Below are 57,671 nucleotides of genomic sequence, written 5' to 3' on the forward strand. Positions count from 1 at the left end.
GCCTACAAAAGCCCATCGATCAATTGGGATTCTATTCGCCCAATAGCATTGGCTCAGGCAGATACTATCCAATCGCAAGAAGACTTACGCGCATTGTTCAAAAAGATATTAAGACAACTCAAGGACTCACATTCGAGTATTCTCTATACGGAAGACGCTTCGGACACAGACGACAACGAAGTTTTAAGACAATATGCAACCGTTACCTATGAGCAAGCAGGATATCCATTCCCAGATGTAAGTGGCAGAATGATCGAAAATCGGTACGCCTATGTCAATGTGCCAGGTGTCGTCCTCGAGCATAAAAAATACATCCAACTTATGGGCGAGCAGATATCCATTCTCGATCAGCAAAATCCGAAAGCTTGGATTTTTGACGTATCTGACAACGATGGTGGTAGTATCTGGCCTATGCTGTGGCACCTTTATAATTTTATAGATCAGGAAAATATTTACTCATTCGTAGATCGTAATGGCCAAGAACAGTTTACGACGCGTGCGATGTGGGACGAAAACAATCTGGATGAGGAGGAGTTGCTGTTTTTTGATTTGGCTGGATTATCAGATAGCACCTTAAAGCCCATTGAGATAAAAAATAACGAGCTACCCATCTTCGTAATAACTAGCGAAAAGACAGCTAGCTCAGGTGAGTTTTTTGTAGCTGCACTGAAGGGACAGAAGAACGTGCGCGTAATTGGACAAACTACCAATGGATTAACCTCAGCCAATGAAGTATTCCCAATAAATAAACAGTATGTCATCAACCTGATGACTAGTGTGATCAAAGACCGGGAAGGAAAAGTGTATGCCATCGGCGAAGGCATTACACCAGATGTTGTTTTACCGCTGTCGTATGACGCCACTCCTGATCATATCAAAAAATCTGACGTACGCGACAATCGCATCAAAATTGCGCTACAACATATCCAAAAAATGCATCCATAATTGATTCCAAAATCACTTATTTCCCCGCACTAAAATTCTTAAAAAAACTACTAGCTTATGGGTGTTTTACACGATCATAAGCCCTGACTATGGCAAAAAAGCCCTATAAAAGCTAGCATAGCGAAATTTGATCAAGACTATGATTTTTAGCCATTTACTCCCGTAATCTAAATAATAAAAATTAAATTATCTCATTATCAAGATAAATTAAAAGGTAAATAACAGCCCTCCAACCTAAAATCAATCTTAAAATAGGAATAGTAGTTGCTCGAAACACCCCATACCGCTACAATTAAGCAAGATACACACATATTGTATAAAAAAAACATTCAAAAATAATTCTGCGACCGTAAAAATTAACGAAAACAAAATTCCTATAACAAAATACGTAGATAATTCGCTACATTTTTTTTTAAATGTAGCAGAATCTTAAGCGAAACTACCTAATTGTAATAGTTTTGCCCCCGATTAAAAAAACGTAAGACACCAGTTATTTTGGCGGGTAAATAATAAACAACTACTCCAGCCGTCAGAAGGCTAATTCGTTTTAACTGCTTGCGAAAAATAGTTTATCATATAGTACAATGTTTCTTTGAACATGTACTGTACAAACATCAACCTTGAAAAAACAATAATGAAATCAAAGTATGTAAGCCCCGTAATTGAGGTAGTATTGGTACAGATGGAAGATGATATTGTGAAATCTTCCGTATTGCCGACCAACAAAAATGGTATGATAGAGCAGGAATGGGAACAACTGGACACCGACTATAGAACCATCGATTTAGGAGATTCACAATGGTAACCCAAAAAAATTTTACAGCGATGACCAGCAGAAATCCTTTGGCAGGTGCAATTGCATTATTCGCATTGCTTACGATTGGCTCCTGTAGCAAAGAGTCGGGATCAGCAGTAAGTGGCGAAGCGAATATTACCATCGAATTATTAGGCTCTGAAATGGAATCTGAGGAGGTGAATAATTCGCGTGCAGCAACTAATACGAATGGCGAATTAGAGAAAGAGCAGACTAAGGTAATTAGCTTAGAGAATAATTTCCAATTGGTGGCTACCCTTACGCCGCGCGCAAATGCGGCCGCTACAGAAGTTAACGGCAAGGATCGCGAAGCTGCCTCTACTCAGAATAGAGCGGCAACTACGGTGAGAACACCACTAGGCACAGGCGTGAAATACCGCGTTTTAGCCTATTTAGGTGACAACTTTGTATCAAAAATGGATTACGAAGTGGGCAAGGCTCCCAACGGCTTTGACAAATTGAGCATTGGCTCGACCTACACTTTTATTGCCTATTCGGTAAACGGTACGGCCAACTTACCAGAAGTAACCAACGGCTCTAAATTATCTACGGCCACCTTCACCAGTAGCGAAGATCTGATGTATTTTAGAAGTACCTTAAAAATTTCTTCCGGCGACAACTATCTTGGTATTATTTTAAAGCATCAGTTTAGCCAAATTACCATGACCACCCGTCTTACAGACGATACGCGGGGAGATATTGTTTCATTGACAAATGTTCGATTTACCGGACGTGGAACCAGATCAGCTACACCACGTAAAAATGGTACGGTAAAGCTGAGCGACGGCGCACTTTCGTATAGTACAGACACCGCTTCAGTAGCCATTAACTACCCGAATCTAGGCGGCGGATTGCGAAGCGTAACAGCTAGTCCGACTTTATTGATCTCCCCGAAAATAACGACTACGGACGTGGTGATTGGTAATTTATTAATTAACGCCACCATCAATGGCAAGCAGGTTTCTACCGTACGCAACAACTTGGTTTTGGAAGACTTTCTAATCTCACCGTACCAAAAATATGACCTAGTACTTCAGATCAAAAACCCGTGTACAGAGCCTACAGGCGACGATACATTTGAATGGCGCAGTCAAAATGGCACGATGAAAACAAACACGTTGTATGCAAGCGGCGCAAACTATGGCTATACTTTCGATATCTATGAGTTAGATAACTCGTTCAATATGGAAATTAATGGTCAAAAACTTGCCACGAAGGAGATTCAGTTCGAATACACTACCGCCTCTAACCTGCCAAAGCGGAACGTCAAGTTTGCGGATGGAAGCATCTGGGGCCAAGGCAACGTATTTGAGATCTGGAACATCATAGGAAACAAAGATTATCCTTCTGTGAAATTAGTGATCAGCGCCAAAGGTGAAGTATCTCTCTTTGGACGAAAAAACAATACCGACAGAGCATTGTATCCAATCGTATTTTCAGACGATACCAAGTTTAACAAAATTAATTGGAATACCACTGGCCAGAATAAAGTGGTCATCACGCAATCCGTAATCAATATCACCGTAATGCACGGTCGAGGTTATGGGGTGAAAGTTATTCCTTGCCCATAAAGAGCATTTTCAAAGGACCAGATCTTCTATCAAATCTGGTCCTTTGAAAATTTTACTCCTTTTGTATGAATTAGGCACTTGGTAATCGACTATCAAGTGCCTTTTTTTGCTAACACTAACTATAGCCATTTTTACCAACCGGTTTCCAGTATTACTGACCAAAAACCTAAAACAGCCGCAATTGCCGCCCTTCTTTGGGAATGGATTCGGGTTCAGCAAAGTTGGACATCGTGACACCCAAAAGGCGTACTTTCAATCCCTCCACATCCACTTTGTCCATTAGTTCCTGCACGAGCTCGTACATCTCTGCAGCCCGATGGATCTCTTCAAATTGGGTTTTGCTGCGCGTAATTTGTGTGAAGTCCGAAAACTTAATTTTCACGGTTACCGTTTTACCCCTTTTGTCTTTAGCATCTAACCGTTTTTCGAGTTTTTCGCACAGGATTTTTATCTCTTGCATCATCTCTCCTTTATCGGAAATGTCTGCCGAGAAAGTATCTTCTATACCGATGGATTTCGAAATACGATTTGGACGCACGGGGCGCGTATCATTGCCGCGCACCATATGGTAAAAAAAGGTACCCGATTTACCAAAATGCCGATTGAGATCGGATTCCGAAAAACTTTTCAGGTCCGCCCCATTATGTATCCCCATACCTTTCATCTTTTGCGCCGTCACCTTCCCTACCCCAAAAAACTTGTCAATCGGCAAAGATTCTAAGAAAGGAATCACCTTAGATGGGCCAATAAAGGTCAGCCCGTCGGGCTTTTGAAAGTCAGAGGCAATCTTGGCAATAAATTTATTGACCGAAACACCCGCAGAAGCAGTTAGATTTAGTTCCCGCGTGATCGCTTCTTTGATGGCTTTGGCAATATCGATGGCAGAGCCAATGCCCGCCTTATCTTCAGTCACGTCCAAATACGCTTCATCCAGCGATAAAGGCTCGATGAGATCGGTATAGCGGCGAAATATCGCTCGGATATGATCCGAAACCTGCTTATACACCTCGAATCGAGGTTTGGTAAACAATAAGTGCGGACATAATTGCAATGCCTGTCTGGACGACATCGCCGAACGTACGCCAAATTTGCGCGCTTCGTAACTTGCAGTCGCTACTACGCCACGTCCATCGGGTGAACCACCAACCGCCAATGCTTTACCACGGAATTCGGGAAAATCACGCTGCTCGATAGACGCATAGAATGCGTCCATATCGATATGAACAATCTTACGTCGGTTTTCCGGAGCAGGTAACATAACTCCAAAATTACATGAAATAATCTAACCATCATCATCACCCAAAACCAAACTTTTTGCGCCTTCAGTAGTTAATAGAGCAGGTTAGCATCCTATGCAGCTCACTAAAAATAAATACAGATGGAATACATACACCTGATCGAAAAAACAAGCAGCCCATTCTGGGCTTTTGCCATACACGACGGGCATCAGATAGACGATGCGCTGCTACCTTTTTTGGTAGCAGATGAGGATACACGACTGCGCGAGGAAGATCCGCAGACAGGGACTTTGGCCGAGCTGCCTTTCAATCGATTTATATCTGCTACATCACGATTTCAACTAGATCTTAATCGGATTCGGAAAGATGCGGTTTACCTGCGGCCAGAGCAAGCTTGGGGCATCCATGTGTGGGATGAAGATTTGCCGACAGATTTGGTTAATACCTTATACGAGACGCACGACAAAATGTATGAGCAGATTGATGCGCTGATTCAAGACACCATACAACAATACGGCTATTTCGTGATTTATGATATTCACAGTTACAATGCCAAGCGCAACGATCAGTTTGAAGAAATTGACACGGAGAAAAATCCCGAAATAAACTTAGGAACAGCGCATAACCAGCCCAAATGGCGTTCATTAATAGAATCCTTTATCACGTCGGTACAGCAACAAAATGTGGGCTTACCCACAGTAGATATTCGGGAGAATATCAAATTCAACGGTGGCTACTTAGCTAAGTACATCACCGATCGGTACGGTGCTTATGGCTGCGTACTTTCTATCGAGTTTCGGAAAGATTTTATGGATGAGTGGACAGGGCAACTGTATCCTGAAAAGCTGCAAAGCTACAAACAGTTGTTATTGCACACGACCGATATGCTGCACGAATACTTTGCCAATGAAGAACGAAGCTAGTATTTTAGAAGGCATATTGCAGAATATTCACACGAAAACGCCTTTTCATGTGCAATTGCCTACGAAAAACAAATTGGTGTTCAACAAGATCGTACCGTACCTTTTCGTATACCGTATCGATCAGCAGGAAGACCCCATGTTGGCCGAATTAGTGAAAACCGAGTATTCGTATCTGGCCATTCATGACGCTGATTTTCCGGTGCAAAAATGGTTAGAGCCTATTGCTCAAAAATTGGTGGAAGAGTTTGGCGGCTGCTTAATTATAGAAGCCTGGGTGGCTCCTCGGACACAGCGAAACGATGTAGATCTGCTCATTACACGAAAAAACATCCAATCGGTTGCACAGTACTTGCTGAAACACATTCATGGGGAGCGCACGGCTTTATCCGCAGAAGTCATTACCAGCACGAAAGCAACAGGACCAGAGGATGCTTCGCCTTTGATCGATTTCAAAGAGAAGAAAAATAACCAGGTGCAATACATCGGCTTGCGTGTAAAAGACACTTATCTGCATGGCAAACACGAAATCCTGCCGATCTTAATGCGGCAATTTCGGGAAACCTTGTCCAAAAGTTTATCGAGTACGTTTTTTGAGTTTATCCGCATCCACACCACCGCGAAGCCTACCGAATTTAAGATTACGCATCAAAGCGAAATCTCCCCTTTGGTGTGGGAGATCGACCAACAACTGGCCAAAGAAAGTCAGCGCTTTGATTTCTTGTTACTAATCACGCCCGTCAACGCTCACGAAGCTTGGCTACAGTTCAAGAAGGATAATTTTCGCAAAGCGCCTGTTTTTCAATATCGGCCGATGCCGATCGATCCAGATATCATTAAGCGGAATTTGTACAATCTGCGGATAGAAGACTTGTACGACCCAACGATTGCCTACCTATTTCGCGACAAACGCAGAGAATTGGATGCGATGATGACCATGTTGAGCGAACGCGGCAAGGAAGGCTTTATGCTAGGCAGCTTACAGATTTTTGGCAACGTGGCCGAAAGCTTGCTGGATAAAGCCAAAGCCATCCTAACAATCACGGAGGAAGATACCGAAATACGAACCAACGCACAAGACATCATGCAAGCGAAGGAGTTTGCAGCGCTTGCGGAGCAGGAAATTGCGTATCTAAAAGCACAACATCCGGAGTTTAACACGACGGTACGCTTGCGCGACGACGTATCTGGAGTCATGGTTAATCAAGGCGTGCTCAATATCAGCAAGCAATACAGCTTACCACGCAACCGTGCGCAAGCGCTCATACAACATGAGGTAGGCACGCATATTGTCACGTATTTTAATGGCAAGCAGCAGCCATTTAACTTGTTTAAACTGGGTGTGCCGGGCTACGAAAAACTACAGGAAGGATTGGCCGTATTGTCCGAATACATGGTGGGCGAATTGACGAATGATCGTCTTCGCATTTTAGCTGGTCGAGTTGTGGCCGTGTATCACATGATTGCGGGTAATAAATTCGTCGACACGTTTTCTATGCTGGTCGAACGATACAATTTTAGTCACGAGACGGCTTTCCAAATGACGATGCGCGTGTATCGTAGCGGCGGACTGACCAAAGATGCCTTGTATCTACAAGGCTTGATCGAGCTGGTAAAGTACATCAAAGACGGGCATGATATTACCTTGCTGATGATGGGAAAGATCCGGAAGGAGTATATACCTATCATCCAAGAATTGATGCTCAAAGGAATTATAAAATCCCCTTCTTTGCATCCACGATACCTTGAAAAACCTTATTTGCATAAGCTAGATGCGCTCCGGAAAAGTACTGGAATATTTAAAATGATTCAATAAGTAACATAGTTTATCTCATTTCGTATCGTGTCAAACAGCTTCGACCGAAATGCCATTTATCTACTATTATAATTTCCATATGAAAATAGCATTTGTAATCAATCAGACTCACAAAGAAGAGGCTTATTACACTACGACTTCACTGGCATTGAAAGCGCTAGAGCGCGGACATGAAGTATTCTACATCGGGTTGGCCGATTTCTATTACGACCCAGAAATCGTCGTTGGCGCACATGCGCGGCAGGTATCGCCACACGAAAATATCGAAGCCGAATCAGATTTTATTCATCTGGTACGCGAAGCAGAAAAGACCCTAATTAATCTCAATCAGATTGATGTACTTTGGCTACGCTTTGATGCGGCCGACGAAATGATCGCGCGCCCGTGGGCTGCGGCGGCCGGCTTGCAGTTTGCCGAATTGGCACAGCAACAAGGAGTTTTCGTGATCAACAATCCCGAAGCACTTACCCGCGCCAGCAACAAGTTGTATTTGGAAAATTTTGACGAAAGCATCCGCCCGAAAACCATCGTAACGCGTAACTACACGGATGTTCAAAATTTCTTCGACAAGAACAACGAGAAAATCATCCTAAAGCCATTGAAAGGTTCGGGTGGTAAGAATGTCTTCCTCATCAACAAAGAAAGCGCTCAAAACCTGAAGCAAACGGTAGAAGCCATCGCGCGTGATGGCTATATCATCGCACAAGAATATCTACCGGAAGCTAGCAAAGGCGATCTTAGGTTTTTCCTATTGGATGGTGAGCCGATCGAAATTGATGGTAAATATGCCGCCGTGCGACGCGTGCAACCCGAAAATGAAATACGTAGCAATGTGCATCAAGGCGCTACGATGCATGCTGCCGAAATCGATGAAGACACGCTTAAGGTCGTTAAACTTGTGGCCGACCAATTAGTCAAAGACGGGATGTATTTGGTAGGTTTGGATATCGTAGGCAGCAAGATTATGGAAATCAATGTGTTCAGCCCAGGCGCTTTGCAACAAGCATCTGAACTGACTGGCCAAGATTTTATTTCCGTCATTATCAAAGACATCGAGCATAAAATTCACGATCGTAAAAAGTAAGCATGAAAGAATGGAGACTGGTCATTGTATTGGCATGTAGTGTACTTATGATGGGAAGGAATGCCGATGCGCAAACCTTAATCATGAATGAAGCTACACCGCAACACCAAATGATTGCTGGTTCAAAGGTGAGCTTAGCCGCTGCCGAGGCATTTGAGCCTGCCACGAGTTTTATCGGTCTTCAAAATCTGGAAAATCAACGTACCATTATGGTACTCGAGATTGCCACACCTTACTCACAATATATTGCGCAAGCTATTCCCATGGTGATCAACAATGATAAATCGACCATGGTAGAGCATGCGCAATATATGATTAATGATCTGCCAGCTCGATTATATGTGGGCACACAGAAAGGAGATTCTGACACCGCACTTTTTCAACGTATTTTTCTGGTAATGGGCAATGATCACGAAACCATTGCCTTGAACTGCCATTATCCCTATGAAGAAGGTGCCGCGTTGGATAGTACGATTATGCAAACCATCTTATCGGTACGCTATCATCCCGATGTCGTGGTAGATCCGTTGAAAAACATGGGCTTTACCATCAGTACGTCAGGCACTTCGTTTCGTTTCAGCCGAAAAGCGGGCTCGGCTTTGCAGTATATGCAGGACGAGAAGAATAATTGGACGCCAGCGGCCTTTTTCATTGACCGGAAATCGTTACCCCACCAAGTGACCGACAAAACAGCATTTATCCTCCAGCAGGTGCAGGCTATTTTTGAGGTAGATTCGGTGTTATTCGCACGTCCTTTGACTTCAGGAGATTCGCCTGCCGAAGAAGTGATGGCCAATCTACGCAGCAAGCGAAGTGGAGAGATTACGCAAGCTTATTTTATTACCCGATTCGACACCAATAGAGCCTATTCTATGATCGGCTATAATGTCAGCGCTCGGGCTATGGAAGAGATGAAGACCATCTTTCGAAGCTTAGAAGTGCAGTAATATTACCGCAACAAAAATTCTTTCCCTAATTTTGGCATATGTATAAGATTTTTCTATTTCTGGGCTTTTTTCTATATGCGCAGTTTTCTTCTGCGCAGTCTGCGGACGAAAAGGTAAACCGCGCATTATATAATCAGATTGAGTATTTGTTTAATACGCAGCAGGCGGACTCCATCTATCAGTTAGCCAACACGACTTTCAAAGCGCAGATCTCTGAAGAGCAGTTAAGCACGATGTTGCAACAGCTGTACGCGCTGGGTAATATCAAGAATGCCGAAGTGGTGAAGTTTGAGCGTGGTATTGCTAGTTATCGATTGGATTTTGATACCGAGCGTCTTTTGTTGGTTCTAGGGGTAGATAGTACCAACCGTTACCATACGATCTCGTTTCTGCAGTATAAAGAAGATCCGAAAGTAGCAGCCGCCAAAGAAGCCGCGCTGGCCGATACGTCTGCGTCGGTGGAGACCATGGATCCATTTGAGTTTAAGCTGCAAAATATTGCCAAAAGCTACACGCAAAAAGCGAATGCGCGCTCCTTAGCGATTGGCATCATCCATCGGGGGAAAGTAATGAAATACTTTTATGGAGAAACGGAAAAAGGCAACAAAACCTTGCCAACGGAGGAAAGCATTTATGAAATCGCATCGGTAACCAAGACATTCACTGCAACGCTTTTAGCGGATTTAGTCGAGCGGCAAGTCATTAGTTTAGATGATAGCATCGTAAAATTCCTACCGGATTCAGTGGCAAAAAATCCCGCACTACAAAAGATCACTTTCCGCAGCTTGGCCAACCATACCTCAGGATTGCCACGTTTGGCAGACAACTGGAATACGGCCGGATCATTTGTAGAAGCAGAACCTTATGCGCACTATGATCGCAAAGCTCTTTTCACGTATTTGCGCCACGCCAAACTGGATCATGAGCCCGAAACGGAATACGCATATAGTAACTTAGGCTATGGTTTATTGGGCGAACTAATCGCTATTATCTCGAAAAAACCTTTTGACACCTATCTGAAAGAAACGCTTACTTCGCCGCTACACATGCGCACAACAGAATTAAAGGTGGATCCTAAAAACCCGAACGCGCTTAAGGTATATGAGGCTGGTGTAGCAGTACCGATGTGGAATTTTCAAGCTATGGCGGGCGCTGGAGCAATCAAATCTACCATTAATGATATGCTTCGCTACGCGATTACGCAGGTAGCCGCACCTGAAAATGCGATCCAACGCGCTATGGCAGCTACCAAATTATTTACTTTCTATATACCAGAAGACAATATGGATATCGGCTTAGCATGGCATACCGATTTGGTGGAAGATCAAAACCTATTCTGGCACAGTGGTGGCACGGCAGGAAGCAGCTCATATATGGCCATCATTCCCGACGAACGCTCTGCCGTGATTGTCTTATCCAACAGCAATGTATCGGTCGATGAAACTGCGCAAGCGATTATCCGGGAAGTAATCAGAAAGAAGTAACCCCTCATCACAACACCTTAACACATAGTATTACTTGCTGAGGTGTTGTTGCATATCTGCCGTGGTATTTACACCGTCGTAAAATTGGATTAGAGATCTATCCTTGGCAGAATAGATATACGTGGACGGGAAGTTCTGCGGATCGAAAAGTGTAATAAATTCACCCGTGGAATCTTGTAAAAAGATCACATTTGATTTCTGATCCAATCCTTTGGCATATTGCGCGGTATAGCGATCGACTCCCTCCTTCTCGCCCATCGAGATAAAGTAGAAAGACGTACTAGAGCTCCAGCTTTCCCAATTATTGGCAATATCGTAGCCCAACTCTTGGCAATGCCCGCACCCAGGATCATAAAAGATCAACACATTCACCCCTTCCGTCGACAAGGAATCTACCGTGAATTGGTTTCCATTATCATAACGGACAAACTGTTGAAATGCGGGCATCTGCTGAATGCTCTGTGCAACTCCGGTACTACTCCACAGAATAAAGATCAGCGTGGGCAGAAATATGTATTTGTAAAACATACGCATTGAGTTAGTGTGTATGCTCTAAAATTACGAGTAATTCGGGAGTTTTTGGAGGATTTGAAATGCAGCAGCTGTAAATATATGGCTACGTTTCTTAAACCCTATTCCGCTGTTTCTCGATTATCGCCCGGTTTTTCGGGTTTGTTGAGATCCTTTTCTTCCTCCGTCAATGGTGCTGGTGGTATTTCTTTTACTTCTTTCTCCGTTTCGGTAAGCTCTACATGCACGGCGAATTCCGATGGTTCGATTGGCACATTGTGAAAAGTTGCGTATTCACGCGTGTACACCGCCCCAAAATATAAAATAGCTGCGGTATAATACACCCAAAGCAAAATAAGCACAATCGCACTGGCGGCGCCATAGGTAGATTCAGTATCCGAACTATCGATATAAAAGCCAATGCCAAAGCGACCTAGTACAAATAACAAGGCCGTAAAAAATGCGCCTGAGGTAACGGTTTTCCAAGAAATCACGACATCCGGCAGCAACTTAAAGATCACCGCAAATAGAATGAAAACAATACCAAAAGAGATAGCGAAATTAATACCACTTACGAGGAATACCGTACTATCTGGCAGGAAACGTTGTAATCGATCAGTAAATGCCAATACCGCACCATTGATCACCAGGGAGACGACTAATAAGAAACCTAAGCCAATGACTAAAGAGGATGATAGCAAGCGATCTTTTAACATCTTCAACCAGCCTTTTTTTACTTTGGGGCGCACGTGCCAGATTTTATTGATGGTATTTTGAATATCGCCAAACACAGTCGTAGCACCGATCAGTAATGTCACAGCACTAATGACGAGGGTAATGCTTGATTTTCCCGATAGCGAAAGATTTTTGATCACTTCTTGCACCTGTAGTGCCGCACTTGCCCCTACCAAACCTCTCAATTCTTGAAAGACTTTGCCCTCAATGGCATCTTGACCAAGAAATATGCCCGCCAATGAAATCATCAAGACCAAGATGGGACCAAGCGAAAAAACAGTGTAGTACGCTAACGAAGCGCTATATTTCAGACAGTCCTCTTCGCCAAAACCCATCCCCGAGTTTTTTAAAATGGAAAAATGGTCTTTGAATATATTGCGTTTAGGTTGAGTTACTTCCGCCATAGTAGTGTAGATGTAGTGATAAAATGTATTTTTAAAGTAGATGTTATAGGTAGTAACCTCTTTACCTTATTAAAAGTTCATTTTTAAGCGAAAAAAAACCGAATAAAGATTTTCTATGATAGAATCATTCGGCTACCTACTCATACAGATTGGGAGCATGCATACCCTTTTTTTCATATTGCGCTTTGTTCATTTCAAAGTGCATCGTCGTCATCATATTGAGGTATTCTTTTAGCGTAGAGAGATCATATTGGCTTCTTAGTGCATCCACATTCGCCGAGTCTATCAATCCATATTTAGGAAAAGCCCTGCCCGTCGTGGCAACTTCATAATCTACTTGCGTTCCAAATTTTTGCTTCTTCTGGGCATTAGTCTGCACACGATCATACAGGTAGGCAAAGTTTTTGGCATTCGCATTGCCTCTGCTCACTTCTTTCTCCATATCCTTCAAGATGCGTTTTTGAAAGTCGGGAAATTCATCGCAGTGCTGCACTAGCAGCCAGAAATGTGTGGCGCCTTCTTGATCCACCTTATCAAAGCCCAAAAAGCCATATTGCTTGTACAATACTTCTAGCCTTTGCTTATTGGCGGTAAATACACTGTCTTTAAAAGTCTGCCATTCCTCTGTAGTCAATAACTTATAGTCACCTTTTGGTATATTGGCCGCTATCTGGTCGGTATCTACCATATCCCGCAGCTCTCTCTTTAAAGCTATCTTTTCATTGGTATCTAGTTGCTTTTTGCTGGCGCAAGACAAGAATAATACGATAAGTGGGAGCCACAAAAACTTACTTAAAGAGATGGTCATAATTAGCGTTTTAGGAATTGTAGATGTATGCAGATCGTAAGGTAGTGAATTAAGATGCCTATACAAAGAAACATGCTGCATTAGCTATTCCATATTGATGTGCCTTAGGCTATTCAGATCATTTATAGGGTCGTCTTGATGCGCAACTGAAAGATAAAACTGTGATTAGTATCCTGATAAGCATCATTCTGAATCTGATAATAGGATCCTAGCTCGATTTCATTGTTCCTAAAAATCTCAAAGCCAAAACCACCATAAGCACGATTTTGCTCAAACAGCTTATTGCCGGATAACGATCTACCGACCATATTGAGGAATAATTCATTTTCTAAAAAAACGTAGTCTATTCCAAGTATAAGTTTTGAAGACTGTTTTTTCCAATTTAGTGCATATCTGGAACGTAGCGAATAATCTGGCAGGACGGGTACATCAAAAAAACGTTGTTCGAGTCGCAGGCGCTGCTTGACGGTAGATGTTTCAGAAACATTAATAGCATGTTGTACTTGTTGAAAAAGTCGATTTTCAGTATAATAAAGATCTGGTGCTGCATAGTCGCTGTTCCACTGCCCAAGGTAGGCATAACCTGCACCAATAGTAAGATTGTCGACAATCTGATAATCTATCCAATTACGAAACAAGAGATCGCCAAAGCCGGCAAAATCATCCAACGAACGTACATGCAAATCAGTATTCAACTTCCAGCGATCATCCAAGCTGTGCGTATTTTCGAGATATAGCCATCCGACCTTGCTTGGACGATTATCCTGAGCATTTGAGGTAGAAAAGAGGATGACAACCACCATGGTAAGGAAAAAGCTGACGCTACGTTTGCTAAACGCAGTCGTACTAAAAGATGAATGCATAGGGATTGAGTTTCAGAGAATGCGCAAGCTACAAAAGTTATGTTGGAATACTAAAGGGATACAGGTAAATGTATGGTATTAATCGTCGGTGTCGTAGTACACAAATTATATCCGTAGGACATATCAAGCAGCCTCGCAATCTGAGGATTGCTAAAAAAACAACTCGTGTTTAAGGCGGCAGATCAACATCCCACATGATCTCGATTTTAGTAGATAATTGCTGTAATTGCTGCGATAAGCTATCGACCATAGGCTCAAGGCCATCTATTGGTCGGGCTATTCCGATGAGCACTGCAGGCACAGCATGTGATGATGCCACTGGAACCGATTGAAAGCCGATCTCCACGAGTAGTAGCGCAGCAGCTATCCATATCACCTTTTTCATAACGGCCTCCCCTTCTGTTTTTGCACCACACTATCTACAGCTACCACGGCGCTATCTACTTTATTAGCCGCTTCGGTCACCTTTTCTACTGCTGGTCGTATTTCCTGAATAATTTGTTGATACAATCCTCTCTGTAGTTCCAGCATTTTCTCATTGAGTTGTCTTTCCGTATCGCGCGAATCCTTGTTCAGATCTACGATATAATAAAATACCAGATTGAACACCGTCACGATCACGACCATTGCATACGATACCGGATGGTTGGCCACCTGCGCCAAGGATGGGCGTACGGCGTCATTAGGTTGTTGTTGCTCTTTCATCGTGTTTGGTTTTTAAGGTTATAAGGCCTGAAATATAAGGCTGCCTCTGCTTGGCGCCGATTAGTAAGCCCCTCCAGCACACGCCCTGCAGCTTGATTCCATCGCGTAAATTCTGAGCGAATGCTCGGATTACTTGGATCTAGGTTCACCTTACGTCTTAGGGTAGATTTGGCTAGATTTCCTGCCCCTAAGTTGTAGGTAAAGCTTACCAATGCATCAAACTGGTTTTGGTTCAGCGGAGCGGTGATGAGGCGGTGCACATCGGCCTCGTAATTTTGCGTCAATAATTGCAGCAATAATTCGTCTGCCTGAGCGATTGTGATTGATTCATCTTGTGTGGTTACCCGTACTCCTCCAGGGTAACGGATAAAGCCGTACCCAATCGTAGGTATACCGATCGGATCTAAATAGGGTGTGGAAGAGAATCCCTCCCACTTTTTGATCAATGCTAATCCTATTTCTGATGTTTTCATGATGCCTCCTTTGTTTTTTAGTCATGGTCTACATGGCGAATAAGGTACGCCGCCGCATCGGGCGGCGCACCTTATTTGCGTTTTACCTATTCCTCAGGTAAATCTACCTGCACGATAGAAAGGGCATTGTGTATCCCCTTATTCAGCGAAAAAAACATTCTGTTTACCTGCTGATAGATGGATATGCCCACTACAGTGTACACCACTTCTGCCGATGGCGTAGGTATTAGCGAATACAAGTCTGCCCCTCCATACAGACCGATTAGTGGGATGTAATCGGTTTCTGCGATCATTGGTTGGGGTAGCACCAGATCGGTATCAGGTAGTATCGCCGCCGCCATGCTGAAACGTATATGCGTAGCATCTTGGAACAGATATACATCTACCCGCGGATCGAATGGTGGTACGACCAACTTAACTGTGCCCGTTTCCCGATCCAACGAAGCCTCTAAAGGCGCTGAAAAAACCGCCGATAGATTGCTATAGCGATTGAATTCGAACCCTTGCAGCGACTTCGCATTCTCCGGTCGGAATGTTCGGCTACCGCGCACGCTTTCCGAGTCGCGCTTTTGGATGCGATATACTAAAGACAACAATCTGTTACCCATCGATCCATCTGCCGTTCCTCTGGATAAATTGTTGAGCTGCCTCCGGATTTGCCGAGACTTGTTAGAAGCAGTTCCAAACTCGCGCATGTTTTCACGCGTTCGTACAAAGTTGGGATCTTTCATGATCCGATCTTTGCTCACTCCACCTTTTGTGCGGACTTCGTACCCTCTGGTACGGTGTTTTGAGAAGGATAAATCCCCGATTACTCCTCTCATTTTCAAGAAACTTTCTTGCTTTGCCATAATATATTTTTTTAGTGTATCCAAAGATGTAGGCAATTGGAAAGTAGCATGGCACGATTGGACACTTTTGGCAGCAATTGGCAGCAATAGGTTACACATGGCAACATACGGTATCAAATGTCTCAAAGTGACACAAAATGGCAAGATATGGCACAAAATGATCCATGCAAGGTTGTCTATAGATTGGACATTGCTTCGCGTCAGATAGACATCTACTCTGCCTTCGATTCACCTTTAGTGTACTAATGATTCACCTTATAGGCGGTAGGCACTCGGATACCACACCTAGCTATCCTTAGCATAAGCCGTAGCGTAGACGGCCGGATGGTGAAGAATAATCTTTGGAAGATAAGCGACTGAAATAGTATTGATTACGTAAAAATATTGTTATAAGAATTAAAATTAATTTTTTATAAATATATTTACCTATAACAGCGAATTACTGCTCATGGAAACTGCGAGAGACGGAAGAAAAATGTGATTGTAGAGCGGTATTGTTCCTATCATGCTTAGGGATCCTTGATCCTATTTTTAGTGGATGCCTATTGGTTGATTTATTCGGTACTTTAATTGACTACATATGAACACAACTCCTCATCGTCTGGTTATATATCCTCAGGATATCGCCTTGATACTAAACGTCAGCATTCGCCAAGCATATCGCTACTACCGTGTTGTACGCGCTGCTTATCGAAAATCGGATCATCATTTACTCACTGCTGAAGAATTTGCCGCCTACTACGACATTCCGGTAGAAGCTGTTCGTAAGCATCTCAAATGATGGATATAGACCGTAGCAAAGGACTACGTTATCATGTATTAATATATTCCTATATTAGTCCTATTATCTATTGTACTAGGTAATGTAATTGTTAATCAGCTTGTGCATGAAAACAGATATTCTCAGTCTCAGCGATATAAAACTCTTGGTGGATTCATTTTATGTGGAGGTGGAAAATGATGATTTGATAGGCCATATTTTTCTGGGGGCTATCCACGAATGGCCTGTACATTTGGAAAAAATGTACGCCTTTTGGCAAACGCTTCTATTGGAAGAACATACGTACAACGGCAATCCATTTCCAGCGCATGCTCAGCTCTCGATCAATAGTACGCATTTCGACCGCTGGCTAGCAATCTGGTGCCGCACCGTCGACACGCATTTTGAAGGGAAGCTGGCCGAGGAGGCAAAATGGAGAGCGGAAAAAATGGCGACGATCTTTAACTCGAAATTGAAGTTTATGAGAGGGTGATGCTGGGGTTAGCCTACAGGGAGTCACCATTGAATATATTATATCATAAATTGAACACTGATGTATAAAAACGTTCGTTTTGTGAGACAGGTTTTAACAGGCGAACGTCTTTATCTGCTATTCGATTATGAAGCTTGGACGATGTATGTTTTCAATATCTACCTAGAAAAAACACTATCAGATTGTACTTTCAGCAAATTATGACTATTGGCTCTCGCACCAATCCAATAGTGGTGTATAAAGATCTTCAATTTTTGCGTATTTGCCACTCTCATATAGGTCTAGTAATTTCTGATTGAATTCTAATGCTTTTGGAAAACCTTTTAAAATCATTCGATCGTTCACATGATTCACCATTTTATGGAAAAGATCTTGATCGTCCTTTATCTTATCATAAGAATAAAGTATAAATAGTCCCCATGTTAGATATTCATCAAAAACTTTTAAGGCATTTGGATAATGTTCAACAGTCTTATTACTACTGTCTACCCATTTTGAACGATTACTAAATATTAAATTCAATCGGTTTAAATAGCGATCACTTACAGGACCTACATAGTTATGGTCAATTTCCGTAAAAATTATCCTTACATTCCTTAATTTTTGATACTTTTCACCCCAATCATTATTCTTATAAATGGTTGGTACAAAAAGTAGCATTTCTTTAAAACCTTCATCAGTAAATGTATGCGTCGCATTCATCCCAGCTATTAAAGGTGATGTAAGTATGCGGTAACTATTTATTTTATAATCAAATCGGTTTTCTAACCACTCCTTTTGCTTGTCAACGGTAGCGTAGCTCTCATACTCAGATTTTAATTTGTCGTAATACTTTTGGTTATCATCGTAAAATTTTCGATAACTTGCTTTTGTCACGAATTCTTCTAAAGATGTAAGGTGTGTGATTATAGGATTAACAGCGATTTCATAATTACCTATTCCTTTGCCCGGAAAATTGTAAACGTTGGTAGGGATTAGCTTATTGTTATCGAACGTAAAGCCATATGCATTTGCTGATAGCAGAAAATAGTTCACAAGACTTTCTCGAAGTAACTTATCAAATTCTTTTACCACGCGCAGTTCTGCAAATGGTGAAAAATGTGTTTGAACGCTGTCATAATAACTGGATTCATGTTTCACCATATTAGAATTCTCTTTTGCAAAATCTGTTAGTGACAGTATGATGTAGATAAGTTCTTGCGCTTCATTAATTTCTATAGTTGTTTTCCCATTATTTCGTTCCATATATTCTTTATCAAAAACAACGTCCTTTTCTTGAGAAAACAGATGGTTTGATAAGATTAAAAGTACTGCCGTGACAGCTATTTGTATTCGAATATTCATAATGAGGATAAAGATAGTCTAAATGCTATTGATGGCATCTTAAACAAAGATAATAGTTTGATATCTATATTTAATTGTGAAAATTATCGATTCGTAGAATTTATTCAAATTCATTCGTTTATTGAGATTTTTCTAATGGAGTTTTCAAAAACCCAAACATTGAGTTTAATGATCTCCGCTATTCGTTGCTGGTCATCCCAGTAATGAAATCAACTGTACATGTAGAAACTGTATATGATTCTCAAATTTTGTTTTTATCATTAATTTTGATGCATGATATCATCCAGAGAAATACTTCTTGATCAGATTACTCTTTGGGTAAAGCGTACCCCGGAGATACGTATAATGTTGTTGACCAGTTCGATGGTGAGCGAAATAGCTGTTCCAGATGAATTTAGCGATCTGGATATCGAACTTGTTGTCAGTAATAGTAAAGAGTTTCTAAAATCAGACAATTGGCTTGGAAACTTTGGAAAAGTTATTGCCAAAATATCAGATAATGAAAATTCATTTGAAGGTAGATATGCAATTAAGATGGTGCTTTACGATAATGATGTGAAGGTTGATTTCAAAGTTTACAGTATTCCCGCCTTCGAGGAGGAGGTTAATAGAGTTGATTTACCTATGGACTGGGATATTGGTTATAAAGTTCTGGTTGATAAAGATCAGCTTACTAATGCACTTAAACCAGCTACCTATAATTCAGCTATAATAAAAAAACCAGATTCAATAGAATTTTCTAAATTATTAAATGACATTTGGTGGGACATGACATATGTAGCAAAATGCTTAAAACGTGATGAAATATTCTATGCAAAGTTTGTGAGTGAGAGTATTATGAGGTCACAATATTTAGTGCCGCTGATTGAATGGTATATTTCTAATCAAAATGGCTGGAAGGTAGGTACAAATAAGCACGGAAGATTTTTTAAAAAGTATATTTCAGAGGACCTGTGGAATAAAATTACAGCTACCTTCTCTGGATCAGATATCGAAGAAAATTGGTTGTCTTTATTTGCTTACGCGGATATTACGCATAAATTGGGAACAGAATTAGCAGAGTCGTTGAATTATAAATATCCGAATAATTTGGAAGCCGATATCCGTAAATACATAGTTAGTATTAAGGAGAAAAAATAGTTAATGGCAATCTGTTGTCCTGAGATTAGTTCGTTTTGTGAGACAAATCAACGTTCTTAAGTTGAGTGAATCACATCGGTTTTATACTGAGTTTACTTTGTAACTAGTATCGTTGGATGGAAAAATTAAACTAATTTTTTCTGCATCAAAGAATCATTCCATCTCCTTGATAGCCCAAGATATCGCCATCTTCAGCACTAACTCTGATTAATTTACCCTGCTTGTTGAAGACAAGTTGTAGACCATGCTCCGTCTCCCAGTCGCACTCACAGCTAAGGATTAGGTATACTTGGTGATCTTCATAAGGCTCTCGACTTATAAAACATTGATTGTACCGCACATGATGCCATATCTCCTCTTGATTTTTAATTTCCCAAAGTGCTGCATCCTGATCGTTGTAACCAATTGCATCTAGAAACTCCATACAATTCTTATATATGTGTGTTGAGGCAGACTCACGATCTGCGGCATTAAGCGATAGGAAGCTGCGGGTAACCTCGTCTGCCTCCGAAATAAATGCTTCGTCTTCTCCCGGATTAAAATCAATAAAAGTAAAAACAAGTTCCTGTCCATCGATATAGGGTACAGAAATGCTTCTGGAATGCCACCAGTCGTCAAAATGTTGATCTTGTTGTAATACACCAATTATTTCCGAAAACACCTCTGTGACATCGATCTTAGCACGTTGTACAGTCTGAATAGTATTTTCTAAACTTTTGAACGTTTGCAACTTTCCTTCTTCATCCAGGGGCGCGGTGCTGTTACCAAATTTTTGATAAAGTTCAGTAATGTTAGTGGTTCGGCTAATTCCATCAGCTATGATGGTGAGAACTGCTTTGCCCGTGTTGTCATCTATTTTTGCTTCTACACCCACATAATCTAGTGAAGTAGGCAAATCAAAGAAAGAGTAGCTTGTAGCATCATAGTAAGCCAGACAAATACGATAAGTGTCCGAACTGTAATCCGGGTGATCTGGACTGCAGTTAAGCGACAGATGATATTTGCGAATTATAAATAGGATGTCGCCTTCTGTATCAGTTGCTGCAAGGGGATTTTTAAGCGCATATTCTTTAATGCGTTTTTTATTTCCGAATAGTATATCTTCGTTTGGTTTATCTATTTCCCATCCATTCATAAATAAATGATTATGTATCACAGCATAATAACGAAAATTGAGTTGACATTGTTGTGTTTAACCATAGTTTGAGAACGTTTAGATGTCGTGAATTTATTCTTTCTTTGCTTATTATGGTTATACAAATTGTCAAATCACTCGTTTTGTGGTTCATTTTATCTCAAATTTCAAACTTATTTATGCTATTGTTTGGATATGATTCAATTTGTATTTTTAATCCCATATCACTAATAATATGATTGATCTAGAGAATATTATACATGCAATTTATCCAGTTTCCGCGGAAGCAAAAGAGCTCATCATTCAAACTGCCAAACCAGTGAATTTCAAGAAGGGATCTGTATTAATCAATCATAAGAAAGTAAATAACAAATTCTATTTTATCAGTAAGGGACTGGTAAGGGGGTTCACAACGATCGAGGAAGAAGAGGTTACTTTCGCATTTTTTAAAGAGGGTGACGCAGTAGCATCAATCAATAGTTATGTAAATAATGAACCTGGATATGAGATTATGGAGGTTTTAGAGGATAGTTTATTGTTTGAACTAGATTCTAGGCATCTTCAAAAGTACTACATATCCGAAATTGAAGTTTCAAACTGGGGGAGAAAGCTTGCGGAAAAACAGATGATTTTGTTAGAAAAAAGGTTGATTATATTTCAATTCTATAACGCCGCCGACAGATACATCAAATTGTTAGAGACATCTCCCGAGATTATACAAAGAGTCCCATTAAAATATATCGCCTCCTTTCTTGGTATAAACCAGGCAAGTTTGAGCCGTATCAGAGGCGATGTCAGATGATCAATTATTTTTAACATTTGCAAAATATTAATGACGATCCCTTCATTAATTTTGATGTCAATTTATAGGGTGGTAGATGGCCTTGATTAAATCTGTAATTTTAAAATTTACAAGCCATAATTTTCTTCGTCAATCTCATTAGTGCTTTTTCATACTGATTTAGCTAATAGGTTTGAGAATAGTTTATCTATGCTTGAAATAAGAAAATAACTCAGAGCGGTGCAATCCAACACCTTTGATTTACAGATTTCGCATCGATCGTATGATTATCAAAGAAGATATCTCGCCTTTAATTTGCTCCAATTTAGCATCAACCTATAAAGCAGATGTAGATTAAAGCGAAGCTATGAGAGAAATAATGATAATTGAGGATGAGCAAATTAATGCAAATCGTTTACGTCGATTAATAAATGCAACGCTCGAAAAGGCCAGATTTTTACCAGTGCTTGATAGCGTACAAGATGCTTTAGTCTGGTTTAAAAGAAATGCACAGCCTGATCTAATTTTTATGGACGTCCGATTGTCAGATGGTTCAGCACTTGAAATATTAAGTCAAATAAATTTTGAATGCCATGTAGTGATAGCGACAGCCTATCCTGAAAATTATTTAGCCTATTTCGGCCCAACTAAACTATTACACCTCAATAAACCAATATTCCAAGATGATCTATTGTCACTATTTAAGGATTTGGGGTGGATAGAATGATACATATTCTTCAGGCAATATAAATGAGAAAATATTAGTCCTAAAGAGAGATTATCAAAGTTTTTTTAACATTTGCAAAATCTATCGCTAAAAAAACGGCCTACCTTTGTTTTAATAATTTAGTGTAATATAACTGTTTAGATATGAATTGGTTTGCATTGATTTTGGCCGGCATTTTTGAAATTGGGTGGCCACTTGGACTGAAAATGGCACAAAGTGCTCCCTCTGGTAAATTGGGCTGGGTAGCGTTGGCAGTAGTTAGCATGGGTATAAGTGGTATGCTTCTTTTTTATGCACAAAAGTCCATCCCTATAGGTACTGCATATGCCGTGTGGACAGGTATAGGTGCTGTTGGAACTTTGGCTATAGGAATTATATTTTTCAACGACTCGGCAAGTACTTTGAGATTGCTATCTGCCTTATTTATAGTTGCTGGAATTATTGGGCTGAAGGTTTTTTAGAAAGTAATAGTTCTTTGAAATCTTTCGTTCTAATGCTTTTAATATTTAAAGAAATTAGCTATATCAAATACATAGCCTAATATCTTCTATATTTATCTTGCCAAATTCCATCCCATTTAACTTATTCCAAGCTTTAAGATGAGGTATGCCATAAAATGCCAGAGCATTTAATGGCATACCTCCGATATAATATATAAGTACATGATCAAAATGATTATAGAAACTGATATCTGTATTATCGGCGCTGGTCCAGTCGGTTTATTTGCTGTTTTTGAGGCCGGGTTGCTTAAAATGAGATGCCATTTAATTGATGCACTTTCCCAAGCAGGAGGGCAATTGACGGAGATATATCCCAAAAAGCCTATTTACGATATACCAGGATATCCAGTAATAACTGCAGAGCAGCTCATAAAAAACCAATTGGAACAGATAGCCCCATTTAAACCTACGTTTAGTTTAGGTGAACGTGTCGAAGAACTACGAAAGCAGGACAGCGGCAGCTATGAGGTTATAGGCTCACTTGGCACCGTCATTAAGTGTCAAGTAGTGGTAATTGCGGGTGGACTGGGGTGTTTTGAGCCTAGATTGCCCGAGGTCAAAAATTTAGACAGGTATTATCCTAACTATGTTCATTACATGGTTAAAGATCCACATCACTTTAGGGGTAAAAAGATAGTTATTGCTGGTGGAGGAGATTCTGCTATGGATTGGACAAACTATTTAGCAGACATTGCCGGTGAAATTACTTTAGTTCATCGAAGCAACACTTTTAGAGGTTCACCAGATTCTGCTTCCAAAATATACGACTTAGAAAAAAAGGGCATACTTAAATTACTGCTCTCACACCGTCTTGATTCATTAGAAGGCACAGACCAGCTACAAAGATTGAATATGACAGATCACAATAACGACCCCGTGTCAGTTGATTGTGATCATTTTATTGCCTTATATGGGTTGAGTCCTAAATTGGGTCCCATAGCTCGGTGGGGCTTAGATTTAAGCATGAATTCTATCCTAGTGGATACTAAGGATTACAGCACAAACGTAGAACGCATATATGCTATCGGTGATATCAATTCATATCAAGGGAAACTCAATTTGATCTTGTGTGGATATCACGAGGCGGCACTGATGGCTCAAAGTGCCTTTAAGTACGTTTATCCTGATAAAAGATTATCATTCAAGTATACTACAGTAAATGGAATCAATGAATTTTAAAAATATAAACATTGAAGTTATAGATCGAGATGGATCTTTGAAGAAGTCCTTAATCGAAGTAGATATCGAAGATAATTTAATGGAAATCCTAAAAGCAGGTAACTATGAAATGAGAGCTACCTGTGGAGGTATGGGATTATGTGCAGATTGTCATTGTGAAATTTTGTCCGGTATGGATCACTTTCCTCCTCCTACTGATCAAGAATATGAAACATTAGATACCTTGCCAATAATATTTAACAATAGCAGATTGGCTTGCCAGATTAAAAAGGGTGATTACTTATCCAATACAAAAATCAGGCTTATAAATCCGTCTTAAAACAGCTACGAATTGTTTCATTGGCTTGTATACGATCATTTGTAAGAACTGTGTCCATTTGGCAATTAGCATTTATACTATGAGTAATAAACTAGGTTTCGATTTGGGAATTGCATTCATTGCGCTTCCAATTGGACTAGCATTGTTAAGAGAATTTAATTTTAAAAATTTAGCATTTGACAATACCTCTTTAGGAATGCTATACTTCATTGCATTTGTTGTAACAATATATTTTATGTTAAAAAAGAAATCCTCAACGAAGTAGGATTTCTTCGATTGCGAGACAAATGCTCAGACTTACTGTGTGAGTCTTATCTATTTTGTGAATGTAAATTTTCGAGGGCGCTTACAATTCGTTCGTTTTGTGAGACACATTAGTTTTGCAGAACACTTGTAACGAAGAATGGCATTAACTTTGCAAATATCTATATAGGTTAATAATTGGTTAGTAAAATAAAACGCCTGAAGTTCCCCACTTCAGGCGTTTTTTATGCTTTAAATAATTATCTGGTCTTTACTGTAGACTAGTGAACGATCAATAACCAAGTAATTTTAAGCACCACTTATGACTTAATCTATAAGTTCGTTTTTTGGGACTATTTATGGATTGCTTAGAAACATCTCACTTTTATAATTTATATAAAAAAGTGCCGATTGCCATTTTGAAATTTTGTCTAGCGTGAGCGACCTTCCACCTCCTACTGATCAAGAGTATGAAACATTGGATAGCTTACCGATGATACTTCCCAATAGTAGGTTAGCTTGCCAAATTTTAAAGGGTGATTACTGATCCAATATAAAATTAAGGATTATAAATCCATCATAAAAAGTTTTAAAAACCTAAGTTTATATTGGTTTTATGAAACAATAAGTTGCCCTAAACGATATGAGTTGCTTCCGGCGGAATATCAAAACTAAATATGGAGCCTTTGCTCTCTTCACTCTTAACCTAGATCTTGCTGTCGTGGCGACGCAGGATTTCCTACAAGATATAGACCTATCCCAAATCACGCTATATGCTGACTTTGTTCGTTTTCAACTCGATAGAACTGCTGGAATAATCTTTTTTTATCCGCTTTGCTGATACCAATACCAGTTCCTTAACAAATACATTCACGCTTCCATCTAGCTTTTTATCACAGAACAGAGTTATTGTTCCTCCCTGCGGAGAGTACTCATCGCGTTGCTTACCAGATTTATCAATATATGCCCTATCTTGTCCCAGTCCGCAAAAACCTCAATTGACTCACAATCGATAAGCTGGATAGCATGCTTCTGTGTTAACAACTTTGTATCTCCCAAGATTTCCTGTATCAGGGCAGCAAGAAGAAATGTTCCTTATTGAGTGGGATCTCGCCTTCATCCATACGAACCAGATTTAGAAATCGTGTATCATTGAGGTCTCATTTTATGACAATTAGGACACATTAACTTTCTATTTTGGATACTGAAAAATGACTTTTTGCAATTATGCATTTATCGTTAAATATTACATTGCGTCGGGCCATTAATAATTTGGCTATTACTTTTTCCGAGAGCTAAATCTAATACAGACCGATTATCCTCGCCCCACCGTTCCAAGCTGATGATCAAAGGCAACAAACTATTTCCCAAAGCCGTTAACTTATATTCTACTTTAGGGATTTTAGTACCGAAAGACAATTTCTCTACAAACCCATGTTGTACCAATTCATCTAATTGCTTGGTCATCACCCGCCTATCTACAGCCATTGTCTTCTGCAATGCTCCCGGCCTTTTTACATCCTCTGATATGTAATAAATCAACATTAGCTTCCACTTGCCATTCAACAGTTCCTTGAACACGTGTAAGCCGCACTCCGTTCTAATAGGGATTTTCTTCTTGTACATCGCTTGTCAATCAATTGTCATATCAAGTACGCACAAATTTATGCGTACTTGATATGGGGTAAGTAACGAAATATTTTTGTTTCAAATTTATTAAAGAAACAATAAAAGATTTAAAAATGAATTTCACAGACAAAAATGTAGTAATAACGGGTGGCAGCACAGGAATTGGACTTGCAACTGCAAAAGCATTCATCAATTCGGGGGCAAACGTCTGGATTACAGGCAGAAGTGTTAATAACTTACAAAAGGCAACTGAAGAAATCGCCAGTCCAAACTTGAAAACGGTTGTTTCTGATACGTCAAATTTAGCTGGCATTACACTTCTAGAAAAAACAATTGTAGATAGCGGACATACAATTGATGTACTTTTCCTAAATGCCGGAATGTTTGCTTTTTCATCAATTGAACAAACAGCAGAAGCAGTTTTTGATGCTCAATTCAATACCAATGTCAAGGGTGCTTACTTTACTTTACAAAAGTTAATTCCACATTTAGTAAACGGATCTGCTGTATTGTTTAATTCATCAGTAGTAGCAACTGCCACAAATATAGGAGCCAGTGTATATTCAGCCACTAAAGCAGCAGTTAGCAAAATTGCTCAAATTGCAGCGAACGAATTAGCAGATAGAAAAATCCGTGTCAATATTGTTAGTCCTGGACCAACTTCGACACCAGGTTTTGAGGCTATTCCGGGAGGCGCCGAGGAAATGGCTGTTGCTGCTACAGCACTACAAAGAATGGGCAACCCTGACGAAATCGCAAAGGCTATATTATTTTTAGCTTCTGATGACGCAAGTTTTGTGACTGGAGCAGAGCTATTAGTGGATGGGGGCTACATCAACTACGCGCTTAAATAAGTACAGGTATTCATCTAATCTATTATCATTATTCCACATAATTAATGTTAATAGGGGCATTGTAATAAGAAAGCAGCCTTTCGGCTGCTTTCTGTAATTTGTTAATATGGGTTCGTTTTTAGAGATAGTTTTTGCTTGATAAAAGATGATAGAATTAATAAGTGATCTGTCCACATATTGCCGCTATTCGTTGGACAAATCAACTAAACGGTATATGTAACTTTGTATAAAAGCAATCAAGTTGGCAAATATATTAAAAAAGGTCACTAATGATATAGTTGAAGCGCTATGTTCTTCTGGAAGGGTGTTAGCTATACGTGTTTGGCAACCAGCATACATGTACGAGATAGATGTTTATATTCCATCTATTAACATGTCTAGTTGGAATACTGTTAAACGTCTAAAATGTAGGGTAGAACTGCTAACTTATAGAGATTATACTCCGGCCAATTGGCTGCCCGATAAAAATATATGTACTCTTTATATCGAAGCAGGACATGACGGGCCTGGTAGTCGCTGGGTAAAGAAGCTTAAAATTGGGGACGAAATCCTCTTCGGTGCAGCTCACGCCATGAATCCACCGTCACGAAGTGAGAACATATTATGCCTTGGCGATGGTAGTGCCCTAGGTCACTTTATGGCATTAAGTCAAATAGTCAAGCAAAAAAATATTCAAATAGATACTGCAATTTGTTTGAGTTACAAATTTGATATCCCAATTGCATCTGCCGTTCATCGGTATTCCTTTGGATGTAAGGGTGAAAAGTGTTGCTCGATTATTTCTGCAACAATTGATAAGTCATCTCCCAAACCGCAAAATTAAGTTTGATATAGATGGTTTTTAAGAATAAAAGTGGAAAAGTATCATAAGCTACCAACATTGCTCAAATAAATACATATGGTCACCACTGCGAATTGCTTGATAGATTTTAGATGAAGATTCTGGAAAAGCAGTTAACAGCATTTTTTAAGCTGATGAGTTTAAGGTTGACTTTTGACACAGCTCACTTTATTAACATCAATTGAATCTATTATTTTTGTCCCAATCACTCATTTTTTAGCGGTTTTTAAAATGATTCTAAAATCAACCTGCTACCTGAGTACTTAATATAATCTTATAATTTAGCACTATGGTGCATATACATCAATACACTTATACACTGTTACATCATTCTTACTTGTGAATACATCTTTATACTATAGCGACTTTGTGCCGTGATATTTATATAGATGGTTCTTTTAAAAACGTACTTTCGCCATCAGTTAATAATTGGTTAGTTAGTAGCCCCTTTACAATCGCTCGATTGTCAGGGGTTTTTTATTTTCGTTCGTTTTGTGAGACAGCATTGTCGTGTTATTCGTAGACATATCCAGAATATCATTGATATATCCAGACTATATATTGTAGCATTACCAAACTTTATTATTACCACGTTTGGTAATGTTAATATATCTAGAGCTTTAAAGACAGCTCTAGATAATTTGTGCTTTGGTTCGGCGATTTGCGCAAAGGAATAAAAAGCATTAATTTTCACCAGTAAACTTCAAAACTAGCGTTGCCACGATCTCTGGCTGCTCCTCTGCAAGAAAATGGCCGGAATCTTTGACCTGTTCAAACTTTGGTTCCGATATATATCTCGGAAGGGACGCTTGCAACATCGCCAAGCTTCCAGCGCTTGCAATCGCTAAAGTTGGAGCTTGTATACGATTCATTGCCTTTATATCCTGAATATCTTCAGGAAAGCTCTGGTACCAAGCATTTGAAGCGCGAATAGCATCTTTGCTTTCATATGCCGCACCGTATACTTTTCTGTCAAAGTCGCTGACATTATCTCGATTAAATAACATCTTGTCAAATAACCATTCCTGTATCAGATGGAAACGGCCTTCCAGCAAGGTTTCCGGCAGATCCTTGGTCTGGCTAAATGCGACCCACCAAGGATGGACTGGAAGTCCGACAGGTAGCATCGGAAGCTGGTAAAGATCTTCCTCGGGATGCTGTGTATCCAGAACGATGAGTTTCTGAGTAAGCTGCGGGTAATGTCCAGCAAAACTAATAGCTACATTTGCCCCTATATCGTGCCCAACTATGGTCACCGTTGGAAATCCCGTGCTTTTGACCAGTGATGCAATATCCCCCGCCATATTTTTCTTTGTGTATCCCTCTTTGGGTTTACCTGAGGATCCCATACCCCGTATATCGACCGCAATAACCGTATGGTGCTCTGCCAGTATCGGCATGATCTTGTGATAGCTCCACCATGTCTGTGGCCATCCTGCCAGTAATAATATAGGTGAACCTTTTCCTCCCTGTACGTAATGCAGTTCTGTTCCATTTACCTCTGCATAATGGTTCGAAAATCCCGGCAATAAACTTACCAGATATTCATCGCTAAAATCAGTGTTATTCCTTGTCATAGTTTGTATACTTTCTGTTTTTTTGCTTTGTGCAAAGGTCTGTATCCCAAAGACCAGTGCTAATAATAGTACGGTAGTAAATCTGTGCTTCATATTCATATTATCCATTGTTGATTCCGATACTTCCTTTAAATGCATTCCATGAGAGGCTTCTGATATCGTTAATGGCCACATCTCCGCTGGACTGTGCAGCAACTGCAATGTCAATCATTCCACCGAAAAGATCATAGATCCAAGCCAGGGGCAATTTGGAAGGTATAACGTTATGCTTCTGAAGTTCTGTTATCAGTGCAAACCATTTTTCTTTCACGTTATCGAATCCTGATGCGGTCGCCTGTTTTTCGACCACCTCTTTATATGCGCTGCGTGCATATAGTTTTTTTACAAAAGAGTATTCGGCACCTACACCCAGCGCTGCATAAAACATGTTTTCGATCTGCTCTAGGGGGGCCTGGCTACTCTGGTAAGCATCATTCATGGCTACATTGCAAATCTTCATCATTTTTTCCATGCAGCAGTGAACCAATGTAGTGCGATCCGGAAAATGTCTATGGATGGTTCTTCTCGTTATGCCGATATGGTTTGCTATCTCTTCAATAGTCGCTGCCTCGTTTCTGTTCAAGCAGTTTATAGTAGCGTTTATAATTTTTTCTTTCGTGTCGATCATGATGCAAATGTAACGACAAATGTCACATAAAAAAGGCTTAAGTCTCTTTTATGTGACATTTCGCAGAATGTTTGTAGTTTATATGGAACTTCGAGCCACTCAATCGAAATTACATTCGTTTTGTGAAACAGCTCCTTCAGCATGTAGGAACTTCTAAATCTAGTTGTATCTTTCTAGAGTTCGAGGCGTCACAATAAGATACTATGCGGGTTTGGCAATTGATTTAGGTGAGTAACCATATTTCGATTTGAAAGCATTTGAAAAGTGTGCAAAACTTTCAAACCCGACCTCCATAAAAATTGTGGACGGCCTTTTATTGTTTTTTTGAATTTGATAATGAGCTTCTTTTAATCGATTGTGAAGAAGCCATCGCCCTGGAGTGTCTGCAAATACCTTCATAAAATCTCGCTTAAATGTAGCTAAACTTCTTCCTGTTAATGTAGCAAAATGTTCCATACCTACATTAAACTTGTAGTTTGCTAACATAAATTTCTCAAGATCTATCTTATACGGTTCAGAAAAATCAAAAAGAAAGTTTTCCAAGCGTGGATTTGTCAATAGTACTGTCTCTATAGCTTCCCTAACTTTTAGAACCGATAAAGGATGATCAATCTTTAATGTATCCCTACTATGAAAGGAGAGTGATGATACCAAGGAGTCAAACATGTTACTTTTAGAAAGGAGGATGTTCTTCGTACCAAACTGTAAGCTGTGCGGAACTGTAATGCTTTTTTCAAGCGCATACTGCCTAAGCACGTCTTCCTTTAATATAAACAAGTAAGCATTGTATTCCTGACCATTAGTTGGCTTTTTGGTAGCCTTAACAAATTGATGTTTTCTAACAAGATAAATTTGTCCAGGCTGGGCTACAATTCTCTGTTCTGATGTTTCGAAAGTCATTTCACCTGAAATCTGGAATAATAGTACGTGCTCTGTAAGAATGTTGTCGTACTCCGTTTGTTTAGCTGTATTCAGTGAATACACGATCGCATCAGAAAAGATGTTGGACATGGTTAAATTACTTTTTACGGTGATAAATTTACCATTTTAGCACTTTTCGTCCATAAGTCTTTTTTTAAAGTTTCGTCTTCTACCAGTATTCCTGGCTTTGGGAACGTGACTTTGCCCCGAACTACCGAAGCATAGAATCTCCCTTTCGGCAATTTTTTATTACCCAATGCTAAATCGGAGAGAATTTCCCCTGAATTCTTTGCTGTATTCATATAAAACATTGGATTGAACAGGCTTAAAAATCGAAACATAGGTCTCACCGCTTTTACAATAATTTTCATCACCCCGGTTTGTTTTCCCATTAAACTAGTGTCACCCGTTAGTCCAGGGTTATAAGCGATAACCTGTATGTTAGAATTGCCCAGAAGTTTATTATGAAGCGTATCTGCCGTCAGTATATTACATAGTTTGGTTGCGGCGTAGAGTGCCATCCCTTTTGGACTACTATTATCAGGGAATGCTAATTTATTTATATCAACCGTTTTTGGCCCGAATGGTATAACCTGAGCATCATGTGAATCGCTTGTCGTGATCAAAATCTTCCCATCGTAAGCGATATGAGGTAAGAGTAGCCGCGCTAGCAGGTAATGCGATAAATGGTTTACGGTGAAAGTTAAATTAAAGCCATCGACACCAACTCCGCCGTTCTTGTCCGCTTGTACACCTGCGTTTAAAATTAGTAAATCTATTTTGTGTGGATAAATGTTTTCCAGAACGTTCTCTGCGAACACCCTAACACTGTCTAAGGACGATAAATCAAGTGTCAATGTCTTTGCGCCATTGGGCAATGTTCTATTTCCTATTCTTGCACCAACAAAGACAATAGTGTCTTCATTTTCCCTAATTTTATTTAAAGCTTCAGCACCAATCCCACTAGTGCCACCTGTCATTACTATAATCATACGATGAAATTTTATAGTTACAAAGGTCTTTAAAAGTGTGAGTAGTAATTATCGGCGGAAGCTCAAAATTATTGTCTTAAAAGCTCATCTGTACATTCGTCTGCCTTAATACTTAAAAATGAGAAGGCTAAGTTGTTGTTTTACAGTTTTTACTTCGTTCCACTTAACTACTATGTTTCCTACCTTGGTTGACCAAGCCTTCCACCAAACTTTTCCACTGTGGGTAGGATAATCCAAGTAATGCAGCTGTGCCAACAAGTCCATTACGAAGATTATCTAAAAAATTTCCTGTATTAAGATTTGGTGTTTCATTTCTTCCGTGCTCTTCTGCAGAAACAGTTTTATCAACTCGACGAATCTGAAAGGTAGATGTGGCAATTGAGTCTAAAAAATGCGCAATTTTTACGCTTTCGCTATTTGGGTTAGCTGAGGGTCTGACCTGAATGCTAAACAGATTTCCTTGTTCTATAACGTCGTTGCTCACGATTTCAACACATACCCAGTCAAAACCATGACCTATTTTCGTTCCGGGCCCAGGAATATCAATACGTATAAAATCGCCTTGTTTTGTCTGCCGTTTCACTACATTACCATTAGAATCGATGATAGTAAATGATGACAAAGACGTATTCGACATAGCTTCCCAGCTATTTACATCTGAAAGTCGATTGCATACATCAGCGTAAAGCAACTTCGCATTTTCAATACTGTTGCATTCGACTTTCGCTAAGACATCCATTTCTCCACCAATATATTGCTCTGGAATTTTATATTTCTCGTTATTCATATCTAAATGCTTTTAGTGATGAATTGTAGGTATCTAACTAACAAAGTTTAAATAAGTTCGTTTTATGAGACAAATACACTATAGACTAAACTTGCTACCCTTGCTTGATACAAGCATCGAAGATGACGTTATGTTTACTAAAAAGTACTTATTGATAGAATACGTTCTATCAAGATGACATTAAAAATTTATAGGAGACAATCGCATTATATACAATTGACATTGCTAATAGTGCATACAATACATATTCGACAAATGAAATTTTGGATTTCAAACTGTTAGTCAATATTGATAGTTTAAAGACAAAAGAGTACTTCAACCGCATTTTAATAAACGGCTCGGGTACACCGTACTGGAAACGCATAAGGCCGATTAGATCTTCCGGCGCCAATGTTTGCGTCATTGTTAATAGTAAATCGCATCCGCACAGAGTTTTCATTGTCAGACTGTTCGGTTGATGTCCAATAAAACCCTATACTTCCTCTCTCGATCAGCATTCGATCTCCGGGCTGGTAGGCGCCTGCAGTTGGAAAAGTTAGCACCACATTTTTATCTCTCTTACTTCTGAACACCTTAGCGGTATAAACATTGGTAACGGAAGCGTTCCAATTAGTTCCCTTGTTATCTGTAACCAGTTGCGTTGTTTGGTTAATAAGGTCGTAAAACTCCTTGCTGGTAGGAACTCTCCACCCTGCTGGGCAAGGGTCATTCTCCACTATTTTTCCACCATTGTCCGTTTCTGAATACCACGACCCGTTTAAAGCAGGTGTGCTCCATTGTTCGCTTTCAGAAGCCTCCGCTCCGGTCAATGGTGTTGCTCGGATCTCTTGTTTGCCCCACTGATAATAATTTCCGAATAGGAGTTGAAAACTTCCATTCTCATCGGGAAGATCAGGATCTATAGTTCGTGATACGCCTACATTTCTTCTCATCCAATAACGACCATCAATAAGTGCTGCTTCCTGTCCGTCTATTACCTCATAACGATCGCTCGGTACTACCCGCAAACGGATGTGGTATCCGACCCCTGGCTGTATCGGAATGTTGTTTAGCACGATGGGGGTTGCGCGAGTTACAGATCCTACCCGTAAAGAACCTATTTGCAACGACGCATCTGAAATATTGTTTGCCATCCAAACGGTATTGCTAGTTATGACTTGCTGTTGATTTGAGGAAAACGTAAGCACGGAGGAGGTGGACTCTCCATCGTAAACGATATTGCCAGAAGCCAAACTTATTAGCGCAATAGCCCTACCTGAGGACAGTCTGGTTCCTCCGACGCCCCCTATCAGATAACCATTGGTGGGCGTGGCATCTATAGTAACCCGCATCGGCGAGAACATATATTTGAAAGCAATATTTAGATTATTGTCATTACTCGGTCCAATGTGGATAGCTCCAGATCTAAAAAGCATAAATTGGGGATAGGAAGCCGTATTGATGGACAAAATATGATCAATATTGGTGCTGCTCAAATCCTCTATAGGTGCAACAGTGGTATTGTAAGAATAAGCCACAAAGCTGTAAACTCCTCGATCCAGTGTTAATGATTCTCTGTCATCAGGCTCGACGGCTCCATGAGAATTTATGGTGTAAATTTTATCTCTAACATAATCACCACTAGTATCGTAAACCACTAGTCTAAATTTTATGAAACGCTTGATAGGCTCTTTGATCATACTTGATCGAGCGGTGTGAAGATATTCGTAATCAGCTCGATTATGTGTTAGCTTTTCAGGTATTATTTCAGCTGCTATGAAATAGCCACCACCAAGAGATATACTTTCGTTGTTACCCCTTAGTAGTTGCCAAGGGTCTGTTTGACTGCCTACGATCTTTTGTGAAGATCTGTAGTTTTGATCCCGGTTATCTAACTCATCCGTTATGATGCTTATACTCACTGGAACTTGCTGATTATTTGTCGTTAAATCAGACTTTGCACAAGATCCAAAAATCAAAAAACTCGTATAAAAAATGGTCAACCATTCTAGGGAATAATTATCTTTCATAATTTACCAAACAATATCAAAGTCTTCATCTTGCTGTTCGTATTCATCCGTGATAAATTCGCTGCTATTTACCGGAGTTACATTGTTTGATCCAGCGACAAAGCTATGTTCTAGGCGAATGTATGCTACTTCAATAGTTGGCGGAGTGTATGCTTTTTTTAAACTCATAAGTCTCAGGAATTAATTCAGAAGTTTTTGTATAAGTTCAGCATCGATAGCACCACGACTCGGTATGCCAAGTGAATCACTTTGTCCCATGCAAATAGCACCGACCCTTTCGGACACGGTATAGAGGAAAACATATCCTGCGGATTCCACACTATCTTTGTTTTCGCCTGCCACTTTAGAATGTAGAAGTTCTTTGTCGAAGAGTATGGGATAATTAGCGATTATGATGTATTTCTGTAATTTCATAGAGATTTTTTTTACAAAAATACGCTAGGCATGTTGCCCGGACTGTTACTATAAGTCCTGAGAATAGGAGATTAGGACATAGTTCAAGAAGAGGATTTGATCTTATTCTATTTGGAGTTTTTTAGCACCGGATAAGTATTAAATTTATTGACATAGCTATTTATGAAGTATCTAGGACTATTGTAACCCAACTCGTAGGCTACCTGCGATAGGCTATCAAATTGTGGGCTTTGCAGAAGCTTTTGAGCCAAAAGCAGTCTTTCGTTTATATAGAACTGCTTCGGTGTACTTTTCAAAATTTTCTTGAATAGCAGCTTATACTTTGACACTGACATGCCAGCCATTTCAGCTAGCAGGCTTATTCCCACAAAGTCTTTATCTAGATTTGCCATTATATAATCAGCTGATTGCTTTATCGCTGATCCTTCTCGATCCGTAACTCGATTGATGATCGGCTCAAAATTTGCGGCTCGTTCAATCAAATATGCTAACAGGTATAGAGCAGTATGCTTTAAATGGAATTCAAATGATCCATCTTTTATTTTCCTGCTTTTTAATTGGTTTAGTAAAATTTTGCTTCTGGAATCAATATGGCTATAAAAATAAAGTGTGTTTTGGGAGCTATCAAAAAGTTGCTCTGTCACGCTGTTCGGATAATTGGGTCGCGCCAGCGACTTTAGCAAATCTTTGGAGATAATCAGCCGAAGACTGTATGACCTGGCATTAATTGGTGGTAACAGTGATGTAGGAATGCAAGAGTCCATAAATGCCATACCAAGCCTTGAGGAGTATCCTGCGCGGTGTGGTGTGGTTCCTAAGACGTGTGTAGTTATCTCCTCCCCCAAATCATAATACGCTATAAATTGATCATCTTGAGGAACTCTATCTATTGCTACGGGCTTTTTAAAAGACATATCGATTAGAAATACCGATAGGCCTGGCATTACTTCCAGAAATACGCCCATGCCTTCGGCAAGGTCAGTGGGCATGAGCATCATTTTATTGTCCACTACCTTTGCTCCCATTTCGCTTGCAATTCTAAACAACCATTCGGGATTCAACGTGTAGAAAAAAGGAAATTTCTGTCTGGATAGATGCATTTAGTATAATGTTACGTATTCTTTAGGCGTGACGTCATATCTCGCCTTAAATTGTTCAATGAAGTGCGAAGGATCATAAAATGAAAAATGATGTGCCACTTCGGCTATACTGTAACTTCCAGTATCCAGCATTTCTTTTGCTGCGTCTAGCTTATTGGCCATAAAAAACGCTTTTGCAGAAGTCCCGGTAACTTTTTTAAACAGGTTTTTGTATTTACTATCCGACATATTTACGGAAGATGCCAAGACTTTGATACTTGGAAATGGTTGTTTCAGCTTTTCTATGAGCTGGGACTGTGAGCTAACTATACTTACAATATCCTCTTGATAGACCCTACCCAGCACAATGTCGTGATCAATAATCTGATCGAGGTAGTCCGCTATTAATCCATAAACGGTTCCTACTAAGTAGGTGTCATATAAAGTGCTGCCAAAATTTACTTTACGTAGCTCACTCATTAAAAACCAGGCTTGGTTACTTGCTCGTTCAAATCTCACTAGGGTATTACGATCTGCATCAAAGATCACATCTCTTATCTCTTGAAAATTTGGTATGGAACTAATACTTCTTAAAAATGCTGTCTTTTTTATAAAGATCGAAATGGAGAATACGTTGCTTCCCGATCCAATGAGATAATCTGCAGACAAAACAGAGTCGATAACAGCAACGTTATATGCCCATCTACCGACGGCCTTTTGCATATTGTCGGTGATCTGTACGGTATCACCTTCGCTTAAATTAAAATATACACCTACAAAATCATCGTCATTATTCGACATTTTGTAAAAAACATCTGTATGATAGACAGCATCCTGAATAAAGACACTAAGCTCCTCGTTAATCTGTAAGCCGTAAAGGGTTCCTGTTATGGTATCGTTCGAACAGTATACATGTCCGTTCTCCACTTCACAATTAAAAGCAGCAGCAAGCTCATCTAACCAATCCAGATTCACACCATACCGGTAAGATATGTTTTTCATAGTATTCGAGATTTGTGCAAAACCAACTATAAAAATAGTAGATAAGTCGTTTAATCAATGATAGAACAGGGAGTTTTTGAGGGTATGCTTCTTGAAGTACTATCAAAAACACTTTAAAATCGTCTTTACAAACGTTGTAAGTGAAAAATAGATACAGCGAAGATTAAAAAAGATAAGATAAATATGACTCTAGGGCTTAAGAGTCTATAAAACATTTCAGATACATAAGATGTTCGTAGGCAAATCGCTGTTTGCCTACGAATATCTCAGTCAAATTGACGTTGGATATTGATTGATAAAAAAGACCTAGATGTAAAATCCACCAGATACTTCGATGCGTTGTGCGTTGATCCATTTGGCATCTTCGCTACACAAAAAGGCAATCACACCGCCAATATCATCCGGCAAACCGGTTCTACCTAATGCGGTGCGCGAAGCCAACATCTGATTTACCTCTTTGTTATCTCTTGTTGAGCCACCGCCAAAGTCTGTCTCAATGGCACCTGGAGCTACCGTATTCACGCGGATCTTACGAGATCCTAATTCTAATGCCTGATACCGGCTTAAGCTTTCGATACCCGCTTTCATAATAGCATACGCAGCATAGTTTGGAAAACTAAAGCGTGCTAATCCTGATGAAATATTGACAATGCTACCGCCATCATTCAGTATGGGAAGTAGTTTTTGGGTCAAGAAAAATGCTGCTTTGAGGTGTATATTCACCATCGTATCAAACTGCTCTTCTGTGGTGGTTTCAAATGCCGCGTGAATACCTATTCCGGCATTGTTCACCAATGCTTGCAGATGATCTGTACCAAAATCGGAGGCTAACTTATCCTTGATCGTGCTTACAAAAGCATCATATGTAGCGCTTTTTGCTACGTCCAATTGTAGCGCGATGGCATGCTGACCGATATTCTTTATTTCAGCAACCGTGCTGTCGGCACCTTCTGCATTGCCTTGATAGGTGACGATAATATCAAATCCTTTTTTGGCTAATTGTATGGCCATGTCTTTGCCCAATCCACGGCTACTGCCGGTTACTAAAGCTACTTTGCGATTATCCATGTTATTTATCTTTTAAAGTATAGGTACAAAGTTCTGATGAAAATAGCATAGCCGGTTGCAAACACCAATCCGATATTTGCAAATTTCAATCAATTCCGGAATTTGACAGGCGAAAGACTGGTGTGTTTCTTGAAAAAATTTGAAAAATGAGCCACTTCATCAAAACCTAGGGCATAGGCTATTTCAGAAATATTCCACTGTGTTTGCTTCAGCAGGATCTTGGCTTCTTCTGCAATCCGAGCATTGATGATTTCGGTTGTGCTTTTATTGGCTACTTCCTTAAGTACTTTATTTAAGTGATTGGTGTGTATGCCTAAGGCATTGGCAAAATCAGTAGGTTTTTTCAGTTGTATATTTTGCACGTCACTTTCTATCGGAAACTGTCTTTCTAGCAGTTCGATAAATAAGGTAGAAATTCTACTGGCGGCATTGCTCGTTGGGTTCGTGTTTTGGATTGGTTTTAATTTTTGCCCTGTATGGATGAGCTCTAACACATAATTCCGCAACAAATCATATTTGTATGCATAATCTGATGATAGCTCTCTATCCATTTTCAAGAAAATGGATTCGATCTCAGCAAATTGCTGATCTTCGAGTTGGTAAATAAAATCACTACTTGGTTGGTAGATCGGAAGCTCTTCGATATTCAGCCCGGTCTTGGATTTAGACAAAAAATCTTTGGTGAATACACAGAACATGCCTGATTGATTGTGATCTTGTGGTGTATAGCGATAGGGTATTTTTGGCGAGGCAAATAGAATACCTTGCGTTTCTATCATAACAGTTTTGTCGGCATACTCGATATAGTTCTTGCCTTTTATCAGGCTAATCTTATAGTACAATCGGCGATTGTAGCTCATTTCGCATTTGGGCTTGCTATCATAATAAAATTTAGCAATGTCAAATACGTTGAAATGCCCAAAATCTGTATTGGTTTTATTGTCGAAAAAATAATCAAGATGACAGCTCGTATCACCGACGATCTCTTTGTAAAAATCTTTGATAGCTATACTATTCATCGTTTGCGAAATTCAAATTAAACACATTTATAGCTTAATCACAAATTTGCGGTTAATTAAGATTTTCACGAAAATTTCGAGGGGAAAGATCAGTTTTCTGCTTAAAAAATTTATTAAACGATTGCGGATGTTCAAAACCAAGCCTGTATGCAATTTCAGCGGTGGTAAGTGAAGTGGTCGCCAGTAGTTCCTTCGCTGGCTCTACCAATTTTAGTTGGATATGCTGTCGTGTTGTTTTTCCAGTCAGAGCCTTGAGCATGTCCGCGAGATATCTTTTCGAAACACCTAGCTTACCTGCGATATCCTGTGGTGAGGGAATTCCTTGGTAAAGATGTCTATCAACTTCAAAATGTGCCTGAAGAATTTCTTGAAAACCATCAATCGTGTCCGTAAGCTCGGGTTTGCGGGTAATAAACTGACGATTATAAAACCGATTGCTGTACTGAAGCAAAAGTGCTATTTGTGAAACAAATACATCCTGACTAAAGGCATCTATAGGACGATTTAGCTCTTCTTCGATGGTCTCAAAAAGTTTGCTTATAGTGCGTTTTTCAATGTCAGATAGAAAAAGTGCCTCTGCAACGGCGTAGGAAAAGAAACCGTACCTCTTCCTGCACAGACGGGCGAACAACAATATCCCCTACCTCTACATTTTCTGGCTGACTAATGGCATAGGCCACTGATTCGGCAATTGCGCTCGGCGGTATGGCAATTTCTGCTGCCTGCTGCTGGATCGCATGACGCATGGCCTCATTCCGTATCGAATCGGCAAAAGGTGTCTTTACAAATCCTGGTAATATCCCAGTTACTCTCCATCGGCCACCAGATTCTTTGCGCATGGTTTCACTAATCGTGCGAACCGCATTTTTGGTACCTGCATAAACACCCATCGTGGGTGTGATCTGCATGCCCTCTGTGGATATGATGTTTACAAAATGACCAAAGCCTTGTTTTTGAAACAAAGGTATTGCTGCGGCAATACTGTAAAGCGTACCTTTCAGGTTGACATCAATCATTTCTTCCCACCCTTCGACCTTTGTGCTGCAAACCACGGATAAAAAAGGACGCAATCGAGACTATCACATCGTGATAGATACAATTCCGAATCCCGTTATACACTTTCGCATCGCGAAAACGCTAGAAAAACCTGATAGTACATTGCACCGCAGCAAGCCGTAACAGATCGCGACGGTGCTGCAAAAACCGTGATTGACGGGCACGAGATCGAGGCTAAGGAGCAAAAGTGGTCTTACGGTCTCTATAGTGTCTTGCAGTTTGCATTTCCGAAAGAACTTCGGATCAAACGGATAGGACCGAATGGGCAGTCGCTTCGAGCAAAAATTTTTGGTTCAGAACCAACGCTGATCGTAATGGATTGCAGCAGTTTGCCGGGTGAAATGTATGATTTAATTCCCCCTATTCCGCCCAGCGAAGTCAAAAGTGTGGAACTCATCCCTTTCGCCAAAAACTTTAGTCAGTTGTATCGCGATACCTATCCAATGGCACATCCACTGGAAATACCGACGATGGGTCACGTCATCGCGATCTACACACATGCTGGTAAAGGTATATTCGCGGCCAATAGAACGGTAGGAATCACAAAAGGTGTTGCATCTGTCTATTCTGATATGTTACCATTTCCGGAAGTTAAGCATATGCTTGTATCTGAAAATAACGAGACCGACAAAAGACAGCTGATCTACTGGACACCGCCCTTACGCAGATCGGTGGCGCAGGAGATACAGTCTAGCTATTATCATTCGGATCAGACTGGCTCATTCCTGTACGTTATAGAGGGGATTAGCAGCGACGGACGAGCGGGCTATCTAGAAATACCTTACCGCGTTTTCGCAGAGAAATCGACAGAAGAAAATAGGTGATCGCAAGTGTGTTTATGTTGAAATATAATAAATACGCCAAATTTATACTGTTTCAATAGGATAGTAAGCAGTTTATATGGTTGAAATTCGGTACTTTTGAACTTATCCAATTAAGGGAAAATTATATTTCACCAGTTGATATATGATACATACTAAAAAGATTTTGGCGACTATATTACTTTTCTCGAGCTATTATTTGGGAAATTGTCAAGAAGTATTTAATTATCAACTTCAATTAGCCAAAAATTTGGAGGTGGATAGCATTGTAGTAGTCATTAATAATTTTCATAACGAAGATGCCATGTTATGGAAGACTCCTTTCGAATATGGAAAGGTAAAATTAAAGAAAAATGCAGGGAATTTATATGTCGGAAAGGGCTCTTTGGAATATAGATTAGCATCTGGACAATTGCTTATATACAAAGATAGCCAGATCGCTGGACTACAATTAGTAATAAATAAGGGTGTGAATAACGTTTCCTTAGAAGATATCAATTTTAAAAATAGTCGTTTAACGAGATTGAATTATACAAAATTTGACGGAGACGCAGTTGAACAAAATTTTGTCTTGAATTCGCTTATCGAATTAGAAGGCGACTTTTACGACAAATTTGGTGTAGCCAGTAGCGATGATCCCACCATCAGGTTTTTACCATCATCCGCACAAAACACCTTGAAAATTGAGAAAATAAACCTACTAAAACTCCATTCCGATTCTGAATTCAGTTTATTAAAACTGTTCGAAATATTTACCTTTAATAGTAGTGATAGCGAGTTTGTGCTGTATTCAGATGCTTACAATAGTCTGACCCCAAAAGTGCAAAACACTTCTTTGGGAAAGGAATTTGCTACACGATTAGCAGAAAAATTAAATACATTTAACCAACTCCGTGTTGGATCTCGAGTTCCCGAAATTCGAGCATACACCGAAGGAGATAGTCTTTTCACGAATGCAGATTTCAAAAAACCATATATCCTAGCATTTGGAGCTACGTGGTGCATTCCCTGCAAGGAAAATTTGCCGCGACTTATGCGTTTAAAAAAGGAATTAGATGTTGAGGTAATATATGTAAATCTTGATGATGACAAAGTAAAATGGAAAGAACTTATTCAAGAAAACTCCTTAGACTGGATCAATGTTACCGATGATAAAAAGATAAATAAGTCGAAGATTGCGGCGGATTTCAATGTGTATTACTTACCAAAGTATTTCGTAGTGGATGATGCGGGAAAAATAATCTATTCTTTGGATGTGTTAGAAAAAAGTGATGATGATACCCAATCACTCGAATCGTCGATAGCTGATGCTTTAGAAAATAATATTCGGTGGTAAATTATGCTTTTTATCATACACATTACAATCCGGATTAATCTACCTTGATCGATCTAGGTTTTGGAAGGAGGATGCTGGGAATTATGTCGATTTAAGAATTTGTTACCGATCCAGTAAATATGAAGGAAATCCTAGCAGCTATTAGAAAGATACCTTTAAGAATAGCTAAGATAGGATGTGCTGTCAGCCCAGCGTGGCTCATATCAGCCGACGATAAACCACACAGGATTAATATACTAACTAAAATAAGTAAAAAAGCAGTCTCGCTAAAATTTGAGACTGCCTATTCCATTAGGGGAGGTCATGGCCATGAAGAATAGATAACAACCTTCAGCAACCATCAATGTATTTAAAGATTTTAGATACCCACGCACCTGATATTGCCACCTAAATACTTTGATGACCGATTCGCTTCATTAGTAAATACGATCAAGTTTTTATTAGTAGTATTGTCTATTGTTAAATACGAATACGGCGTATCTCCCCTACTCTCTGAAGAGGAAGTATGATATCTAGGTGTTACAGGATCCGTCCGAGTTGACCTATTGTAACTGACGGCGCCCGGGGTGTAAGTCACTGACAAAAAACCTATAGCCGGAAAATTAAGCACCACACCCGATCTTCGTAAACTTGTTAACTGTACGTAATTGTTATAGCTGGTACTGGTAGCAAAAGTTCCAAAAGGAGTTTGTCTAACGCCATCTATCAACGAATTGAATTCAGTTTGAGTTGGTACACGATACCCCGTAGGGCATGGATCAGCTGCCGTTTTCACAGGCAATGCTTCTGTGCCACTATTCCAAGCTTTCGCCGCGGGCTCTGCAGTCCAGGTGATATAGGAAGAATTATTAAGCGTAGTTGTAGTGGCCGTACCGACTATGGTACTACTGCCATATTGATAATAGTTTCCAAAGGACGATTGAGTAACCACCGCTGGATTGGTACTTGTGGCTCCAAGATTCTGCTTTGCCCATACTACGCCATTAATTCTAACTGCCGGCTGGCCATTATAAGTTCCGAGGTCGGCATCATTGGTAGTTATCGTGAGCCTCAAGGTATATCGCACACCGGGCTGGATCACTAAATTAGGAAAAGGAATCATGGTTGTGCTTTGTGTAAGATCGCCAATTTTCATACTGGTGATAGTGTATGATCCTACTGTACCTCCAGATGTATTCGCTATGATGGTCGGCACACTGGTTACCGTTTAGGCATTGGGTGTCGTAAAGGTAACTGGCGACCCCGCTGCAGAAACCGTCCCTGTAAAATTGCCTGTAGATAATGTTGCAATCGTAGTGGCAGCATGCGGCTTAAAGTTGGAGGTAACCGAGGTGATATTGTACCCTGTGGCAATGGAATTGATCACCGTGGTGATTTGGCTAAATCTATGTTTTAAAACGATGTTCAGATTATTTGTGGCGTTTCCATTCACCGTAAGCTCCTGCTGGAAATACATATAATCCTGATTGCCGTTTACGACAATGGTGGAGTTCGTGAGCGTTCGCCCTATTGCAGGAGAGATGGCTGGTAATGTGGTAGATGTTGAATTTACCGAATATACGACGAATGTATAACGCGTTCCGCCATCTAACTGTAAATCACCAATTGCAGGCTCAGATCCACGCGTATAGTCTCTTTCTGTCACATATAGCTGTGTGGTTGTATTGTATACTACTACGCGATAGCGAATTCCAACACCTAAGTTGCTCGTATCTAAAGCGGTTCGGCTAGCGTCTTTCAATGATGCTTTTGTTGCCGGAGATAAATTAGGTGAGTCGTCAGCGGAGAGCTCAGCAACCATCAGCAAATCATCGCCGAATTCGACCGCATTTCGCTGTACGGATGCATACGATACATCGCCTGCATGATGTGGTGTAGCACTGCGTGCACCAAGTTGATCTTCGCTTTCAAAAACGACTTCGCTGATTTTAAATGTAACAGTACCTGGCGATTTGTCTTCTAGAGGATCATTTGATCTGTTGCATGAAGTTAAAATTATCACCGCCGTAATAAAAAAAAGAATTGCTTTGAGTATAAAATTGTAGGTTTTCATGTGGGTATAGTCTAAAAGATTTTAAAAACTTTGGTTTATCCATAAGTACTAGCTGTATCAATGAGCGTTATCGATTTGGATACATTAGCGCCATTAAGTATAGCGAATGCTCTCTTTTTATTAAGTAAATATATCGGAACGACTAAGGTTTCTCCTGAAAGCTATTTGAAAAGCCTATTGATCTTCCATCAGCTTGTTTAAGAGAACTCTACTTTTAAACAAGCCAACAACTTATACCATCATCTCCTTTTTCTCATTCCTGCCTCACTGGATCGGGGCTGTTCAGCAGGGATTACATTAGCCGATGCTGGACTCACGATTAGATAGATTGGAAATTAGTAATTGGTGGGATGTAGCTTTTTGCTTATTGCTAAATATTTTCTTCATACAGACAGTCGTTTACTAAAAATTAATTTTTCACACCATTATTTAATTACACTACCAAAAGTATGACCACGATCCTAAAAAAATAAACGCGATATCTATAATTGTAGTTGATGAGCCACAACTCACATCTTCGGAAATTAACATTAAGTGCATTTGATTATATAGTGACTATGGGGGTAGTCAATGGGAGGAACGAAAATGTATTTTTCTGAAGTCAATAGGGTTTATAGCGTTTAGAAAGTTGATAGCGGATTGTCTGTGTTTAAGAACTAAAGTGAGATCACCGCACCATCATGCCTCCCGTTCACAATGAACTGTCTTTGATCCCAAATTTATTTTAGAATTTCACCAAATTATATGCTGTTTATCACAGTTTTTCGGCTTAATCAATGAAAAACGGATTGAACCCCAGCAAGCTGTTGGCTAAGCGGCCAGTAGCTTGCTGGGATCCAATTACCGCATCGAGTAGGTAAGAGCTTTTGGCCGTTCCATAGATTCGCTGTAGGTATTACCGAAGCGATCGGTGACCTTGATTTGCAAGGTACTGTTAACGGCTGAAGCCTTCACTTTGAACATATGGGAAGTATTTGCGGCATCAAAAGTAGGTGTTGCATTGACATTGAGGCGCTGCATACCATAAGAAATAATCTGCAGCGGATCGTACGAGGAAACGCGTTGTACGTCTAGTGATCTGCCATTCTCGGTAACGGACACTGCCCACTTGGGATCATAGCCCCACACATTGATCAATACTTCATTGTTTTTATTTGCTTTGGCAAAATCGGCAGCATATTGGGGCACCATCGCACGGAATGTGGCATTGGCAGCAGGTGCATGTTTGGCTGCCGTGATCTCCACCTCATTCAGATCGTACGCACGGAATTGGTATTCGGGCGCATAGCCGATGGACTTGTACTTCCAAGCGATATCGCTGCCAATCATCTCCCAAAGACCATAACCACCCGGGCTGCCATCTGGTGCAATATGGTTATCGGAATAGCCCGGACGTCCCGTCCACCACCAAGTTCCGGACAACGCGGCAATGTTATGTTCCATAAATCTATCATTGCGCGGTACGCGGTAATTAATATGCGTATGCCCGGTCATCACATGCACTTCCGCAAAACGATCCAGTAAAGATATCAACTGCTGCGCGTTGCTGGTACGAAAGTTAGGCGTGTTGCCTTGCTCTGTGGGCGCATGGTGTAATTGGATGTGTGTAGAGAGCACGATGGGTGTGGTCGAAGGTATAGATGCCAAATCCTTGGCCAGCCATTCCAACTGGTTTTCGGTGATCTTGGCATTATAATCTCTACTGCCTACCGTACCGTATGAGCCACCCGTATTCATATACTCCACATTGTCGAGTACGACATAGTGCACCTGCCCAAGATTGAAGGAGTAATAAGTAGGGCCAAGGATTCTCCGATATGCATTTTCGGCCATCCAATCGTTGGCGAAATAGGGATCATTATCGTGGTTGCCGATCGTGTTGAAAACTGGAGCTTGTAGGTTGTTCATCTGCTGAACATACTCGGGCAGCATAAAGCTATTGCTGTACCAGTAGGTTTCCCAAGTCTGATCGCCCAACGTCAGCGCATAAACCTGCTTTCCTTCCGATTTAAGCCGTGCGATTTGCTGATTAACATCGGCCATGAATCCTTTCTGAAACTGACTCAGGTCGCTATTTCTGTTTGCTAGGTGCATATCGGCTAACGCGAAGATCACGTGATTTTCGTTGTTCACTTCTTTTAGCTCAAAGTCACGCGTATCAATCACCTCAGGGTTGGACGCCACAAATTGATAGAATTTTGGGGTGTTGTTTACTGTTTCAACAACCTCGTGGTTAGCTGGAATGGAAATAAATACATAGCCTGTACGCTTTGTCGAGCTCAGGTAATAGACGCCTTGCGCATCTGTTGTAGTCACGTCATAACCATCGGAAACCACCACCTCAGCAAGCCCTTGTCCTGCAACATGCACCACACCCTTTACATTCTTGCCTTCTTGGTTTGGGATATCTGCACGAAGCACATAGTTGAACTGCGTGTTGCCTATGGGATAAGATTTGCTGCCACGCAGAATGCTCAAGCGATAGTTGACCGGCTCTAAATCGGTTGGGAATGTGACTTTGCCGTCGACAATGGCCACCCCCAGCATTTGCTGCCCTTGTTGTCCCGATTCCAACTGCAAAATATCTCCTTGCTGGTAGCCAGTACCTGATAATGGCATGGCTTTGCCGCGCTCGATATCCCATACGGGAGCAATAGTTGCCTTAAAGTCATTGTTGTCGGTATTTTCTTTTGTCGGTATCTCTTCATCAATAGGATCTAGCGTACTTTTGTTGCAAGAGTTGGCCAATAGCGTCATGAGGACGCATAGGCTTAGGAATCCCTTACATAAGCGGTAGATCGAAGAAAGGTATGTTTTTTTCATGTGTTTTATTATTGTATCACGCAGTGTCTAATGCAGAATGTATGCTTATAAAAAACGTCAGCGCAGAGGTCAGTAACCATAATGCGATCTCTATTTCTATAGATTGCACCGTGGGGATACTGCCGCCTTGCGCTGACATCGTTAATGGATCAATTATATCGTTATCGTCAAGATTTAATCCACTTGCTGCGTCACACCCGTACCGGTAGATAGTATACTGGCTGGTGCTTGTTTACTTAGTTGCTCGGCGTAATAGCTTCTCGCCACTTCCCACTTGCGCGTGGTCGCGTTGAATACACCGCCCAATTTGATAAAGAAACCTACATTCGCCGGTACAAAATGTGGAATACGGTATTGATTGCTTCCCATGGAGAAAAAAGGTTGTGGCGCTAGTGACTCGGGATGAAAACGCTGGTAATGATCATTGTTCGGGATGCGATATCCCAAATTGGCGACCGAATCAATGATGGTGGCCGTACCTGTACCGCCAAACATCACCACATCTAGTGGTACCGAAGCCTCGTTGATATTGGTACCAACGAAGAGCGCCATACCACTCGCATTTCCGCTATTTGCCAGAATATTGGCATTGGCATCGCCCAATCCATCACCACCAGTCGTGGCGTATGGAATGGCGCGTACCCAGTTGAGCTCACCCAACGTGGTGGAGTTTGCACCGCTAATGCGTTTCTGGTGACCACCAACATAAAAGAATTCTCCCTTCTTGACTGATCCTTCCGTCAGATTGAATTTGAGTGTACGTGCACCACCGGTAGACCACCCTGCACCCGGTGCAGCACCTGCATTGGGTTGATTTGCTCCGGCGTTGTTGGTCGTGACCACGGAAAACGGAATTTCTGCAAAGTTGATATCAGCGTTAGCCATCAACTGGATGTACTCATAGTTGGTGTCCGTACCTTCTGGATCAGGACAGTACCCGGTGAATACTAATGGCATATCTCCGAGATCGCCGGGAATTATTGGGTCAGATGTATCTTCGATATGTGCTTCCGCAAATGGCCATACGGCCATTAGGCCATCTGTATCGCCCAACAATATACCTTTTACGTTCATATTGCGCGGTACAGGAAGCGCCGCATAGTTTGCTGTTGGCAATGTTCGGATCACAAGCGTATCTGCTCCGTTGAGCATTTTCTTTGCTCCCACAAAGCTGTCACCTTCTACTGGAGTAGGCACTAACTCTCCCCCACCGATCTGCACTAGGGTGCCTTCGTATTCATGTGGGCGTTGGTTTATAGCCGATGCAGATACTTGTCTGGTACGTACGCTACCCACATTGCCTACCATTTCGAGATCGCTGGTATGTAGTCCGTCTATGTATAGGAATGTTTCGCGACGCAATGTTTTCCCGCCGATATTAATGCGGATAGAATCGCCCATCCGGTATGCTGCGGCAAGGTCGCCAACTTTTAGTGCGATACCATGCAATCTGTTGCCGCGTTGGAGCTCTTGCACAATCATCATACCTTCGGGCACGTTGCCCGATTGTGCGTCTGATATCACCACACCCGTGGTCCATTCGGCTTCACTCACCGATTCAGGCGTGATCTCCACGTCATTGCCTTTGTGCACGGCGCGGAGGTCTTGGATGGAGATATACGGACTTAATGTCCCCAATATATGATCCCTGTTTTCGCAGGAGGTCAAAAGTGTGATCAAGCCCAAGGTGATAAATAGAACGCTATAGCTTAACTTTTTCATTTTCGTAGTTGGATTATTAGTGCGCATTCGATTAAGGTTTTTGCCACCATACCGGCGTATTAAAATTATCCGGACCTTGCTCGGCTACAGCCTGTTGATAGTTGGCACGGTTGGCATTTTGCACATAGACTGGGTAATTGAGTCTTACGGGCATTTTGCCGCCGTTAAGATGTCCGGATCTTATGGGTAAAACGGGGTGACCTGTACGGCGAAACTCAAACCAAGATTGCATATCGGTGAAGAATAACGCGTAATATTTTTGCAGGTGGATGAGTTCCATTTTCTGAAACTCGTCGAAGTTATCATCCCAAGCAGTCAGATCGGTCGAGAGATAGAATGAAGGCATTTGGTGACCCCAAAGTTCAATCCCTGCTTTGGTACCGCGCTCATAGTATTCTCGAGCTGAGCCAGTCGTAATGTAACCTTTAATAGCTGCTTCGGCTAATATGAGCTGTAGCTCGCCATAATTCAATATGTTTCCTAATAAAGGGTGCGACATCAAGTCGGTGTGTAGCGCAGAACCTTGTACAGGCGGCTGCCCAATAGGATACCCACTCGGTACACCAAGATAATCGCCATTGAAAAGAGATACCCAGCTCACGATACGCGGATCACTTCGTTCACTAAGCTTGTCGGTAAAAAAGCTGGCCGATTTTGGACCGTACCAATCGGCCGGCCGCCAAGTCGCAAAAGGTGATACGTAGGGTGATACACCGGTCCATCTCAAAATAGCGGAGTCATCATTGCTACGCATAATAGGATACCGGATCGGTTCGTCTTCGATAATCTTTTTGATAATTGCCACAGTATTCAGCTCAGTCTTATGGGCAAGACGTAGCGCCAAGCGCAGGTATAAGGAATTACCAAATAGGCGCCATTTGTACATTTGCCCATTAAAAACAGGATCTGCATCTGCTTTTATTTTGTATTCAAAAGCTATTCCGTTCAGTAATGTATTGGCCTCTTCCAGCTTCTCAAACAGCGATAAATAGATCGCCTGCTGCTTGTCGAATACCGGTTGCACCACGTTTGAATCTCTTCCTAGTAATGCTTGCGAATATGGGATATCGCCATAAATATCGGTAAGTATAGAAAACAACCACACTTCAGAAATCTGGGCAATTGCTTTGTATTCTGGTTGATTGAGCTCATCCGCATACTCGTAGATATCGCGGAAGTTGCGCAATTGCACATAGAGATTATTCCACATATGGTCTGCTTCATTGGTGCGGATATCGTATCGAAAGATGCGGCCTTCGCCGTCACCCATATTGACCGTCACTTGCATGAGCTCATTGGTGATGCGCTGGCTACGACTCATGTTTGCACTCACTGATTTTGCTAATGCAGGAGCCAGCAGATTCTCCGGTTGCACCCGAGGACTGGTATTTGGGTTGGTATTGATTTCTTGGAAATCCTTGTTGCAGGACGTTAATATACTCGAGCAAACGATTCCTAGTAATACTATTTTTATAAGGTTTTTCATGTTTACGATGATTTTAAAGGCCAATAACTAGGTTGACACCAAAAGTGCGCGTGGCCGGGAATTGCCCCAGTTCAAAGCCTCGGGTGATGTCGCCATTACCCAATGTGCCGAACTCGGGATCAAAAGCAGGCCAACTTGACCAGATAAATAAATCACGTCCGAAAGCACCTATAGTAGCACGTTGCAGTCCTAACCTAGCTAAGGTTTCGGGCTTCAAACTGTAATCGATTCTAAATTCTCTAAACTTGAGAAAATCGGTTGAATAGCTGGTGCCTTCGACATTGTCGCGCCCCATATGCGCATTATAATAATCCCACACATTGGTAGCGATCACGTCGTTTGCTCGGTAGCTGCCGTCACCATTGTCGATCACACCATTTCCGATGATACCGTTGTAGCGTCCGGGTAGCGTATTGGTGGTTTTACCTTGCTCACTATTGACCGCGGAGGTCAATGAATAACCAACTGCACCAAATTGTGCGTCGAATAAAAAGCCAACGCGGAATTGCTTATACCGAAACTCGTTGTACAAGCCTAAGCGAAAAGCAGGGTTGGCTTGGCCAATGTATTGTACCGAATCCGTTAATTGCGGGAGACCATTTTGATATACAATCTGTCCATCGGGCGCACGTTGATAACCGCGACCCCATAATTCATCCATACGGCCACCCACACGCGCTACCATCATACCACGGCTGCCGGGCCCGTTTTGTAAGATCATTTCTTGCTGGTTATCCGTCAGTTCCAACACCTTATTCTTATTGGTGCTAAAGGTTGGGCTCATCGTCCAAGTAAGTCCATCTTTCTTCTGAATGGGTACAATAGAAGCTTCTAACTCAAATCCACTATTGCGGATGCCACCGGCATTGATCAAAACATTATTTGCACCGGAAGCACGGTCAATCACCGCGACTAGATGTTGATTGGTGGTCGTTGCGGTGTAATAGGTCACGTTCAGGGTGAATCTATTTCTAAATAAGTTGAGATCTGTTCCGACTTCGTAACTGACCGTTTTGAGGGGCTCTAGTTGCAGATTAGGAAGCGAGGTCGGGTTTGATCTTCCGCCTGGGAAGGTGGGATCTACATTGTAGGTATACGACGTACGATAGGGTACCATCGAACCACTTCCTACTTCGGCAATAGATCCGCGAAACTTAACCATGGAAAACTGTGCCGGCAAGTTTACCATATCAGAAAGCACATAACTCACGTTAACCGACGGATAACTAAAGGATTTGCCTTTGTTGGTGGGCGAGGCTAGCGCACTATTCCAATCGGTACGAAATGATAGATCGGCAAATAAATAATCGCGGAATGCGACCGTACCGAATGCGTACACACTGTTGAGCACCAGTTCGCTCCGAAAAGGTGTACTCACGATCACGCCTGCCGGATTACCCATATTGAATATACCGGGATAAGCCAATGAATCGGCAGAATTGCGTTCCAGTGCATTTTCATTGCGTAGGGAGCTACCGCCACCAGTGATTCTTATTTTGAAGTCATCATTGATATCTTTCTTGTACGTCACCATCATTTCAGAATTGGTTTCTGTGTTATTGATAGCTTGCGTACGAAACATCCCTTTTCTAAACTTTTCGGTATCGTATGGCCGCTGTTGGCTACGTCGTTCGGCGTTTAGATCCATCGTGGTGCGCACTAGGACATCCCATTCGTCGGAGAACTTATACGTGGATTCGATATTACCGGTGAGTCCATGTCGCTTATTTTTGTTAAGCATTTCATAGGCGATCAGGTACGGGTTGTCGACTAAACTACTGTATGGATAGTTTTGCACCAGATTTTCTGATCCATGTTTCCAGTAATCTTCTAGCCAACTCAATTGCGCATTGGGTTGCCAGAAGGCATTCCAATACATAAAGGATTGGTTGTTGTAGCCCGACGTCGGCAAGTTATCACTACGGTTTTGGCGATAATTGATGCGAGTCTGGATGCGTAGCTTATCGGTGACCTGATGCGCAGCAGTCAAGGATACGTTGTTGCGTTCGTATCCTGTATTTGGGATAATCCACTTGTTTCTTAGATCTGTAAAAGAAAAACGTACTTGTGTACGGGCATTGCCCCCATCTAGGCTGATGGAATTGGTAAATGTTGTTCCGGTTTCGAAGAACTTTTTACGCTCATCTGGGAACGCCTCCCAAAGCGTGCGCTCTGTAGCACGGGTCTGGGTGATCGGGTCGTATTGAAAATAATATTGCCCATCAAATTTTGGTCCCCAAGCGGAGCTCGTGCTTCTTGTACTTGGGCCATCAACGCCGTCGTTGAAGGAGTAATAACGTACGCCCTCCGTTCCTTGCCCGTATTCATACTGATAATCGGGCCAGCGCGATACGGATTCGATCACGGCGTTGGACGATACGGTGACACCGATGCCTTTGTTGATCTTTCCCGATTTTGTGGTGATGACAATCGCTCCATTAGCACCCCGCTGTCCATAGAGTGCGGTAGCATTGGCACCTTTTAGTACGGTAAGAGAGGCAATGTCTTCGGGATTAATATCATTGATCCCCGTTCCAAAATCTACGGGTGAATCACCACCCAAATAAGCACCATGACCTTGACCGACTTGGTTGCCACTGCTATTGTTGATCACCACCCCATCGACGATAATCAAAGCTTGGTTGTCTCCCGTCAGGTTATTTTCGCCACGGAGAATAATTTTGTTAGAACCTGCTGGGCCTGCTCCAGATCGCACAAGGTTAACCCCAGCAATGCGTCCTGAGAGCGCTTCCGTCCAGTTGTTGGGCATCGTTTCGGTGATTTTATCTCCTTTCAGTTCGGTGGCGGCATAGCCTAAGGACTTTTGCTGGCGTGATATGCCTAGCGCGGTCACCACCACCTCGGCTACTTCATCCATGGCAGGCGTTAATTGAAAACTTAACGTCATGGTTTCGCCTTCCTGTACGAGCACCTGAGTTTTGCTCATCGTTTCAAACGAGATGTAGCTTGCCGTAACAGTGTAGGATCCGGGAAGTACCGAAACAGTAAATCGACCGTCGTTGTTGGTGGTGGTTGTTCTGTTGAGCTCCACAATACGCACGGTTGCCGATGGTAAAGGATCGCCATTTTCATCCAGTAAAACCCCCGTGAGCACACCTGGTCGTTGTGCTTTCTTCAGGATAATAGTTCCCTTATCATTTTCTTCAAAAACGACGTTTGTACCAATGAATAAGTTTTGCAGTATGCGTGCAATGGAAGTCGTTTTGAATGATTTATTGGACACAGTTTTAGACGAGAGTCCGAGGAGCTTATCATCAAATGCAATATCCAAGTTTTGCTCCTTTTCGAGCTTCTTGATCGCGGTATATAGCGTGATATCAGTCGCCGTAAAATCAATTTTTCGTTGGTGGATTTGTCCCATCAGAGGCGCCGCCAATAGAAATTGGCCAATCATCGTCCCAAATAAGCAGATCATAATTGTCGCACGCATAATAATTCGTATGAACAATAGATTTATATTCATTATTTTTATAGTCTTAGTAATTCACAAAAAGCTAAGTGGCCGGGTATTGGGTCTCAAGCAAGTCCCGGTCAACATACGTTGCGGACGGTGCCATTTGGTACCGCACGCAATAGTTTGGTTTAGTAGAGCATTAGTTCATCGTCGACCCTCCTATATTTTAATCGGTGTATACTGCATATTTTTTCCATATTTTCACTCAGTGGTCGATCCGCATAGAGTGTTAGATCATACGTATAGGTCTGCTTTGAATTTTTGGGTTTCTTAACCGTTACTCCGTGCATGTTTTGAATAACTTGTGCCATTTCTTCAAAGCTGGCCTGTGCCAATACTACTTTACCGTCGCGCCAAGAGCCTTTGTTGGCCATTTCTTGCAACGCATAAGTGCCTTCATCCCTTGCAAACACGAGCGATTGCCCAAGGGATAGTTTCTCTAGCAGAACACCACCTCTTTCCACTTGAACTGCACCGCGATCTACGCTCACATGGATGGTCTGTAATGTTGTATAGCAATTGATATTAAAGGCTGTCCCGAGTACGCGCACACTCAGGTCATCCAACTCGACTATAAATGGTTTGGAAGGCAGGTGAGCCACATCGAAGAATGCTTCTCCTGATAAGTGTACACGACGCACACTATCTCCATAATTTGCCAACACTTCAACAGTAGAATTGGCATTGAGCCAGACCTGTGTGCTATCGGGCAACACCAACATCTTGCGTTCTTTGCGCCCCGTACTACTGCGGAAGTCTGGCTCTGATGCTTGTTGTGCTATGCTACTGCTATTGGAGGAGAGCATGCCTCGCTTAATAGCAATCGACATTCCTACCAGCAATACCGCAGCGGCACTGATGAAATGGATGAGATACCGCTGTGTGAATCCGCGCTGCGGGATAGGATGTGGAATCTGGACACCAGACCAAAGGCGTTCGCGAGCGCGTGCTTTTTGTTCGATATTTTCGAATACATCTTGCTCCTCATTATCCGAGAAAGAGGCGTACCAAGTCTCGATAAGTTGTTGTTCGGCTTCCGTGGCCTGGCCCGATTGGTGCTTATCAAGCAATTCTTTGAGTTTCTTTAATTCCACTTGCTGCTGTTTTCACTCTTATAGTGCAGCGAATGGGCAATAAGTACCTCAAGAAATCATTAAGTTGCTATTAAGTAATTATTAAGGCCAAAATAAAAGCGTATAGACTGGAGGACACTTCGGGATGTTCTTTGCTTAAGATATCTTTTAATTGCTTTAAGCCCATAGTCGTATTGTTTTTCACCGTTTGGGGGGAGAGGCTAAGGGCTTTCGAAATCTCTGCTATGGTGAAGCTTTGCATCCGCAATAGGATGATATCTCGCATATTCTTGGGGAAATGATGTATCGCTTGGTTGATGGTATGCTGAATTTCTTTCGCCGTAATGGCATCTAACACGCCTTCTTCAAAGACAGTCATCTGCCGCAAAAGGTGATCGACAGTTTCTTGATGTAAGTTATTTTTAGTGTAATGCCGAATCAATTTATTTTTAAGCGCACCGGCGAGATATGCTTTGATTGAGATATTGATGGTCGTGGTCTCGCGATTCTGCCATAAAGAAGTAAATATCTCCTGCACAATATCTTCGGCATCATCATGATTCTTGAGACGAAAGTATGCTTCGCGATAAAGGTACTCCCAGTACTCGTCAAAAAACTGTGCAAAAGCTTGTTCATTCCCTGCTCGAATAGCATGCATGAGTTGATTATCCTGTAACATCTCCATAATTTCTTATCTCATAGGATTAGCAAAGATAGAGAGCCCATATTAACTTAATGTTATGCTACAGAAGACCTTAAGCCTGCAACAGTTATGTACTCGAGAAAATGCGATACTAAAACATCCTTAAGACAAAATCACCTCCGAATAGACGAAGTAGAGGAGAAATGACAGCTGATTGTGTCAATTGGTCGTCAGCATTCATTCGGGAGCAAACTGAACCTGCTATTTGTCTGTTGTAAGCGTATACATGAGCATAGCTGCTCATGCATACAATGGAATAATAAATCAACAACAAACAATACAATGAGCAAGTCAACATTCAAAATTATCAATCCGTATACCGAACAAGTTGAAAAAGAATATCCTTACCATAGCGTAGATGAGTCTATGCAACTACTGGACAAGGCCGATCAGGCATTTCACCGTGTGTGGAAGAAAAAAGACGTCTCCGAGCGAGCGCAATTATTACTAAAATCTGCTGAAATCTTGGAAAGTCGCAAGAGCGAGATCGCCAAGCTCGCATGTGTAGAAATGGGAAAACCATTGACAGCCAGTGAAGGGGAAATAGACTACTGTATTCAGATATTAAAGTATTATGGGGAGAATACTGCTAGATTTCTGAAAGATCAATCTATCCCTGAAATTGAACACGGTGAAGCCTATGTGACCCATGAACCGTTGGGCGTACTGCTATCCGTACAACCTTGGAATTTCCCATTTTCGCAGTTAATTCGATTTGCCGCACCAAATATCGCTACGGGAAATACTATTTTGATGAAACCAACCACCGCTGTATATCAATGTGCCTTGGCCATACAAAAAGTTTTTGATGATGCCGGATTACCGGAAGGTGTATACAACACATTCGCGATTGATACCGACGAAATTGAAGCATTAGTGGCAGATAAGCGCGTGCGCGGAGTGATGTTGACCGGAAGTGAAAAAGCCGGTGCAAGTATTGCTGCCCTAGCAGGAAAGTACCTTAAAAAATCCGTTTTGGAACTCGGCGGATCAGATCCACTTATTGTCTTGGAGAAGGCGGATTTGGATAAAGCTACAAAAGGTATCGTGCAAGGCAGATTGGAGAATTCTGGTCAAGTCTGCACCTCATCCAAGCGGATCATCGTGGTAGAGTCGGTGTATGAGCAAATAGAAGCAAAAGTGAAAGAGGCAATGGCTAAAGTCAAAATTGGAGATCCTTTAGAACTGGACACCGAATTTGGCCCCATGAGTTCGGAAAGACAAATGGATACGGTATTAAAACAAATTAAAGAAACCGCAGATAATGGAGCCACATTGCTATCTGGCGGTGAAAGGCTGGATCAAAGAGGATTTTTTATCGCGCCGACGCTGTTTAGTAATGTAAAGAAGGGCCAACCAGCATATGATGAAGAGATATTTGGCCCAGTGATAGCTTTGATCAAAGTGAAAGATGATGAAGAAGCTATTAGAGTGGCCAATGATAGCCATTTCGGACTTGGATCTACCATTTTTTG

56 protein-coding genes (2 of these 56 running past the window's edge) are annotated in these 57,671 nt (G+C 41.2%); 22 read left to right on the forward strand and 34 right to left on the reverse strand.

What is annotated here, in order from left to right; all coding sequences use genetic code 11:
- From GKO22_RS14180 to GKO22_RS14190, 3 genes are all read left to right on the forward strand, one after another.
- On the forward strand, positions 1-945 hold the 3' portion of the coding sequence (locus GKO22_RS14180) for a S41 family peptidase (RefSeq protein ID WP_166336154.1). It extends 132 nt beyond the left edge of the window; the window shows 945 of its 1,077 coding nt (coding positions 133-1,077); the start codon falls outside the window, past its left edge; the stop codon is at positions 943-945.
- 634 nt (positions 946-1,579) lie between these two features.
- Positions 1,580-1,750, forward strand: coding sequence for a hypothetical protein (locus tag GKO22_RS14185; RefSeq protein ID WP_166336156.1), 171 nt, complete (start codon positions 1,580-1,582; stop codon positions 1,748-1,750).
- A gap of 20 nt (positions 1,751-1,770) precedes the next feature.
- A complete protein-coding gene (locus GKO22_RS14190; RefSeq protein ID WP_166336158.1) occupies positions 1,771-3,330 on the forward strand; it encodes a fimbrillin family protein in 1,560 nt (519 codons plus the stop codon).
- Positions 3,331-3,496: 166 nt separating this feature from the next.
- Here GKO22_RS14190 and dinB read toward each other — a convergent pair whose 3' ends face one another.
- Entirely contained in the window at positions 3,497-4,588 is a 1,092-nt protein-coding gene (gene dinB / locus GKO22_RS14195; protein WP_166336160.1) for a DNA polymerase IV, read from the reverse strand.
- A gap of 120 nt (positions 4,589-4,708) precedes the next feature.
- Between dinB and GKO22_RS14200 the strand changes: the two genes are divergently transcribed.
- The 5 genes from GKO22_RS14200 (at position 4,709) to GKO22_RS14220 (ending at position 10,819) form a co-directional block, all read left to right on the forward strand.
- Positions 4,709-5,491 carry an N-formylglutamate amidohydrolase gene (locus tag GKO22_RS14200; RefSeq protein WP_166336162.1) on the forward strand — a complete coding sequence of 261 codons (783 nt, stop codon included), beginning with the start codon at positions 4,709-4,711 and terminating at the stop codon, positions 5,489-5,491.
- Positions 5,475-7,304 (forward strand): flavohemoglobin expression-modulating QEGLA motif protein, encoded by a 1,830-nt coding sequence (locus tag GKO22_RS14205; protein WP_166336164.1) that lies wholly within the window; start codon positions 5,475-5,477, stop codon positions 7,302-7,304. Before GKO22_RS14200 ends, GKO22_RS14205 begins: the two co-directional genes overlap by 17 nt.
- A 79-nt stretch (positions 7,305-7,383) precedes the next feature.
- A complete protein-coding gene (locus GKO22_RS14210; protein WP_166336166.1) occupies positions 7,384-8,388 on the forward strand; it encodes an ATP-grasp domain-containing protein in 1,005 nt (334 codons plus the stop codon).
- Between the two features lie 2 nt (positions 8,389-8,390).
- Positions 8,391-9,335: a hypothetical protein gene (locus GKO22_RS14215; RefSeq protein WP_166336168.1), complete on the forward strand. Its 945-nt coding sequence runs from the start codon at positions 8,391-8,393 to the stop codon at positions 9,333-9,335.
- 38 nt (positions 9,336-9,373) lie between these two features.
- Entirely contained in the window at positions 9,374-10,819 is a 1,446-nt protein-coding gene (locus GKO22_RS14220; protein WP_166336170.1) for a serine hydrolase, read from the forward strand.
- Between the two features lie 30 nt (positions 10,820-10,849).
- Here GKO22_RS14220 and GKO22_RS14225 read toward each other — a convergent pair whose 3' ends face one another.
- From GKO22_RS14225 to GKO22_RS14260, 8 genes are all read right to left on the reverse strand, one after another.
- Complete coding sequence (locus tag GKO22_RS14225; protein WP_166336172.1) at positions 10,850-11,347, reverse strand: hypothetical protein; 498 nt, start codon at positions 11,345-11,347, stop codon at positions 10,850-10,852.
- A gap of 104 nt (positions 11,348-11,451) precedes the next feature.
- On the reverse strand, positions 11,452-12,468 hold the full coding sequence (locus GKO22_RS14230; RefSeq protein WP_166336174.1) for a YihY/virulence factor BrkB family protein: 1,017 nt from the start codon (positions 12,466-12,468) through the stop codon (positions 11,452-11,454).
- Positions 12,469-12,604: 136 nt separating this feature from the next.
- A complete protein-coding gene (locus GKO22_RS14235) occupies positions 12,605-13,276 on the reverse strand; it encodes a DUF6624 domain-containing protein (protein ID WP_166336176.1) in 672 nt (223 codons plus the stop codon).
- A 122-nt stretch (positions 13,277-13,398) separates the two neighbouring features.
- Positions 13,399-14,139 (reverse strand): DUF2490 domain-containing protein, encoded by a 741-nt coding sequence (locus tag GKO22_RS14240; protein WP_166336178.1) that lies wholly within the window; start codon positions 14,137-14,139, stop codon positions 13,399-13,401.
- A gap of 169 nt (positions 14,140-14,308) precedes the next feature.
- Positions 14,309-14,524: a hypothetical protein gene (locus GKO22_RS14245; protein WP_166336180.1), complete on the reverse strand. Its 216-nt coding sequence runs from the start codon at positions 14,522-14,524 to the stop codon at positions 14,309-14,311.
- Positions 14,521-14,844, reverse strand: a complete 324-nt coding sequence (locus GKO22_RS14250; protein WP_166336182.1) for a hypothetical protein — start codon at positions 14,842-14,844, stop codon at positions 14,521-14,523. Before GKO22_RS14250 ends, GKO22_RS14245 begins: the two co-directional genes overlap by 4 nt.
- The gene (locus GKO22_RS14255) at positions 14,841-15,317 is read right to left on the reverse strand and encodes a lysozyme (protein ID WP_166336184.1); all 477 of its coding nucleotides are present in this window, start codon (positions 15,315-15,317) and stop codon (positions 14,841-14,843) included. Before GKO22_RS14255 ends, GKO22_RS14250 begins: the two co-directional genes overlap by 4 nt.
- Positions 15,318-15,403: 86 nt before the next feature.
- Positions 15,404-16,168, reverse strand: a complete 765-nt coding sequence (locus tag GKO22_RS14260; protein WP_166336186.1) for a hypothetical protein — start codon at positions 16,166-16,168, stop codon at positions 15,404-15,406.
- 580 nt (positions 16,169-16,748) lie between these two features.
- Here GKO22_RS14260 and GKO22_RS14265 point away from each other — a divergent pair.
- Together GKO22_RS14265 and GKO22_RS14270 are read left to right on the forward strand one after the other, a co-directional pair.
- Complete coding sequence (locus GKO22_RS14265; RefSeq protein WP_166336187.1) at positions 16,749-16,949, forward strand: hypothetical protein; 201 nt, start codon at positions 16,749-16,751, stop codon at positions 16,947-16,949.
- A gap of 106 nt (positions 16,950-17,055) precedes the next feature.
- Positions 17,056-17,421 (forward strand): group III truncated hemoglobin, encoded by a 366-nt coding sequence (locus tag GKO22_RS14270; protein WP_166336189.1) that lies wholly within the window; start codon positions 17,056-17,058, stop codon positions 17,419-17,421.
- Positions 17,422-17,625: 204 nt separating this feature from the next.
- Here GKO22_RS14270 and GKO22_RS14275 read toward each other — a convergent pair whose 3' ends face one another.
- Positions 17,626-18,765, reverse strand: coding sequence for a DUF4932 domain-containing protein (locus GKO22_RS14275; protein WP_166336191.1), 1,140 nt, complete (start codon positions 18,763-18,765; stop codon positions 17,626-17,628).
- 276 nt (positions 18,766-19,041) lie between these two features.
- Between GKO22_RS14275 and GKO22_RS14280 the strand changes: the two genes are divergently transcribed.
- Positions 19,042-19,905, forward strand: a complete 864-nt coding sequence (locus GKO22_RS14280; protein WP_394352164.1) for an aminoglycoside 6-adenylyltransferase — start codon at positions 19,042-19,044, stop codon at positions 19,903-19,905.
- A gap of 145 nt (positions 19,906-20,050) precedes the next feature.
- Here the strand turns inward: GKO22_RS14280 and GKO22_RS14285 are convergent, their stop codons facing one another.
- The gene (locus GKO22_RS14285) at positions 20,051-21,040 is read right to left on the reverse strand and encodes a DUF6985 domain-containing protein (RefSeq protein WP_166336195.1); all 990 of its coding nucleotides are present in this window, start codon (positions 21,038-21,040) and stop codon (positions 20,051-20,053) included.
- Between the two features lie 235 nt (positions 21,041-21,275).
- On the opposite strand from GKO22_RS14285, the gene GKO22_RS14290 reads away from it, so the two are divergent.
- The 6 genes from GKO22_RS14290 to GKO22_RS14315 all read left to right on the forward strand — a co-directional run bounded on the left by GKO22_RS14290 (position 21,276) and on the right by GKO22_RS14315 (position 24,811).
- Complete coding sequence (locus GKO22_RS14290) at positions 21,276-21,842, forward strand: Crp/Fnr family transcriptional regulator (RefSeq protein WP_166336197.1); 567 nt, start codon at positions 21,276-21,278, stop codon at positions 21,840-21,842.
- Between the two features lie 346 nt (positions 21,843-22,188).
- The gene (locus tag GKO22_RS14295) at positions 22,189-22,548 is read left to right on the forward strand and encodes a LytR/AlgR family response regulator transcription factor (protein ID WP_166336199.1); all 360 of its coding nucleotides are present in this window, start codon (positions 22,189-22,191) and stop codon (positions 22,546-22,548) included.
- Between the two features lie 143 nt (positions 22,549-22,691).
- Positions 22,692-23,009: a DMT family transporter gene (locus GKO22_RS14300; protein ID WP_166336201.1), complete on the forward strand. Its 318-nt coding sequence runs from the start codon at positions 22,692-22,694 to the stop codon at positions 23,007-23,009.
- 213 nt (positions 23,010-23,222) lie between these two features.
- On the forward strand, positions 23,223-24,227 hold the full coding sequence (locus GKO22_RS14305) for an NAD(P)/FAD-dependent oxidoreductase (protein ID WP_166336259.1): 1,005 nt from the start codon (positions 23,223-23,225) through the stop codon (positions 24,225-24,227).
- Entirely contained in the window at positions 24,217-24,546 is a 330-nt protein-coding gene (locus GKO22_RS14310; RefSeq protein ID WP_240920319.1) for a 2Fe-2S iron-sulfur cluster-binding protein, read from the forward strand. The genes GKO22_RS14305 and GKO22_RS14310 overlap by 11 nt, the downstream gene beginning before the upstream one ends.
- A 79-nt stretch (positions 24,547-24,625) precedes the next feature.
- Entirely contained in the window at positions 24,626-24,811 is a 186-nt protein-coding gene (locus GKO22_RS14315) for a hypothetical protein (protein ID WP_166336205.1), read from the forward strand.
- A 1,217-nt stretch (positions 24,812-26,028) separates the two neighbouring features.
- Here GKO22_RS14315 and GKO22_RS14320 read toward each other — a convergent pair.
- The gene (locus GKO22_RS14320; RefSeq protein WP_166336207.1) at positions 26,029-26,415 is read right to left on the reverse strand and encodes a winged helix-turn-helix transcriptional regulator; all 387 of its coding nucleotides are present in this window, start codon (positions 26,413-26,415) and stop codon (positions 26,029-26,031) included.
- 116 nt (positions 26,416-26,531) lie between these two features.
- Between GKO22_RS14320 and GKO22_RS14325 the strand changes: the two genes are divergently transcribed.
- Both GKO22_RS14325 and GKO22_RS14330 read left to right on the forward strand, forming a co-directional pair.
- Positions 26,532-27,272, forward strand: coding sequence for an SDR family oxidoreductase (locus GKO22_RS14325; RefSeq protein ID WP_166336209.1), 741 nt, complete (start codon positions 26,532-26,534; stop codon positions 27,270-27,272).
- A gap of 241 nt (positions 27,273-27,513) precedes the next feature.
- Positions 27,514-28,095, forward strand: coding sequence for an SIP domain-containing protein (locus GKO22_RS14330; protein ID WP_166336211.1), 582 nt, complete (start codon positions 27,514-27,516; stop codon positions 28,093-28,095).
- 701 nt (positions 28,096-28,796) lie between these two features.
- Here the strand turns inward: GKO22_RS14330 and GKO22_RS14335 are convergent.
- The 14 genes from GKO22_RS14335 to GKO22_RS14400 form a co-directional block, all read right to left on the reverse strand.
- Positions 28,797-29,828 carry an alpha/beta fold hydrolase gene (locus GKO22_RS14335; RefSeq protein WP_240920320.1) on the reverse strand — a complete coding sequence of 344 codons (1,032 nt, stop codon included), beginning with the start codon at positions 29,826-29,828 and terminating at the stop codon, positions 28,797-28,799.
- Positions 29,791-30,357 (reverse strand): TetR/AcrR family transcriptional regulator, encoded by a 567-nt coding sequence (locus GKO22_RS14340; RefSeq protein WP_166336213.1) that lies wholly within the window; start codon positions 30,355-30,357, stop codon positions 29,791-29,793. Before GKO22_RS14340 ends, GKO22_RS14335 begins: the two co-directional genes overlap by 38 nt.
- 201 nt (positions 30,358-30,558) lie before the next feature.
- The gene (locus tag GKO22_RS14345; RefSeq protein WP_166336215.1) at positions 30,559-31,368 is read right to left on the reverse strand and encodes a helix-turn-helix domain-containing protein; all 810 of its coding nucleotides are present in this window, start codon (positions 31,366-31,368) and stop codon (positions 30,559-30,561) included.
- A gap of 14 nt (positions 31,369-31,382) precedes the next feature.
- Complete coding sequence (locus GKO22_RS14350; protein ID WP_166336217.1) at positions 31,383-32,270, reverse strand: SDR family NAD(P)-dependent oxidoreductase; 888 nt, start codon at positions 32,268-32,270, stop codon at positions 31,383-31,385.
- Between the two features lie 163 nt (positions 32,271-32,433).
- The gene (locus GKO22_RS14355) at positions 32,434-33,057 is read right to left on the reverse strand and encodes a hypothetical protein (protein ID WP_166336219.1); all 624 of its coding nucleotides are present in this window, start codon (positions 33,055-33,057) and stop codon (positions 32,434-32,436) included.
- Between the two features lie 326 nt (positions 33,058-33,383).
- Positions 33,384-35,066: an FISUMP domain-containing protein gene (locus GKO22_RS14360; RefSeq protein ID WP_166336221.1), complete on the reverse strand. Its 1,683-nt coding sequence runs from the start codon at positions 35,064-35,066 to the stop codon at positions 33,384-33,386.
- Positions 35,067-35,069: 3 nt separating this feature from the next.
- Positions 35,070-35,234 carry a hypothetical protein gene (locus GKO22_RS14365; RefSeq protein WP_166336223.1) on the reverse strand — a complete coding sequence of 55 codons (165 nt, stop codon included), beginning with the start codon at positions 35,232-35,234 and terminating at the stop codon, positions 35,070-35,072.
- Positions 35,235-35,246: 12 nt separating this feature from the next.
- Positions 35,247-35,480 carry a hypothetical protein gene (locus tag GKO22_RS14370; RefSeq protein ID WP_166336225.1) on the reverse strand — a complete coding sequence of 78 codons (234 nt, stop codon included), beginning with the start codon at positions 35,478-35,480 and terminating at the stop codon, positions 35,247-35,249.
- 107 nt (positions 35,481-35,587) lie between these two features.
- Entirely contained in the window at positions 35,588-36,505 is a 918-nt protein-coding gene (locus GKO22_RS14375) for a helix-turn-helix transcriptional regulator (protein ID WP_166336227.1), read from the reverse strand.
- Positions 36,506-36,580: 75 nt separating this feature from the next.
- Positions 36,581-37,561, reverse strand: coding sequence for a helix-turn-helix domain-containing protein (locus tag GKO22_RS14380; RefSeq protein ID WP_166336228.1), 981 nt, complete (start codon positions 37,559-37,561; stop codon positions 36,581-36,583).
- A 306-nt stretch (positions 37,562-37,867) separates the two neighbouring features.
- Positions 37,868-38,629 carry an SDR family NAD(P)-dependent oxidoreductase gene (locus GKO22_RS14385; RefSeq protein WP_166336229.1) on the reverse strand — a complete coding sequence of 254 codons (762 nt, stop codon included), beginning with the start codon at positions 38,627-38,629 and terminating at the stop codon, positions 37,868-37,870.
- An 89-nt stretch (positions 38,630-38,718) separates the two neighbouring features.
- Positions 38,719-39,648 (reverse strand): helix-turn-helix domain-containing protein, encoded by a 930-nt coding sequence (locus GKO22_RS14390; RefSeq protein ID WP_166336230.1) that lies wholly within the window; start codon positions 39,646-39,648, stop codon positions 38,719-38,721.
- A gap of 52 nt (positions 39,649-39,700) precedes the next feature.
- Positions 39,701-40,282, reverse strand: a complete 582-nt coding sequence (locus tag GKO22_RS14395; protein ID WP_206367912.1) for a helix-turn-helix domain-containing protein — start codon at positions 40,280-40,282, stop codon at positions 39,701-39,703.
- Positions 40,206-40,700: an SDR family oxidoreductase gene (locus GKO22_RS14400; protein WP_317165717.1), complete on the reverse strand. Its 495-nt coding sequence runs from the start codon at positions 40,698-40,700 to the stop codon at positions 40,206-40,208. Before GKO22_RS14400 ends, GKO22_RS14395 begins: the two co-directional genes overlap by 77 nt.
- A gap of 153 nt (positions 40,701-40,853) precedes the next feature.
- On the opposite strand from GKO22_RS14400, the gene GKO22_RS14405 reads away from it, so the two are divergent.
- Positions 40,854-41,528: a hypothetical protein gene (locus tag GKO22_RS14405; protein WP_166336231.1), complete on the forward strand. Its 675-nt coding sequence runs from the start codon at positions 40,854-40,856 to the stop codon at positions 41,526-41,528.
- Between the two features lie 142 nt (positions 41,529-41,670).
- Positions 41,671-42,861 carry a TlpA family protein disulfide reductase gene (locus GKO22_RS14410; protein ID WP_166336232.1) on the forward strand — a complete coding sequence of 397 codons (1,191 nt, stop codon included), beginning with the start codon at positions 41,671-41,673 and terminating at the stop codon, positions 42,859-42,861.
- Between the two features lie 358 nt (positions 42,862-43,219).
- Here GKO22_RS14410 and GKO22_RS14415 read toward each other — a convergent pair whose 3' ends face one another.
- The 8 genes from GKO22_RS14415 to GKO22_RS14450 form a co-directional block, all read right to left on the reverse strand.
- A complete protein-coding gene (locus GKO22_RS14415) occupies positions 43,220-44,056 on the reverse strand; it encodes an FISUMP domain-containing protein (protein ID WP_166336233.1) in 837 nt (278 codons plus the stop codon).
- A gap of 12 nt (positions 44,057-44,068) precedes the next feature.
- Entirely contained in the window at positions 44,069-44,914 is an 846-nt protein-coding gene (locus GKO22_RS14420) for a hypothetical protein (protein WP_166336234.1), read from the reverse strand.
- Between the two features lie 840 nt (positions 44,915-45,754).
- The gene (locus tag GKO22_RS14425; RefSeq protein WP_166336235.1) at positions 45,755-47,737 is read right to left on the reverse strand and encodes a calcineurin-like phosphoesterase C-terminal domain-containing protein; all 1,983 of its coding nucleotides are present in this window, start codon (positions 47,735-47,737) and stop codon (positions 45,755-45,757) included.
- A gap of 174 nt (positions 47,738-47,911) precedes the next feature.
- Entirely contained in the window at positions 47,912-49,459 is a 1,548-nt protein-coding gene (locus GKO22_RS14430; protein ID WP_166336236.1) for a DUF5689 domain-containing protein, read from the reverse strand.
- Between the two features lie 31 nt (positions 49,460-49,490).
- On the reverse strand, positions 49,491-50,945 hold the full coding sequence (locus tag GKO22_RS14435; RefSeq protein ID WP_166336237.1) for a SusD/RagB family nutrient-binding outer membrane lipoprotein: 1,455 nt from the start codon (positions 50,943-50,945) through the stop codon (positions 49,491-49,493).
- A 13-nt stretch (positions 50,946-50,958) separates the two neighbouring features.
- On the reverse strand, positions 50,959-54,396 hold the full coding sequence (locus GKO22_RS14440) for a SusC/RagA family TonB-linked outer membrane protein (protein ID WP_240920321.1): 3,438 nt from the start codon (positions 54,394-54,396) through the stop codon (positions 50,959-50,961).
- A 152-nt stretch (positions 54,397-54,548) separates the two neighbouring features.
- Positions 54,549-55,514: a FecR family protein gene (locus tag GKO22_RS16705; RefSeq protein ID WP_166336238.1), complete on the reverse strand. Its 966-nt coding sequence runs from the start codon at positions 55,512-55,514 to the stop codon at positions 54,549-54,551.
- A 70-nt stretch (positions 55,515-55,584) separates the two neighbouring features.
- Positions 55,585-56,178, reverse strand: coding sequence for an RNA polymerase sigma factor (locus GKO22_RS14450; protein ID WP_166336239.1), 594 nt, complete (start codon positions 56,176-56,178; stop codon positions 55,585-55,587).
- A gap of 300 nt (positions 56,179-56,478) precedes the next feature.
- Here GKO22_RS14450 and GKO22_RS14455 point away from each other — a divergent pair, with 300 nt between their 5' ends.
- Positions 56,479-57,671, forward strand: the 5' portion of a protein-coding gene (locus GKO22_RS14455; protein WP_166336240.1) for an NAD-dependent succinate-semialdehyde dehydrogenase. It continues 205 nt past the right edge of the window; 1,193 of the gene's 1,398 nt are visible here — the first part of the coding sequence; its start codon is at positions 56,479-56,481; its stop codon lies beyond the right edge, outside the window.

The organism is Sphingobacterium chungjuense (assembly GCF_011316935.1).
In the GTDB taxonomy this organism is placed as follows: domain Bacteria; phylum Bacteroidota; class Bacteroidia; order Sphingobacteriales; family Sphingobacteriaceae; genus Sphingobacterium; species Sphingobacterium chungjuense.

What these genes read in the sequence shown, in the direction of transcription:
- GKO22_RS14270 (WP_166336189.1), top strand. Translation starts at nt 17,056, where the DNA reads ATGAAAACAGATATTCTCAGTCTCAGCGATATAAAACTCTTGGTGGAT.
- GKO22_RS14220 (WP_166336170.1), top strand. Translation starts at nt 9,374, where the DNA reads ATGTATAAGATTTTTCTATTTCTGGGCTTTTTTCTATATGCGCAGTTT.
- GKO22_RS14380 (WP_166336228.1), bottom strand. Translation starts at nt 37,561, where the DNA reads ATGAAAAACATATCTTACCGGTATGGTGTGAATCTGGATTGGTTAGAT.
- GKO22_RS14350 (WP_166336217.1), bottom strand. Translation starts at nt 32,270, where the DNA reads ATGATTATAGTAATGACAGGTGGCACTAGTGGGATTGGTGCTGAAGCT.
- dinB (WP_166336160.1), bottom strand. Translation starts at nt 4,588, where the DNA reads ATGTTACCTGCTCCGGAAAACCGACGTAAGATTGTTCATATCGATATG.
- GKO22_RS14345 (WP_166336215.1), bottom strand. Translation starts at nt 31,368, where the DNA reads ATGTCCAACATCTTTTCTGATGCGATCGTGTATTCACTGAATACAGCT.
- GKO22_RS14435 (WP_166336237.1), bottom strand. Translation starts at nt 50,945, where the DNA reads ATGAAAAACCTTATAAAAATAGTATTACTAGGAATCGTTTGCTCGAGT.
- GKO22_RS14335 (WP_240920320.1), bottom strand. Translation starts at nt 29,828, where the DNA reads ATGCATTTAAAGGAAGTATCGGAATCAACAATGGATAATATGAATATG.
- GKO22_RS14320 (WP_166336207.1), bottom strand. Translation starts at nt 26,415, where the DNA reads ATGTACAAGAAGAAAATCCCTATTAGAACGGAGTGCGGCTTACACGTG.
- GKO22_RS14210 (WP_166336166.1), top strand. Translation starts at nt 7,384, where the DNA reads ATGAAAATAGCATTTGTAATCAATCAGACTCACAAAGAAGAGGCTTAT.
- GKO22_RS14215 (WP_166336168.1), top strand. Translation starts at nt 8,391, where the DNA reads ATGAAAGAATGGAGACTGGTCATTGTATTGGCATGTAGTGTACTTATG.
- GKO22_RS14425 (WP_166336235.1), bottom strand. Translation starts at nt 47,737, where the DNA reads ATGAAAAAAACATACCTTTCTTCGATCTACCGCTTATGTAAGGGATTC.
- GKO22_RS14340 (WP_166336213.1), bottom strand. Translation starts at nt 30,357, where the DNA reads ATGATCGACACGAAAGAAAAAATTATAAACGCTACTATAAACTGCTTG.
- GKO22_RS14390 (WP_166336230.1), bottom strand. Translation starts at nt 39,648, where the DNA reads ATGAATAGTATAGCTATCAAAGATTTTTACAAAGAGATCGTCGGTGAT.
- GKO22_RS14285 (WP_166336195.1), bottom strand. Translation starts at nt 21,040, where the DNA reads ATGAATGGATGGGAAATAGATAAACCAAACGAAGATATACTATTCGGA.
- GKO22_RS14245 (WP_166336180.1), bottom strand. Translation starts at nt 14,524, where the DNA reads ATGAAAAAGGTGATATGGATAGCTGCTGCGCTACTACTCGTGGAGATC.
- GKO22_RS14375 (WP_166336227.1), bottom strand. Translation starts at nt 36,505, where the DNA reads ATGGGAGCAAAGGTAGTGGACAATAAAATGATGCTCATGCCCACTGAC.
- GKO22_RS14230 (WP_166336174.1), bottom strand. Translation starts at nt 12,468, where the DNA reads ATGGCGGAAGTAACTCAACCTAAACGCAATATATTCAAAGACCATTTT.
- GKO22_RS14430 (WP_166336236.1), bottom strand. Translation starts at nt 49,459, where the DNA reads ATGAAAAAGTTAAGCTATAGCGTTCTATTTATCACCTTGGGCTTGATC.
- GKO22_RS14290 (WP_166336197.1), top strand. Translation starts at nt 21,276, where the DNA reads ATGATTGATCTAGAGAATATTATACATGCAATTTATCCAGTTTCCGCG.
- GKO22_RS14240 (WP_166336178.1), bottom strand. Translation starts at nt 14,139, where the DNA reads ATGCATTCATCTTTTAGTACGACTGCGTTTAGCAAACGTAGCGTCAGC.
- GKO22_RS14355 (WP_166336219.1), bottom strand. Translation starts at nt 33,057, where the DNA reads ATGAATAACGAGAAATATAAAATTCCAGAGCAATATATTGGTGGAGAA.
- GKO22_RS14225 (WP_166336172.1), bottom strand. Translation starts at nt 11,347, where the DNA reads ATGTTTTACAAATACATATTTCTGCCCACGCTGATCTTTATTCTGTGG.
- GKO22_RS14205 (WP_166336164.1), top strand. Translation starts at nt 5,475, where the DNA reads ATGAAGAACGAAGCTAGTATTTTAGAAGGCATATTGCAGAATATTCAC.
- GKO22_RS14420 (WP_166336234.1), bottom strand. Translation starts at nt 44,914, where the DNA reads ATGAAAACCTACAATTTTATACTCAAAGCAATTCTTTTTTTTATTACG.
- GKO22_RS14255 (WP_166336184.1), bottom strand. Translation starts at nt 15,317, where the DNA reads ATGAAAACATCAGAAATAGGATTAGCATTGATCAAAAAGTGGGAGGGA.
- GKO22_RS14235 (WP_166336176.1), bottom strand. Translation starts at nt 13,276, where the DNA reads ATGACCATCTCTTTAAGTAAGTTTTTGTGGCTCCCACTTATCGTATTA.
- GKO22_RS14200 (WP_166336162.1), top strand. Translation starts at nt 4,709, where the DNA reads ATGGAATACATACACCTGATCGAAAAAACAAGCAGCCCATTCTGGGCT.
- GKO22_RS14440 (WP_240920321.1), bottom strand. Translation starts at nt 54,396, where the DNA reads ATGCGTGCGACAATTATGATCTGCTTATTTGGGACGATGATTGGCCAA.
- GKO22_RS14295 (WP_166336199.1), top strand. Translation starts at nt 22,189, where the DNA reads ATGAGAGAAATAATGATAATTGAGGATGAGCAAATTAATGCAAATCGT.
- GKO22_RS14275 (WP_166336191.1), bottom strand. Translation starts at nt 18,765, where the DNA reads ATGAATATTCGAATACAAATAGCTGTCACGGCAGTACTTTTAATCTTA.
- GKO22_RS14385 (WP_166336229.1), bottom strand. Translation starts at nt 38,629, where the DNA reads ATGGATAATCGCAAAGTAGCTTTAGTAACCGGCAGTAGCCGTGGATTG.
- GKO22_RS14310 (WP_240920319.1), top strand. Translation starts at nt 24,217, where the DNA reads ATGAATTTTAAAAATATAAACATTGAAGTTATAGATCGAGATGGATCT.
- GKO22_RS14370 (WP_166336225.1), bottom strand. Translation starts at nt 35,480, where the DNA reads ATGAAATTACAGAAATACATCATAATCGCTAATTATCCCATACTCTTC.
- GKO22_RS14410 (WP_166336232.1), top strand. Translation starts at nt 41,671, where the DNA reads ATGATACATACTAAAAAGATTTTGGCGACTATATTACTTTTCTCGAGC.
- GKO22_RS14450 (WP_166336239.1), bottom strand. Translation starts at nt 56,178, where the DNA reads ATGGAGATGTTACAGGATAATCAACTCATGCATGCTATTCGAGCAGGG.
- GKO22_RS14325 (WP_166336209.1), top strand. Translation starts at nt 26,532, where the DNA reads ATGAATTTCACAGACAAAAATGTAGTAATAACGGGTGGCAGCACAGGA.
- GKO22_RS14360 (WP_166336221.1), bottom strand. Translation starts at nt 35,066, where the DNA reads ATGAAAGATAATTATTCCCTAGAATGGTTGACCATTTTTTATACGAGT.
- GKO22_RS14185 (WP_166336156.1), top strand. Translation starts at nt 1,580, where the DNA reads ATGAAATCAAAGTATGTAAGCCCCGTAATTGAGGTAGTATTGGTACAG.
- GKO22_RS14190 (WP_166336158.1), top strand. Translation starts at nt 1,771, where the DNA reads ATGACCAGCAGAAATCCTTTGGCAGGTGCAATTGCATTATTCGCATTG.
- GKO22_RS14260 (WP_166336186.1), bottom strand. Translation starts at nt 16,168, where the DNA reads ATGGCAAAGCAAGAAAGTTTCTTGAAAATGAGAGGAGTAATCGGGGAT.
- GKO22_RS14365 (WP_166336223.1), bottom strand. Translation starts at nt 35,234, where the DNA reads ATGAGTTTAAAAAAAGCATACACTCCGCCAACTATTGAAGTAGCATAC.
- GKO22_RS14265 (WP_166336187.1), top strand. Translation starts at nt 16,749, where the DNA reads ATGAACACAACTCCTCATCGTCTGGTTATATATCCTCAGGATATCGCC.
- GKO22_RS14250 (WP_166336182.1), bottom strand. Translation starts at nt 14,844, where the DNA reads ATGAAAGAGCAACAACAACCTAATGACGCCGTACGCCCATCCTTGGCG.
- GKO22_RS14315 (WP_166336205.1), top strand. Translation starts at nt 24,626, where the DNA reads ATGAGTAATAAACTAGGTTTCGATTTGGGAATTGCATTCATTGCGCTT.
- GKO22_RS14300 (WP_166336201.1), top strand. Translation starts at nt 22,692, where the DNA reads ATGAATTGGTTTGCATTGATTTTGGCCGGCATTTTTGAAATTGGGTGG.